Origin of the sequence: Aggregatibacter sp. oral taxon 458 str. W10330 (assembly GCF_000466335.1) — a bacterium.
In the GTDB taxonomy this organism is placed as follows: Bacteria; Pseudomonadota; Gammaproteobacteria; order Enterobacterales; family Pasteurellaceae; genus Aggregatibacter.
On record NZ_KE952599.1, the window covers coordinates 33,190 to 88,188 of the forward strand.

General features: G+C 42.4%; 62 protein-coding genes, 2 pseudogenes and 1 other annotated feature (1 of these 65 only partly in view). Of the genes and pseudogenes, 19 read left to right on the forward strand and 45 right to left on the reverse strand.

The window, feature by feature from the left end; all coding sequences use genetic code 11:
* Positions 1-400: 400 nt before the first annotated feature.
* Positions 401-529, forward strand: a sequence feature (His leader region).
* 102 nt (positions 530-631) lie between these two features.
* Entirely contained in the window at positions 632-1,981 is a 1,350-nt protein-coding gene (locus HMPREF9065_RS07695; RefSeq protein WP_021615480.1) for a Na+/H+ antiporter family protein, read from the forward strand.
* Between the two features lie 61 nt (positions 1,982-2,042).
* Positions 2,043-2,609 (forward strand): primosomal replication protein PriC, encoded by a 567-nt coding sequence (gene priC / locus HMPREF9065_RS07690; protein ID WP_021615481.1) that lies wholly within the window; start codon positions 2,043-2,045, stop codon positions 2,607-2,609.
* A gap of 55 nt (positions 2,610-2,664) precedes the next feature.
* On the opposite strand, the gene miaB is transcribed toward priC, so the two are convergent.
* The 3 genes from miaB to ispB form a co-directional block, all read right to left on the reverse strand.
* Positions 2,665-4,089 (reverse strand): tRNA (N6-isopentenyl adenosine(37)-C2)-methylthiotransferase MiaB, encoded by a 1,425-nt coding sequence (miaB, locus tag HMPREF9065_RS07685; RefSeq protein ID WP_021615482.1) that lies wholly within the window; start codon positions 4,087-4,089, stop codon positions 2,665-2,667.
* Between the two features lie 220 nt (positions 4,090-4,309).
* Entirely contained in the window at positions 4,310-5,038 is a 729-nt protein-coding gene (locus HMPREF9065_RS07680; RefSeq protein ID WP_021615484.1) for an epoxyqueuosine reductase QueH, read from the reverse strand.
* 1 nt (position 5,039) lies between these two features.
* Positions 5,040-6,011: an octaprenyl diphosphate synthase gene (gene ispB, locus HMPREF9065_RS07675; protein WP_369751021.1), complete on the reverse strand. Its 972-nt coding sequence runs from the start codon at positions 6,009-6,011 to the stop codon at positions 5,040-5,042.
* 258 nt (positions 6,012-6,269) lie between these two features.
* Here ispB and rplU point away from each other — a divergent pair, with 258 nt between their 5' ends.
* Positions 6,270-6,581 (forward strand): 50S ribosomal protein L21, encoded by a 312-nt coding sequence (gene rplU / locus HMPREF9065_RS07670; RefSeq protein WP_005695431.1) that lies wholly within the window; start codon positions 6,270-6,272, stop codon positions 6,579-6,581.
* 20 nt (positions 6,582-6,601) lie between these two features.
* Positions 6,602-6,859 carry a 50S ribosomal protein L27 gene (rpmA, locus tag HMPREF9065_RS07665; protein WP_005539872.1) on the forward strand — a complete coding sequence of 86 codons (258 nt, stop codon included), beginning with the start codon at positions 6,602-6,604 and terminating at the stop codon, positions 6,857-6,859.
* A gap of 164 nt (positions 6,860-7,023) precedes the next feature.
* On the opposite strand, the gene arsC is transcribed toward rpmA, so the two are convergent.
* The gene (gene arsC, locus HMPREF9065_RS07660) at positions 7,024-7,377 is read right to left on the reverse strand and encodes an arsenate reductase (glutaredoxin) (RefSeq protein WP_021615486.1); all 354 of its coding nucleotides are present in this window, start codon (positions 7,375-7,377) and stop codon (positions 7,024-7,026) included.
* 74 nt (positions 7,378-7,451) lie between these two features.
* On the opposite strand from arsC, the gene HMPREF9065_RS07655 reads away from it, so the two are divergent.
* Positions 7,452-8,507, forward strand: coding sequence for an AI-2E family transporter (locus tag HMPREF9065_RS07655; protein ID WP_021615487.1), 1,056 nt, complete (start codon positions 7,452-7,454; stop codon positions 8,505-8,507).
* Positions 8,508-8,568: 61 nt separating this feature from the next.
* Here HMPREF9065_RS07655 and HMPREF9065_RS07650 read toward each other — a convergent pair whose 3' ends face one another.
* The 6 genes from HMPREF9065_RS07650 to glmU form a co-directional block, all read right to left on the reverse strand.
* The gene (locus HMPREF9065_RS07650; protein ID WP_021615488.1) at positions 8,569-9,006 is read right to left on the reverse strand and encodes a SoxR reducing system RseC family protein; all 438 of its coding nucleotides are present in this window, start codon (positions 9,004-9,006) and stop codon (positions 8,569-8,571) included.
* Positions 9,007-9,017: 11 nt separating this feature from the next.
* Complete coding sequence (gene rseB / locus HMPREF9065_RS07645) at positions 9,018-9,977, reverse strand: sigma-E factor regulatory protein RseB (RefSeq protein WP_021615489.1); 960 nt, start codon at positions 9,975-9,977, stop codon at positions 9,018-9,020.
* Positions 9,978-10,055: 78 nt separating this feature from the next.
* Entirely contained in the window at positions 10,056-10,643 is a 588-nt protein-coding gene (locus HMPREF9065_RS07640; RefSeq protein WP_021615490.1) for a sigma-E factor negative regulatory protein, read from the reverse strand.
* A gap of 41 nt (positions 10,644-10,684) precedes the next feature.
* The gene (rpoE, locus tag HMPREF9065_RS07635; RefSeq protein ID WP_021615491.1) at positions 10,685-11,260 is read right to left on the reverse strand and encodes an RNA polymerase sigma factor RpoE; all 576 of its coding nucleotides are present in this window, start codon (positions 11,258-11,260) and stop codon (positions 10,685-10,687) included.
* A 121-nt stretch (positions 11,261-11,381) separates the two neighbouring features.
* Positions 11,382-11,636: an FAD assembly factor SdhE gene (locus HMPREF9065_RS07630; protein WP_021615492.1), complete on the reverse strand. Its 255-nt coding sequence runs from the start codon at positions 11,634-11,636 to the stop codon at positions 11,382-11,384.
* 270 nt (positions 11,637-11,906) lie between these two features.
* A complete protein-coding gene (glmU, locus tag HMPREF9065_RS07625) occupies positions 11,907-13,274 on the reverse strand; it encodes a bifunctional UDP-N-acetylglucosamine diphosphorylase/glucosamine-1-phosphate N-acetyltransferase GlmU (protein WP_021615493.1) in 1,368 nt (455 codons plus the stop codon).
* Between the two features lie 178 nt (positions 13,275-13,452).
* Between glmU and leuS the strand changes: the two genes are divergently transcribed.
* Positions 13,453-16,041 carry a leucine--tRNA ligase gene (gene leuS, locus HMPREF9065_RS07620; protein ID WP_021615495.1) on the forward strand — a complete coding sequence of 863 codons (2,589 nt, stop codon included), beginning with the start codon at positions 13,453-13,455 and terminating at the stop codon, positions 16,039-16,041.
* 64 nt (positions 16,042-16,105) lie between these two features.
* Here leuS and recX read toward each other — a convergent pair whose 3' ends face one another.
* From recX to HMPREF9065_RS07605, 6 genes and pseudogenes are all read right to left on the reverse strand, one after another.
* Positions 16,106-16,567, reverse strand: a complete 462-nt coding sequence (gene recX, locus HMPREF9065_RS07615; protein WP_033002411.1) for a recombination regulator RecX — start codon at positions 16,565-16,567, stop codon at positions 16,106-16,108.
* A 107-nt stretch (positions 16,568-16,674) separates the two neighbouring features.
* Positions 16,675-17,191 (reverse strand): annotated as a pseudogene (locus tag HMPREF9065_RS10465) (ankyrin repeat domain-containing protein).
* Positions 17,192-17,230: 39 nt separating this feature from the next.
* A pseudogene (locus HMPREF9065_RS10470) lies at positions 17,231-17,335 on the reverse strand (hypothetical protein); the annotation flags it as partial.
* 12 nt (positions 17,336-17,347) lie between these two features.
* Complete coding sequence (locus HMPREF9065_RS10085) at positions 17,348-17,527, reverse strand: hypothetical protein (protein WP_156901092.1); 180 nt, start codon at positions 17,525-17,527, stop codon at positions 17,348-17,350.
* Positions 17,528-17,608: 81 nt separating this feature from the next.
* Complete coding sequence (gene fghA / locus HMPREF9065_RS07610; RefSeq protein WP_021615500.1) at positions 17,609-18,436, reverse strand: S-formylglutathione hydrolase; 828 nt, start codon at positions 18,434-18,436, stop codon at positions 17,609-17,611.
* Positions 18,437-18,444: 8 nt separating this feature from the next.
* Positions 18,445-19,554, reverse strand: a complete 1,110-nt coding sequence (locus tag HMPREF9065_RS07605; RefSeq protein WP_198009762.1) for an S-(hydroxymethyl)glutathione dehydrogenase/class III alcohol dehydrogenase — start codon at positions 19,552-19,554, stop codon at positions 18,445-18,447.
* Positions 19,555-19,701: 147 nt separating this feature from the next.
* On the opposite strand from HMPREF9065_RS07605, the gene HMPREF9065_RS07600 reads away from it, so the two are divergent.
* Positions 19,702-20,109: a MerR family transcriptional regulator gene (locus tag HMPREF9065_RS07600; RefSeq protein WP_021615502.1), complete on the forward strand. Its 408-nt coding sequence runs from the start codon at positions 19,702-19,704 to the stop codon at positions 20,107-20,109.
* A gap of 68 nt (positions 20,110-20,177) precedes the next feature.
* Here the strand turns inward: HMPREF9065_RS07600 and recA are convergent, their stop codons facing one another.
* Complete coding sequence (recA, locus tag HMPREF9065_RS07595; protein WP_021615503.1) at positions 20,178-21,230, reverse strand: recombinase RecA; 1,053 nt, start codon at positions 21,228-21,230, stop codon at positions 20,178-20,180.
* A gap of 130 nt (positions 21,231-21,360) precedes the next feature.
* On the reverse strand, positions 21,361-23,286 hold the full coding sequence (locus HMPREF9065_RS07590; protein WP_021615504.1) for an ABC transporter ATP-binding protein: 1,926 nt from the start codon (positions 23,284-23,286) through the stop codon (positions 21,361-21,363).
* A gap of 79 nt (positions 23,287-23,365) precedes the next feature.
* Here HMPREF9065_RS07590 and HMPREF9065_RS07585 point away from each other — a divergent pair, with 79 nt between their 5' ends.
* Both HMPREF9065_RS07585 and HMPREF9065_RS07580 read left to right on the forward strand, forming a co-directional pair.
* Positions 23,366-23,983, forward strand: a complete 618-nt coding sequence (locus HMPREF9065_RS07585; protein WP_021615505.1) for a MarC family protein — start codon at positions 23,366-23,368, stop codon at positions 23,981-23,983.
* Between the two features lie 2 nt (positions 23,984-23,985).
* Positions 23,986-24,618: an HI_0552 family protein gene (locus HMPREF9065_RS07580; protein ID WP_021615506.1), complete on the forward strand. Its 633-nt coding sequence runs from the start codon at positions 23,986-23,988 to the stop codon at positions 24,616-24,618.
* A 30-nt stretch (positions 24,619-24,648) separates the two neighbouring features.
* Here the strand turns inward: HMPREF9065_RS07580 and HMPREF9065_RS07575 are convergent, their stop codons facing one another.
* From HMPREF9065_RS07575 to HMPREF9065_RS07520, 12 genes are all read right to left on the reverse strand, one after another.
* Entirely contained in the window at positions 24,649-24,837 is a 189-nt protein-coding gene (locus tag HMPREF9065_RS07575) for a zf-HC2 domain-containing protein (protein WP_369751019.1), read from the reverse strand.
* On the reverse strand, positions 24,834-25,424 hold the full coding sequence (locus HMPREF9065_RS07570; RefSeq protein WP_021615508.1) for a sigma-70 family RNA polymerase sigma factor: 591 nt from the start codon (positions 25,422-25,424) through the stop codon (positions 24,834-24,836). Before HMPREF9065_RS07570 ends, HMPREF9065_RS07575 begins: the two co-directional genes overlap by 4 nt.
* A gap of 180 nt (positions 25,425-25,604) precedes the next feature.
* Positions 25,605-25,895, reverse strand: a complete 291-nt coding sequence (locus HMPREF9065_RS07565; protein WP_033002415.1) for a hypothetical protein — start codon at positions 25,893-25,895, stop codon at positions 25,605-25,607.
* Between the two features lie 245 nt (positions 25,896-26,140).
* Entirely contained in the window at positions 26,141-28,114 is a 1,974-nt protein-coding gene (locus HMPREF9065_RS07560) for an LTA synthase family protein (protein WP_021615510.1), read from the reverse strand.
* 69 nt (positions 28,115-28,183) lie between these two features.
* Complete coding sequence (locus HMPREF9065_RS07555) at positions 28,184-28,843, reverse strand: NAD(P)H-dependent oxidoreductase (protein ID WP_033002416.1); 660 nt, start codon at positions 28,841-28,843, stop codon at positions 28,184-28,186.
* 139 nt (positions 28,844-28,982) lie between these two features.
* Positions 28,983-30,098 carry a protein adenylyltransferase Fic gene (fic, locus tag HMPREF9065_RS07550; protein ID WP_033002417.1) on the reverse strand — a complete coding sequence of 372 codons (1,116 nt, stop codon included), beginning with the start codon at positions 30,096-30,098 and terminating at the stop codon, positions 28,983-28,985.
* A gap of 166 nt (positions 30,099-30,264) precedes the next feature.
* Positions 30,265-31,974 (reverse strand): flotillin family protein, encoded by a 1,710-nt coding sequence (locus tag HMPREF9065_RS07545; protein WP_021615513.1) that lies wholly within the window; start codon positions 31,972-31,974, stop codon positions 30,265-30,267.
* Between the two features lie 35 nt (positions 31,975-32,009).
* Complete coding sequence (locus HMPREF9065_RS07540; protein WP_021615514.1) at positions 32,010-32,672, reverse strand: YqiJ family protein; 663 nt, start codon at positions 32,670-32,672, stop codon at positions 32,010-32,012.
* 22 nt (positions 32,673-32,694) lie between these two features.
* Positions 32,695-33,363, reverse strand: coding sequence for a PspA/IM30 family protein (locus HMPREF9065_RS07535; protein WP_021615515.1), 669 nt, complete (start codon positions 33,361-33,363; stop codon positions 32,695-32,697).
* Positions 33,364-33,382: 19 nt separating this feature from the next.
* Entirely contained in the window at positions 33,383-33,883 is a 501-nt protein-coding gene (locus tag HMPREF9065_RS07530; RefSeq protein WP_021615516.1) for a hypothetical protein, read from the reverse strand.
* Positions 33,884-34,087: 204 nt separating this feature from the next.
* A complete protein-coding gene (cydC, locus tag HMPREF9065_RS07525; protein ID WP_021615517.1) occupies positions 34,088-35,746 on the reverse strand; it encodes a thiol reductant ABC exporter subunit CydC in 1,659 nt (552 codons plus the stop codon).
* Entirely contained in the window at positions 35,739-37,487 is a 1,749-nt protein-coding gene (locus tag HMPREF9065_RS07520; protein ID WP_021615518.1) for an ABC transporter ATP-binding protein/permease, read from the reverse strand. The genes cydC and HMPREF9065_RS07520 overlap by 8 nt, the downstream gene beginning before the upstream one ends.
* Before the next feature lie 349 nt (positions 37,488-37,836).
* On the opposite strand from HMPREF9065_RS07520, the gene HMPREF9065_RS07515 reads away from it, so the two are divergent.
* The 4 genes from HMPREF9065_RS07515 (at position 37,837) to HMPREF9065_RS07500 (ending at position 41,515) form a co-directional block, all read left to right on the forward strand.
* The gene (locus HMPREF9065_RS07515) at positions 37,837-39,132 is read left to right on the forward strand and encodes an NAD(P)/FAD-dependent oxidoreductase (RefSeq protein ID WP_021615520.1); all 1,296 of its coding nucleotides are present in this window, start codon (positions 37,837-37,839) and stop codon (positions 39,130-39,132) included.
* Between the two features lie 120 nt (positions 39,133-39,252).
* On the forward strand, positions 39,253-40,032 hold the full coding sequence (locus HMPREF9065_RS07510; RefSeq protein WP_021615521.1) for an amino acid ABC transporter substrate-binding protein: 780 nt from the start codon (positions 39,253-39,255) through the stop codon (positions 40,030-40,032).
* Positions 40,016-40,738 carry an amino acid ABC transporter permease gene (locus HMPREF9065_RS07505; RefSeq protein WP_021615522.1) on the forward strand — a complete coding sequence of 241 codons (723 nt, stop codon included), beginning with the start codon at positions 40,016-40,018 and terminating at the stop codon, positions 40,736-40,738. The genes HMPREF9065_RS07510 and HMPREF9065_RS07505 overlap by 17 nt, the downstream gene beginning before the upstream one ends.
* Positions 40,739-40,747: 9 nt before the next feature.
* Positions 40,748-41,515 carry an amino acid ABC transporter ATP-binding protein gene (locus HMPREF9065_RS07500; protein ID WP_021615523.1) on the forward strand — a complete coding sequence of 256 codons (768 nt, stop codon included), beginning with the start codon at positions 40,748-40,750 and terminating at the stop codon, positions 41,513-41,515.
* 7 nt (positions 41,516-41,522) lie between these two features.
* Here HMPREF9065_RS07500 and tusB read toward each other — a convergent pair whose 3' ends face one another.
* From tusB to HMPREF9065_RS07475, 5 genes are all read right to left on the reverse strand, one after another.
* On the reverse strand, positions 41,523-41,810 hold the full coding sequence (tusB, locus tag HMPREF9065_RS07495) for a sulfurtransferase complex subunit TusB (protein WP_021615524.1): 288 nt from the start codon (positions 41,808-41,810) through the stop codon (positions 41,523-41,525).
* Positions 41,811-41,812: 2 nt separating this feature from the next.
* A complete protein-coding gene (gene tusC, locus HMPREF9065_RS07490) occupies positions 41,813-42,175 on the reverse strand; it encodes a sulfurtransferase complex subunit TusC (protein ID WP_021615525.1) in 363 nt (120 codons plus the stop codon).
* Positions 42,172-42,549, reverse strand: a complete 378-nt coding sequence (gene tusD / locus HMPREF9065_RS07485) for a sulfurtransferase complex subunit TusD (RefSeq protein ID WP_021615526.1) — start codon at positions 42,547-42,549, stop codon at positions 42,172-42,174. Before tusD ends, tusC begins: the two co-directional genes overlap by 4 nt.
* 4 nt (positions 42,550-42,553) lie before the next feature.
* The gene (locus HMPREF9065_RS07480) at positions 42,554-43,222 is read right to left on the reverse strand and encodes a helix-turn-helix transcriptional regulator (RefSeq protein WP_021615527.1); all 669 of its coding nucleotides are present in this window, start codon (positions 43,220-43,222) and stop codon (positions 42,554-42,556) included.
* A gap of 88 nt (positions 43,223-43,310) precedes the next feature.
* The gene (locus HMPREF9065_RS07475; RefSeq protein WP_033002418.1) at positions 43,311-44,102 is read right to left on the reverse strand and encodes an FKBP-type peptidyl-prolyl cis-trans isomerase; all 792 of its coding nucleotides are present in this window, start codon (positions 44,100-44,102) and stop codon (positions 43,311-43,313) included.
* Between the two features lie 87 nt (positions 44,103-44,189).
* On the opposite strand from HMPREF9065_RS07475, the gene HMPREF9065_RS07470 reads away from it, so the two are divergent.
* Positions 44,190-44,411 (forward strand): SlyX family protein, encoded by a 222-nt coding sequence (locus HMPREF9065_RS07470; RefSeq protein WP_021615529.1) that lies wholly within the window; start codon positions 44,190-44,192, stop codon positions 44,409-44,411.
* A 59-nt stretch (positions 44,412-44,470) separates the two neighbouring features.
* On the opposite strand, the gene pgdx is transcribed toward HMPREF9065_RS07470, so the two are convergent.
* Positions 44,471-45,199, reverse strand: coding sequence for a hybrid peroxiredoxin PGdx (pgdx, locus tag HMPREF9065_RS07465; RefSeq protein ID WP_033002419.1), 729 nt, complete (start codon positions 45,197-45,199; stop codon positions 44,471-44,473).
* A 158-nt stretch (positions 45,200-45,357) separates the two neighbouring features.
* On the opposite strand from pgdx, the gene oxyR reads away from it, so the two are divergent.
* From oxyR to HMPREF9065_RS07450, 3 genes are read left to right on the forward strand one after another with little or no spacing between them, the layout of a single operon-like run.
* A complete protein-coding gene (gene oxyR / locus HMPREF9065_RS07460; RefSeq protein WP_021615531.1) occupies positions 45,358-46,251 on the forward strand; it encodes a DNA-binding transcriptional regulator OxyR in 894 nt (297 codons plus the stop codon).
* A gap of 11 nt (positions 46,252-46,262) precedes the next feature.
* Positions 46,263-46,883 carry an HTH-type transcriptional repressor FabR gene (gene fabR, locus HMPREF9065_RS07455; RefSeq protein ID WP_021615532.1) on the forward strand — a complete coding sequence of 207 codons (621 nt, stop codon included), beginning with the start codon at positions 46,263-46,265 and terminating at the stop codon, positions 46,881-46,883.
* A complete protein-coding gene (locus tag HMPREF9065_RS07450; RefSeq protein WP_033002429.1) occupies positions 46,879-47,379 on the forward strand; it encodes a protein disulfide oxidoreductase in 501 nt (166 codons plus the stop codon). Before fabR ends, HMPREF9065_RS07450 begins: the two co-directional genes overlap by 5 nt.
* A gap of 29 nt (positions 47,380-47,408) precedes the next feature.
* Here HMPREF9065_RS07450 and fadR read toward each other — a convergent pair whose 3' ends face one another.
* Positions 47,409-48,146 carry a fatty acid metabolism transcriptional regulator FadR gene (fadR, locus tag HMPREF9065_RS07445; RefSeq protein WP_021615534.1) on the reverse strand — a complete coding sequence of 246 codons (738 nt, stop codon included), beginning with the start codon at positions 48,144-48,146 and terminating at the stop codon, positions 47,409-47,411.
* A gap of 185 nt (positions 48,147-48,331) precedes the next feature.
* Here fadR and nhaB point away from each other — a divergent pair, with 185 nt between their 5' ends.
* Positions 48,332-49,879 (forward strand): Na(+)/H(+) antiporter NhaB, encoded by a 1,548-nt coding sequence (gene nhaB, locus HMPREF9065_RS07440; protein ID WP_021615535.1) that lies wholly within the window; start codon positions 48,332-48,334, stop codon positions 49,877-49,879.
* A 40-nt stretch (positions 49,880-49,919) separates the two neighbouring features.
* The gene (gene dsbB / locus HMPREF9065_RS07435; RefSeq protein ID WP_021615536.1) at positions 49,920-50,459 is read left to right on the forward strand and encodes a disulfide bond formation protein DsbB; all 540 of its coding nucleotides are present in this window, start codon (positions 49,920-49,922) and stop codon (positions 50,457-50,459) included.
* A 49-nt stretch (positions 50,460-50,508) separates the two neighbouring features.
* Here the strand turns inward: dsbB and smpB are convergent, their stop codons facing one another.
* The 8 genes from smpB to secY all read right to left on the reverse strand — a co-directional run.
* The gene (gene smpB / locus HMPREF9065_RS07430; protein WP_021615537.1) at positions 50,509-50,991 is read right to left on the reverse strand and encodes an SsrA-binding protein SmpB; all 483 of its coding nucleotides are present in this window, start codon (positions 50,989-50,991) and stop codon (positions 50,509-50,511) included.
* Between the two features lie 81 nt (positions 50,992-51,072).
* Complete coding sequence (gene rplQ, locus HMPREF9065_RS07425; protein ID WP_033002422.1) at positions 51,073-51,462, reverse strand: 50S ribosomal protein L17; 390 nt, start codon at positions 51,460-51,462, stop codon at positions 51,073-51,075.
* Between the two features lie 41 nt (positions 51,463-51,503).
* Complete coding sequence (rpoA, locus tag HMPREF9065_RS07420) at positions 51,504-52,493, reverse strand: DNA-directed RNA polymerase subunit alpha (RefSeq protein ID WP_021615539.1); 990 nt, start codon at positions 52,491-52,493, stop codon at positions 51,504-51,506.
* A 34-nt stretch (positions 52,494-52,527) separates the two neighbouring features.
* Positions 52,528-53,148 carry a 30S ribosomal protein S4 gene (rpsD, locus tag HMPREF9065_RS07415; protein ID WP_021615540.1) on the reverse strand — a complete coding sequence of 207 codons (621 nt, stop codon included), beginning with the start codon at positions 53,146-53,148 and terminating at the stop codon, positions 52,528-52,530.
* Positions 53,149-53,177: 29 nt separating this feature from the next.
* A complete protein-coding gene (gene rpsK, locus HMPREF9065_RS07410; protein ID WP_021615541.1) occupies positions 53,178-53,567 on the reverse strand; it encodes a 30S ribosomal protein S11 in 390 nt (129 codons plus the stop codon).
* Positions 53,568-53,583: 16 nt separating this feature from the next.
* On the reverse strand, positions 53,584-53,940 hold the full coding sequence (gene rpsM / locus HMPREF9065_RS0109410) for a 30S ribosomal protein S13 (protein WP_033002424.1): 357 nt from the start codon (positions 53,938-53,940) through the stop codon (positions 53,584-53,586).
* A gap of 137 nt (positions 53,941-54,077) precedes the next feature.
* On the reverse strand, positions 54,078-54,191 hold the full coding sequence (rpmJ, locus tag HMPREF9065_RS09880) for a 50S ribosomal protein L36 (RefSeq protein ID WP_021615542.1): 114 nt from the start codon (positions 54,189-54,191) through the stop codon (positions 54,078-54,080).
* A gap of 23 nt (positions 54,192-54,214) precedes the next feature.
* Positions 54,215-54,999 carry the 3' portion of a preprotein translocase subunit SecY gene (gene secY / locus HMPREF9065_RS07405; RefSeq protein ID WP_021615543.1) on the reverse strand. The gene runs 541 nt beyond the window's last position, so only the last 785 of its 1,326 coding nucleotides appear in the window; the start codon falls outside the window, past its right edge; it ends in the stop codon at positions 54,215-54,217.

Consider the following 54,999-nt stretch of genomic DNA (forward strand, 5'->3'; position numbering starts at 1 on the left):
ATTGTAGCGTGCATCTTGATGCACGACCAAACCATACACGGAACGTCATTTAACCCTTTCGGACATTCATGATTTCGTGCGTAGCGTGCCACGAATAATTTTCCTCACGAGCGTTTTTATTCGTGCAACAAGTTGCACGCTACGATTCTAAAAAGTGCGGTGAGATTTTACCTTGTTTTTTCAATTAAATAGGTTTCGTATGCGTTTATTGCATATCGGCGAAAATCCTAAAACAAACTGAGGCAAATTCCCGTATGTTTTCTTCGAAACATAAAAAACATCAAGAATATCGACCGCACTTCACATTTTTTTGAAAAAACACTTGCAGTAAAATTTTTTTTGAAGTAGCTTAAAAAGTAGTTCACATAGGAGATTCCAAAATGCGCTTTATTCGTCGTCACCATCATCACCACGTAACTGAATGATCTTTCAGGTATTTGGTGTGCTTGGAAGATAACTTCCGAGCAGGCACGAATAAAATGCTATCCTTTAAAACCCCTCGGAAGTTGACTTTCGAGGGGTTTGTTTTTTTACCGTAAAAATAAATTCCTCAGAAATTAGCCGATGATTTTATTAGACAAATTTTATTTCTCTAGTACATTATCAATAACTTAATCATAAGGACAAAAAAATGCTAACCAATCCAGTTGTTATTTCCATCGCAGTCTTGCTGATTCTCAGCTTGCTACGAATTAACGTGGTCGTTGCCTTGGTTATTTCTGCCCTCACCGCAGGTTTAATCGGCGATTTAGGCCTAACAAAAACCATTGAAGCCTTTACCGGCGGACTCGGCGGTGGTGCTGAAGTGGCAATGAACTATGCTATGCTCGGTGCCTTTGCCATTGCCATCTCCAAATCAGGCATCACCGATTTGCTCGCCTATAAAGTCATTACCCGCATGAACAAAACCCCATCTGCCAACGGGATTGCCATGTTCAAATATGCCTTATTAGGGATTTTGGTCTTGTTCTCGATTTCCTCACAAAACTTGTTACCGGTGCACATTGCGTTTATTCCAATTGTTGTTCCACCACTACTTGCTGTGTTCAACAAACTGAAAATTGACCGTCGTGCCGTGGCTTGCGTCCTCACTTTCGGTTTAACCGCCACCTATATGTTATTACCTGTGGGTTTCGGTAAAATCTTTATCGAAAGCGTTTTGGTGAAAAATATTAATAATGTCGGTGCCTCATTGGGCTTACAAACAACGGTAGGTGAAGTCTCCCTCGCTATGATGATTCCGGTTACCGGGATGATTTTAGGTTTATTGACTGCGGTATTTATCACTTATCGCAAACCACGTGAATATGCCGTCACCACAGCAGAACCAACAACGCAAGACATTGAGCAACACATTGCTAACATTACACCAAAACAAATCACCGCAAGCCTTGTTGCAATTGTGGCTACCTTCACCACACAATTAGTCACAAGCTCTACTATCATCGGTGGTTTAGTCGGTTTAGTCATTTTTGCCGTGTTCGGTATCTTTAAGCTCAAAGAAAGTAACGACATTTTTCAACAAGGCTTACGCTTAATGGCCATGATCGGTTTCGTGATGATCGCTGCCTCCGGTTTCGCCAATGTGATTAACACCACCAGTGGCGTAACAGACTTAGTACAAACCTTAGGGCAAGGGTTACAAAGTAAAGGACTTGCCGCGTTCTTAATGTTATTCGTCGGCTTGTTGATCACCATGGGGATCGGGTCTTCCTTCTCTACGGTGCCAATCATCACCTCGATTTATGTACCGCTTTGTTTGTCTTTCGGCTTCTCCCCACTTGCCACCGTGTCTATCGTGGGCGTTGCGGCAGCATTAGGTGATGCGGGCTCACCGGCGTCTGACTCAACCTTAGGGCCGACATCCGGTTTGAATATGGACGGTAAACACGACCATATTTGGGATTCTGTTGTACCTACCTTCATTCACTATAACATTCCGTTGTTAGCCTTTGGCTGGCTTGCAGCAATGACTCTCTAAACCTAAAGTGCGGTCGGAAAAACACGTAAATTTTCTACCGCACTTTTGCTTTTTTATGTCTATGAACAACATTTCCACTCAACGCCTAAAACAAAGTCTCCAGGATTTCTTCGCGCGTTACACCACGCAAAAAGAAGAGATTGTTTACACCAAATTTTCACCCAATCTGTTTACGGAAAATTGGCAAAAGACGGCATTTTATTTTGCGCAGATCGAACACTCTCTTATGCAGCTTGAACAGATTGAAAGCAATAACATTGAAGCATGGCAGTTTTACACGCAAAAACTATCCGCACAATGCACCGCACTTTCGGATGCCTTAACGCGTCAACAGCAAAATGCGCAACTCTTTCCCGTTAAAGATAAAGAAGAAAATAAACCGCAAAATAAACGTCAACATCCCGTACACAGCCTGCCACCGCGCGAGCGCTTGGCAAAATATTATGAATATTTAGCGTCTTTTAATGAGAAAATTCAGCACGAGCAAGACAGTTTAAGTGAAGCGCAGAGAGAGGGACTTCCATTTAACCGATTAAAACTGGAACAACTAGAACAACGTCGCGCCCGTTGCTTGGAAGCCATCGAAATGTTAGAGGAATATTTAATTTTCCTCGAAAAGCAAAAATAGTCGCAATAAAAAACCTCGCCAAAATCGCGAGGTTTTTTCATTTTCATAAGATGCATTAGCCGGTGTAACGACCCACACCCAGTTCATCTTCTTTACGGGTGCGGTTAATTACCATTTGTGGCGATTGCAACACACGCAAGCCCATTTGATCTTCAGTGCGTACCACGTCACCACGTAAGGAGTTTGTGAATACATCGGTGATTTTAATATCGACAAATTTCCCAATCATTTCCGGCGTACCTTGGAAATTCACAATACGGTTGGTTTCCGTACGACCGGTTAATTCCATAATATCTTTCTTGGACGGACCTTCCACTAATACACGTTGCTCCGTGCCTAACATCGCACGGCTGAATTGTGCCGCTTGGTTATTGATACGTTGTTGCAACAAATATAAACGTTGTTTTTTCTCGTCTTCGGTGACATCGTCAGGATAATCTGCCGCCGGTGTACCTGGTCGGGCAGAATAAATGAAGCTAAAACTCATGTCGAAGTTCACTTGGGCGATCAAATTCATGGTCTGCTCGAAATCTTCATTGGTTTCCCCCGGGAAGCCCACAATGAAGTCAGAACTGATTTGAATATTCGGACGTACTGCTTTTAGTTTGCGAATAATGGATTTGTATTCAAGCGCTGTATGTCCGCGTTTCATCATGGTTAAAACGCGATCTGAACCGGATTGCACCGGCAAATGAAGGAAACTCACGAGCTCCGGTGTATCACGATACACGTCGATAATATCGTCGGTGAATTCGATCGGATGACTCGTGGTAAAACGTAAACGGTCAATACCGTCAATAGCAGCGACTAAACGCAATAATTCCGCAAAGGTACAAATTTCACCGTCAAACGTCGGACCACGATAAGCATTCACGTTTTGACCAAGCAAATTCACTTCACGTACGCCCTGTGCGGCTAACTGCGCAATTTCAAATAAAATATCATCCACCGGACGACTGACTTCCTCACCACGGGTATAAGGCACCACACAATAAGTACAATATTTATTACAGCCTTCCATAATAGAAACGAATGCGGTTGGTCCCTCTGCACGAGGCTCCGGCAGACAGTCAAATTTTTCAATTTCCGGGAAACTAATATCTACAACGGAACTTTTCCCACCGCGAATTTGATTAATCATTTCAGGCAAACGATGCAACGTTTGCGGCCCGAAAACAATGTCCACATAAGGCGCTCGGGTGCGAATGTGTTCACCTTCTTGCGATGCCACACAACCGCCCACGCCAATCAATAAATTCGGGTTATTTTTCTTTAATTCTTTCCAACGACCTAATTGATGAAAGACTTTTTCCTGTGCTTTTTCACGAATGGAACAGGTATTTAATAATAAAACATCCGCTTCTTCCGGCACCTCGGTAAGTTCCAAACCGTGTGTGCTGTGTAATAAATCGGCCATTTTAGATGAATCGTACTCATTCATCTGGCAGCCCCAAGTTTTAATATGTAGTTTTTGCGTCATACTGGCTAAAATTTACTCTAATGGTTCATAAAAATTGACTGGCTATTCTACCGAGTTGCGCTTTTTCCCGCTAGCAAAAAAGCAGATTTTTCGGAGATTTTTACCTGTTGGAGGTAGAAAAAAATAACGGTTGTAGAGAAAAAAGGAAAGGCAGATAAACACCCTAGAAAAGCAAGCTTCGCCTGAAATTTATCTGCCATGAATCAATACATGGAATGACTTACTGATTCGGTGAGTAATAAAGTTTACCAATTTCAATCTTTTGACGGCCGGTTTGTTCGCGCCATTTATTACTATCACGCAAAGAATAAACGCAACCGCAATATTCTTGCTGATAAAAACGCTCGCGTTTACTTATTTCAATCATCCGTTGTGAGCCACCTTCTTTACGCCAGTTATAATCCCAATAAATCACATCGTCATATTTTTCTGCTGCACGATGACCGCAACCGTTAATTTGCTCCATGTCTTTCCAGCGGGAAATGCCAAGGCAACTGGTGAACACAGGGAAACCGTGTTCATGAGCATATTCAGCGGCTTTTTCAAAACGCATATCGAAACACATGGTGCAACGAATGCCACGTTCCGGCTCCCATTCCATGCCTTTAGCACGATCAAACCATTCTTGACGATCGTAGTCGGCATCAATAAACGGGATACCAAATTTTTGCGCAAAACGAATATTTTCTTCTTTGCGAATTAAATATTCTTTTAACGGGTGAATATTCGGGTTGTAGAAATAAATCGTAAATTCAATACCGGACGCCAAAATAGCTTCCATCACCTCACCAGAGCAAGGGGCACAGCAGGAATGCAAAAGCAGTTTATTATGCCCATTTGGCAATTCCAGTTTTTCACGAATAAACGGCGCATTCGGATCTTTGCGCGGTTTTTGTTTGCGCGTTTTATGTTGAAAACCGACCGCACTTTGAGATTGTTGTTCTGTCATCTTAATAGCTTCTATCTACCGATAAATATGCCAAGGAAATCAACGCTTGTTTATATTCGCTTTCCGGCAAAATTTGAATCGCATCAACCGCTTTTTGCACTTCTTGTTTAGCGCGATCCATCGCGTAATCAAGGGATTTATGCTCAGCCATAATGGCTAACACCTCATCAATGGCCTCGCGTTTTCCGCCTTGCTCAATGGCCTCACGAATTAATGCGGCTTGTTGCTCATTGCCGTGGTGCATCGCGTGTAATAAAGGAAGTGTCGGTTTGCCTTCAGCTAAATCATCGCCCACATTTTTCCCTAAGGCCTTGGCACTCGCGCTGTAATCTAGCACATCATCCACCAACTGGAATGCCGTGCCGAGATAACGACCATAACTTTGCAACGCCTGCTCCTGCGCTTCACTGCCGCCGGCAATGATTGCGGCCGCTTGCGCCGCCACCTCAAATAAACGAGCGGTTTTGCTGTAAATTACCCGCATATAATTTTCTTCACTGGTTTGCGGATCATTCACATTCATTAATTGTTGTACTTCGCCTTCTGCCAACACATTGGTGGCGTCCGCCATAATGCGCAAAATTTTTAACGATTCCAGCTGAGCAACTAATTGGAACGCACGGGTATAAATGAAATCGCCCACCAAGACGCTTGCGGCATTACCAAACTCCGCATTCGCCGTAGCGCGTCCACGACGCATATCCGATTCATCGACGACATCATCATGCAACAAAGACGCCGTGTGAATAAATTCGACAAAGGTGGCACAGGTAATGGCTTTTGCCCCTTCAAAACCCAAGGATCTTGCCGCCAGCACGGCAATTAACGGACGAATACGCTTGCCACCGCCTTGTACGATATAGAATCCCAATTGATTAATCAGCACCACATCTGAGTTCAGCTGGGCTAAAATCGATTCGTTCACTTTTTGCATATCCGCTTGGCTTAACGCCTGGATCGCATTCATATCCATTAAGTTTGTTGTCTTCATTTTGGTTAATTTGAACTAAATAGGGCCGGTTACGTTAAAACTGAGGCATAAAGTGCGGTCGATTTTACCTGATTTTTTAGGCTTTCTGAAATCGTTCCGGGGAATTTGTGGGATTTTTTATTTTCTTTTAAAGAAGTCCTTGCCATAAGGCAAATTTTTACGTAGAATTTGCGCCCTATTTATATGAATTTTATGTGCGAAATGAAACAACATTAGAGCACAATTTATAGCGGAGTATTTATGTACGCAGTTTTCCAAAGTGGCGGTAAACAACACCGAGTAAGCGAAGGTCAAGTCGTTCGTTTAGAAAAACTTGAACTTGCAACTGGCGCAACAGTTGAGTTCGATTCAGTGTTGATGGTCGTTAATGGTGAAGATGTTAAAATCGGTGCCCCAGTCGTTGCTGGTGCAAAAGTAGTGGCTGAAGTAGTTGCGCAAGGTCGTGGCGATAAAGTAAAAATCGTTAAGTTCCGTCGTCGTAAACACAGCCGTAAACAACAAGGTCATCGTCAGTGGTTCACAGAAGTGAAAATCACTGGGATTCAAGCATAATTTCAGAGGAGATCAAGTAGATGGCAACTAAAAAAGCTGGTGGTTCAACTCGTAACGGTCGTGATTCTGAAGCTAAACGTCTTGGTGTTAAACGTTTCGGTGGCGAATCTGTATTAGCAGGTAGCATCATCGTTCGTCAACGTGGTACTAAATTCCACGCAGGCAACAACGTTGGAATGGGACGTGACCACACCTTATTCGCGACAGCCGATGGTAAAGTAAAATTTGAAGTAAAAGGCGAGAAAAGCCGTAAATACGTAAGTATCGTTACTGAATAATTTTACACAGAGAACAAAATAAATACCCTGCAAAAGCAGGGTATTTTTTTAGGTTATTTCAATCATCAAATCCTCATCCAATTTACACTTCAATCAGTTTTTACGCTGAAAGCAGTTGCTTCATCACGATCTTCAAAGTGCGGTCGAAAATAATTGCATTTTTTCTAATCTAAAATAGCCAATACACTTTCCGGCGGGCGCCCTATTTTGGCTTTATCGCCGTTAATAAGAATAGGACGTTCTAAAAGTGAGGAATGTTGACTAATCGCTTGCAAAAGCGCCTCCTGACTCAAATTCGGGTTATCCAGACCCAGTTCACCATATAACGCATCTTTTGTTCGCATCATTTGTCGAATATCGCTGATGCCTAGTTTATCTGCAAGATGTTGTAATTCAGTTGGCGTATAGGTGTTTTGCAAATAAAGCTCAATTTTAGGATGAATATGATGCTGTTCTAATAAAGCTAACGTTTCACGGCTTTTTGAACAACGAGGGTTATGAAAAAGAATAAGTGACATGGAAATTCCTTCTGTATATGTGATTCGCTTAAATTTTAACTTATAATCGTACCCGTTTTACAGAGGTATTTATTATGATTGAAATGTTAAAAACGTGGTACGTTCGTCGTTTCAGCGATCCGCAAGCGATGGGATTATTTGCCATTTTGTTGTTTGGCTTTATCTTAATCTATTTTTTGAGTGATTTGATTGCACCCTTGCTCGTTGCCATTGTGCTTGCTTATCTTTTAGAATGGCCCGTTCGTTGGTTAAATACGCGCTTAAAATGTCCAAGACTACTCGCTAGCACCATTATTTTAGGTGGATTTATCGGCTTAGTTTTCTTAATTGTTGTCGTTTTAATCCCTAATCTATGGGGGCAAATGGCGGGATTATTAGGCGATTTACCACATATGTTCAATAAATTTAATGAATGGCTACTCTCCTTGCCGGAACACTACCCAGAATTAATTGACTATCAAATGGTTGATTCTATTTTCAGTTCCGTGCGTACTAAAATTCTCGGTTTAGGCGAATCTGCCTTAAAACTCTCTCTTTCCTCGATCATGAACTTGGTGACATTGGGGATTTATTCTTTTCTTGTGCCACTCATGATTTTTTTCTTGCTGAAAGATAAAGAACAATTAATTGCCGGCGTCAGCCGTTTTCTACCGCGTAACCGAACATTAGCCTCTGTGGTTTGGTTAGAAATGCAACAACAAATCGCCAATTATATTCGTGGAAAATTAATGGAAATTTTGGTGGTCACCATTATCACCTACGCCACCTTTCTCATTTTCGGCTTAAATTACCCATTATTATTAGCCGTAGCGGTCGGACTTTCCGTATTAGTGCCTTATATCGGTGCGGTGTTAGTGACCATTCCTGTCGTGCTGGTTGCGATTTTTCAGTTCGGTGATACCCATACGTTTTGGTACATCGTGATCACATTTATCATCACCCAGCTCTTAGACGGTAACCTACTTGTGCCTTTTCTTTTTTCGGAAGCCGTGAATTTACATCCGCTGATTATCATTATTGCGGTGCTTATTTTTGGCGGCTTGTGGGGATTCTGGGGGGTATTTTTCGCCATTCCATTGGCGACGTTAGTGAAAGCCGTCGTCAATGCTTGGCCTTCCAATGAAACATAAGGAAGGCCCAAAGCCATCCTCTAGAGACGAAATAATGCGATAAAATAGAGCGTCATTTACATTAAAGTACGCGTAATAACACCGGTTGGTAAGCCGATTTACGGTTCAGTTTTTGGGCATACCAGCGCACACCAAGGAAGGAAAGTGCGGTGGAAATAAAAATAAAAAATACGCTGACAAGCTCGTGACTCAACAACGAATCAAACAACAGTGTGCTGAATAATAAGGTGAACAACGGAACGCAATACATCAGTAACGCCGATTTGATCAAGGAATGTTCAGACAAACCAATCTCCACCCTCTGCCCAACTTTTAACGGGGTAATGGTTTCAACGGTGAAGATATGCTCACCACGCGCACCGCTACCGGTTAATTCCGATAATGCGGAATTTCCACAAGCGGATTTTGCCGCACAACTGCCACACGCGCTTTGTGATTGGCATTTGACTTTCGCCTTGCCGGATTCGTATTCAATCACGACCGCACTTTCTGTCAACATAATAAGCCTATTTAGTTTTTGTTAAATTGAATGTCTTGCACAATACGTTTTGCCGTAGAAATCGGTAATTGCCCAATAATTGTTACCTCTTTATTGCCCACGGTTTCGTTATAAATCGTGTATGCGCCTTGTCGCCAAGTATTATCCGGCTGTGTATTTTCAGTCATTTTGTCAGATACATATAGCGTAAAAGAAAAAAGTCCATCGCTATAAAGTTGTGATTCAATTTTATCATTGCTATCACGTTCAATACTACGATTTACTGCTTTAAAACCTTGTGGCAACCAACCCGGCGCCCAAGTAAAGTTTGGCGTTTGATTGGCATTTTTATCCATTAATAACGGAGGGAAAGCCACTTGATTGAAATAATCCACTAAGCCTGAAATTCCATTTCCCACATACACATTAACGACACGGAATTGATCCAATAAATTGCCATCGCGATCCAACATATCGCTGCGCAACAACAAGTTATTCTCTTCATCAATAAAAGCAACATATTGATAACGAAAATCGTCTTTCGGCAAAATTCGAATGGTTTGCACCACATGATCCGCTACTCGATTACGCCCGATATTCACAAAATCATAGTATTGCTCCAAGGTATCAAAATTCGCACGAATGAGTGGCGGCAAATTATCGGTAATTCCTTCACTGTTAATGCTAAAGGGTTGATAGTTTGGCTGGAAATAGCTAATTAATTTATCGCGTTGAATAATTTCTTGTTGAGCGCCATCAAGTGTCACTAATTGCGCAAATGTTTTGCCGTTCACTTTAAAATGACGATAACGCAACGAATCCATATTGGACGGCGTGGTTTGCACAAAAGAAAACTCATAATTGAGCTGATCGGCGGCTTTCTTCATTTCCTGCAACAACTGTTTCGCCGAAAGCGTTTCGGCACCGACAGAAGAAAATGAAGTACTGAGTAAGAAAAAAAGTGCGGTGGTTTTTAAAAATGTTTTTAACATGATCAAATTCCTAATAAACAAATTCACCACCAAAAATGGTGGTGAATTCTTATAAAATGGTCATCCCGAAACACAGGATTATTTATTGTTGCGGTTTTGTCCCAAATTGATGGAATCCGCATAAACCCGGCGTTGTAGTTCATAACTTTGCAACATCGCACCAATACGCTTATTTTTTTGCTCAAGCTGCTCAGCTGTCATCACATCTTTGCTTGGCGCATTGTAACTCACTTCTTGCACACCATTGTTAAAAGGCAGGGTCTGTAATACTGGCGCATCCACCGCACTTTGAACGGTAGATTTCGCATTAAAAGACTGCACGCCTAATACGGCTACCAAACACACGCTTGCTGCAACGGCAACCTGTGTTATCGGCATAAACCACGCTTTCAATTTTTGCATGAACGGCGTATTTTCCACTTCCTGTGGCAACGGTTGAGACGTCATTGCGTTAGGCACTTGAATCTCTTCTGTTGCAATTAAGCTTTCCATTTTGGCGGTGAAATCAGCGCCTAATACAACATTCGATTCTTGACGCATAATAGAACGAATGGTGTGAAAATCTTCCCAACTTTCCTGCAATTCCGCATCTTGGCATAATTGTTCGGTGAACGTAGGATTCACTTGCTCACCGTCCATATATGCTGAAAGTAATTCTTTTTGCATTTTTTACTCCGACTCACCGTAGTGGTATTCTTAATTTTCAATTAACGTTGTAAAAGCGGTTTGACCTTGCTTTCAATAATTTCACGTGCTCTAAAAATTCGTGATCTGACCGTCCCCACCGGACATTCCATAATTTCCGCAATTTCTTCGTAACTCAATCCTTCAATTTCGCGCAAAGTAATTGCTGTGCGTAAATCTTCTTGTAAGCCTTTAATGGTATCAAACACAATTTTCTTTAATTCGTTAGATAACATTTCGTTTTCAGGTGTTGCCACATCCCGTAAATTCGATCCGACATCGTAAGACTCTGCCTCTTCAGCCAAAATATCTTCATTTGGAGGACGGCGACCCTGTGCCGTTAAATAATTTTTTGCAGTATTTACTGCGATTCTATATAGCCAAGTATAAAAAGCACTATCACCACGAAAAGCACCGATAGAACGGTAGGCTTTTATAAATGATTCTTGTACAACATCGGGAATATCATTCGGTGAAACATACCGCGTTAACAATCCGGCGACTCTATTTTGATAACGCGATACCAACAAATTGAAAGCTTTCTTATCTCCCTGCTGCACCCTTTCTACCAAAGCTTGATCTGTTAGCTGTTCAGCCATATCACCTCAAATATTACGTCTCACAAACTTTAATTTCAAAGCCAGCAAGCTTACAGCAAATTAGACGAAATGAATAAAAAAAAGTTCAGTTCTTTTATAAAAATGAATAAAACAATACAAATCAATGTGTTAGATTGAGCTTTTGTTGAATTTCCTGCACCATGTCAGCCAATTGCGGATCTGCAATTTCGCCATGATTAAAGAACCAAGAAAACAACTGCAAATCGCTACAAGCCAACAAGCGAACAAAAATGGCTTTTTTATGCTCGCTTAACTGCTCAAAATGCTGTTTATAAAACGGCATGATGACCTTATCCAACTCCAGCATCCCACGCCGACAATCCCATTCAATACGTAACGGATCGTAGTTTTTCATGTTATTCTCCAATCAAATACATTGGCCTTTTCCGAAGTGGATAGAAAGTGCCTATTCTCTGAAATCAAATCCGGCGCATTTCCACACCGTATTTTAACGCTATTCCTTTAGTTTAACTTGAATGCATACATAATTATAGTGATGAATAGATAGAGATTTGAAGTCGCTCAAAAAATATAAAAAAACCACCGCACTTTATTCCTCAAATACCATAAAAAAGAGCAACACAGCCTAACTGCGTTGCTCTTTGAATTGTTCAATTTATTCGAGCTATTTTTTCTTCGGTCGTTCCCAGTCTTGTACGTGTTTTTGTGGCACACGGGTGGTGACCAGTTCGTCGCGTTTAACATCGTAACGAATGGTGGAACCGGCACCAATCGTCGCACCGCTTTCAATCGTCACCGGCGCAATAAGTTGGCTATCGGAGCCGACAAAGACGTTATCGCCGATAGTGGTTTTAAATTTATTGGCTCCGTCATAGTTACAGGTAATCACGCCCGCGCCGATATTACAATTTTGGCCAATTTCCGCATCGCCCACATAGGTTAAGTGGTTCACTTTGGATCCCTTGCCGATTTGTGCTTTTTTAATTTCCACAAAGTTGCCGACATGGGTGTTTTCTGCCAGTTCTGCGCCCGGACGCAAGCGGGAGAATGGGCCGATAGCCGCATTGGCACCCACGGTAGCATCTTCCAGTACGGAATACGGTTTAATTTCTACATCATCGCCGATGTCACAGTTTGTCAGCACACAACCGGCACCGATTTTCACCCGATTTCCCAACCGCACTTCGCCGTTTAAAATCACGTTAACATCAATTTCAACATCTTTGCCGTGAGTCAAGTTGCCACGCAAATCAAAACGCTCAGGATCTAACAACATTACGCCTGCCAACATCAGTTTATCCGCTTGTTTACGCTGAAAATAACGCTCCATGCGCGCTAATTGTTGACGGTTATTAATACCTTCAACTTCCATAAAATCCTCAGCTTGTACTGCAACAACAGCACGCCCATCACGATTTGCTAGCCCAATGACATCCGTAATGTAATACTCGCCTTGCGCATTATTATTGTCTAACTGAGCAAGCCATTTCTTAAAACTTGCGCCATCAGCAACTAAAACCCCTGTATTGATCTCACGAATCTCCCGTTGTTCCGGTGAGGCATCTTTTTGCTCCACAATCCCAACGACTTTACCGTTTTCACGTAAAATTCGGCCATATCCTGTTGGGTTATCCAATACCACCGTTAAAACAGCAACGCCATTTTCAGGCTTGGCATTAATCAACTTTTGCAAGGTTTCAGGCGTGATCATCGGTCCATCGCCATACACCATCAAAATATTTTCATCATCCGCAAAAAACGGTGCGGCCTGTTGCATGGCATGGCCTGTGCCGAGCTGTTCTGTTTGCAAAACCCAGTTGACAGGTTCGTTGGCTAAGCGTTGTTGCATCAAATCGCCACCGTGTCCGTAAACCAAATGAATATTGCGCGCGCCAAGTTGTTTCGCCGTATCGATAACGTGTTTTACCATCGGTTTGCCCGCAATCGGATGTAAGACTTTGGGTAAATCGGAATACATGCGGGTGCCTTTGCCGGCCGCCAAAATGACGACGCTGAGTGCTTGAGTTGTCATAAAAATGTCTCTTTTGTTCGCTAAAAATTGTGCGCTAGTATATCACTCTTGGCATTTTGTAAAAGAATAAAAAACACCGCACGTCTTCCTGTTATTTTTCCCCATTTTACGCTATTCTATGCCGTATTTTCTCAGTTAAAACCCGCCAAAGTGCGGTCTATTTTTAAGGTGATTTTTTATGCAAGAACAATATCGTCCTGATTTACTTGAACCGGAAGTGCAAAAATTCTGGCAGGACAATAAAACTTTTAAAGCTGTCCAAGATAACAATAAAGAAAAATACTATTGTCTTTCCATGTTCCCTTATCCATCAGGCCGTTTGCACATGGGACATGTGCGTAATTACACCATCGGTGATGTGGTTTCCCGTTATCAACGCATGAAAGGAAAAAATGTGTTGCAACCGTTCGGTTGGGATGCTTTCGGGTTGCCGGCGGAAGGCGCGGCAGTGAAAAACAACACCGCACCGGCCAAGTGGACATACGAAAACATTGCTTACATGAAGAAACAACTTCAACTTTTAGGCTTTGGTTTCGACTGGGATCGTGAAATTGCGACCTGTAAACCGGATTATTACAAATGGGAACAATGGTTTTTCACGGAGCTTTATAAAAAAGGCTTGGTGTATAAAAAAACCTCTACCGTGAACTGGTGTCCGAACGATAAAACCGTCTTGGCGAATGAACAAGTGCATGAAGGGTGTTGCTGGCGCTGTGATACACCGGTAGAACAAAAAGAAATTCCACAATGGTTTATTAAAATCACAGACTATGCAGAACAATTATTGGGCGGGTTAGATCAGCTTCCGCAGTGGCCGGATCAAGTGAAAACTATGCAACGTAACTGGATTGGTCGTTCTGAAGGGGTGGAGATCACTTTTGATATTAAAGACACCAATGAGAAATTAGCGGTTTACACGACTCGTCCGGATACGTTCTACGGCGTGAGTTATGTGGCGGTGGCTGCCGCCCATCCATTGGCGACACTGGCGGCAAAAAATCATCCTGAATTGGCACAGTTCATTCAAGAAGCGAAAAACACGAAAGTCGCGGAAGCAGACATTGCCACCATGGAGAAAAAAGGCATGGCGACCGGTTTGTATGCAGTACATCCGTTAACCGGTGAACAAGTACCTGTGTGGGTGGCAAACTTTGTGTTAATGTACTATGGTACCGGTGCAGTCATGGCCGTGCCGGCGCATGATCAACGCGATTTTGAATTTGCCCAAAAATACCATTTACCGATTAAGCAAGTCATCGAACCGATGAACGGCGAAGAAATCGATTTAACCAAACAAGCCTTTACCGAACACGGCAAACTGATTCATTCCGGTGAGTTTGATGGTTTAACCTTTGAATCGGCGTTCAACGGTATTGCCGATAAATTAGAACAATTAGGCGTAGGCAAACGCCAAGTAAATTATCGTTTACGCGACTGGGGCGTTTCTCGTCAACGTTATTGGGGCGCGCCGATTCCGATGTTGACCTTGGAAAATGGCGATGTGGTGCCGGCACCGATGGAAGATTTGCCAATTATTCTGCCGGAAGATGTGGTCATGGATGGCGTAAACAGCCCAATTAAAGCGGATCCGGAATGGGCGAAAACCACCTATCAAGGCAAACCGGCATTAAAAGAAACCGATACTTTCGATACGTTTATGGAATCCTCGTGGTATTACGCCCGCTACACTTGTCCACAATATCAACAAGGCATGTTAAATAGCGAAGAGGCGAACTACTGGTTGCCGGTGGATCAGTATATCGGCGGTATTGAGCATGCGACTATGCATTTATTGTATTTCCGCTTCTTCCATAAATTATTGCGTGATGCAGGCTTTGTCACCAGTGATGAACCGGCGAATAAATTGTTATGCCAAGGCATGGTGTTAGCGGACGCGTTCTATTACACCAGTCCGACCAATGAACGTATCTGGGTTTCGCCAACCAAAGTGACTTTAGAGCGTGACGACAAAGGTCGTATCGTGAAAGCGGTGGATGATGAAGGTCATGAGTTGGTGCACGCCGGTATGACGAAAATGTCGAAATCCAAAAATAACGGTATTGACCCGCAAGAAATGGTGGAAAAATACGGCGCAGACACTGTGCGCTTGTTCATGATGTTTGCCTCTCCTGCAGAAATGACCTTGGAATGGCAAGAATCCGGTGTTGAAGGCGCGAAACGTTTCTTAGCGCGTGTATGGAATTTGGTGTTTGAATACAGCAAAAATCTAACAAAAACAGCCGTCAATCCGACCGCACTTTCTAGCACTCAAAAAGCGTTACGTCGTGATGTCCACAAAACCATTGCGAAAGTAAGCGATGACATTGGTCGTCGTCAAACGTTCAATACAGCGATTGCGGCAATCATGGAATTAATGAATAAACTCACCCGTGCGCCGTTGGATGATGAGCAAGATCGTGCGGTGATGGCAGAAGCCTTGAGCGCAGTCGTGCGTATGCTTTATCCAATTACACCACACATTTGTTTCCGTTTATGGAAAGAACTGGGCAATCAAGACATTATCGACTTTGCCCCTTGGGTGGAAGCGGATCCTGAGGCAATGATTGAAGATGAAAAATTGATTGTGGTTCAAGTGAACGGAAAAGTGCGTGGTAAAGTCACTGTCGCTGCAGATGCAGACGAAGAAAGTGTGAAAGCGATCGCCTTTGCCGATGAAAACGTCAAACGTTTTACCGACGGAACGCAAATCGTTAAGGTGATTTATGTTGCCGGCAAGTTGCTTAATGTTGTGGTGAAACCGCAGTAATCTAATCAAAAAAATGACCGCACTTAACGCAAAGTGCGGTCATTTTCCTTGTTATTTTTCGAGATCAAAACTCGTCCTCACACTCACCACTGCCCACATAATCCGCAAAATCCTCTTGATGAAACCCATGTGACAGCATGTATTGCCAAATTTTTTGGCGCATTTTCGGCGGTTGCTTTTCCTTATAATCAGGAAACTTTTTGCGTAACACATTTAACGCCAATGCCGACCAATCAATATCGCATTCACGGACAACCGCTTCAATGGTTGCGCTTTCAATCCCTTTTAATTGACGCAATTCTTGTTTGATTCGATTGATGCCATAGCCTCGTTGAGAACGACTGTTCAAATAACTTTCAGTAAAACGCTGATCACTTTGCCAATTTTTTTGCTGGCAATGGGCAATGGCTTGGTCAATTTCTTCCTCGGAAAAGGCTTTTTCCTGCATTTTGCAACGCAGTTCAAATTCGCTGTATTCACGGCGAGAAAGTAAATTCATCACATAATTGAGGGCAAAGGAGGACATATTGTGTTACTTGTGATTATGGTTAAAAAACAGATAGAAAAAGTGCGGTCATTTTTGAGAAGTTTTAAAACTCTTTGAAAATCAACTGCGCTTTCAAACATTAAATTCTACGAATACTTTTTCATTAATTCATAAATTGGTTTTAATTGAGGCTCATTAGCTGTAGGTTTATAACTTTCAAGAATGGTTTCATCCTCATTTACTAAGTAACGCACATTTGCCCCTTTTTGAAGCATAAGCTCTAAAACATCCAATCTCTCTGGGATATATCCAATCATAGATAAAGGGATTAAACCATCTTGGTTAGGTAAATTAGGATTTGCTCCTGCTTTGAGCAACGCTATCGCTGCCTCAGCATTTTTACTTCGTAATGCAAAGGAGTCATTCCGTATATATCCTGAGCATTAATATCTATACCCTTATTAATTAGATAATTAATAACATCAGAGGATGGTTTATTTGATTCAAATCCTAATAAGGCTTTATGCAACCAATTCCAATGCTCTACAGGAGTTACTTCCATGATATTCCTTTCCCTATTTTGGGAAAGCACTTCCAATAAAGTAAATCACCAGAATCCATTGCATCTAAAATTTTTATGCCCATCTCTAACTTATTATTCATTTATTTTCCTCTTTCAAAGTTTTTCATATCGCGAACAATTCATTCAATATCATCTTTACCAGGCATCTCATTTCTATGACTCCGATTTCCAGACATATTTTCTAACCTAAATTTATTAGGTCTTGCATTTACATAATCATTAAATTGTTTTTGACTCTAATTTAATTCTTTAGCTGCAAGAGATAATCGTCTATGCTCCCATCCAGGAATATGCTCTATATCAAACGGAGCATTCACTATTTTACCTGTTTCTTTATAAAGAAATACATTATCTGAAACCTGCTCATATTGTGAAAGAATATTTTTCTTATAGTGAATAAAAACAAAAGGCATCAATCTGATGCCTTTTTAATTCATTAACATGAAAAATTAACGTTCGTTCCAACGTTTGATCGATTCACGAATCACTTCCTTGGCTTACTTCAAAAATGCCGCATGATAGGCAATATGCTCACCAATAAAACTGGCGATGAAGTAATAGCTATGATCGTAGCCTCTGTGGAAGCGTACATCGATCGGCTGATTTGCCACACGACAGGTTTCGATAAAATCTTCGGTACGTAATTGTGTTGGCAAAAATTCATCTTCTAAGCCCTGATCAATACGCATACCTTGCACTTTATAGCCTTGTTGAATAAGCGAGCTGGCATCATATTGCTGCCATTTTTCACGATCTTTCCCTAAATAAGTAGTAAAGGCTTTTTCTCCCCAAGGCACAAGGCTTGGCGATAAAATAGGCGAAAAGGCAGAAACACTTTGATAACGTTCTTGGTTTCGCAATGCTAATACCAATGCGCCGTGTCCACCCATTGAATGTCCCATAATGGAACGTTTGCCATTGGTAGGGAAATTTGCTTCAATCATACCTGGCAATTCATTCAAGATATAATCATACATCTGATAATTCGTCGCCCAAGGCTGCTCGGTCGCATTAACATAAAAGCCCGCACCTTGCCCTAAATCGTAAGCTGCATCGTTCGGCACTTGCTCTCCACGCGGGCTAGTATCTGGGGCAACCACAATCACTTGATGTTCTGCTGCATAACACTGAAAGCCTGATTTGGTAATGAAATTTTGTTCAGTACAAGTCAAGCCGGAAAGCCAATAAATCACACCAAGCGGTCGATTCTCCGGATTATTTGGCAAATAGACGGCAAATTTCATTTCGCATTGAAGCGTTTGGGCATCATGTGCCCAAACTTGTTGCGAACCGCCAAAAATTTGATGTTGTTCAATCAGTTTCATTGCGTACCTTAGTAATGAATAACTGTGCGGATCGATTTACCTTCATGCATTAACTCAAAGGCTTCATTGATTTGATCGAGTGTCATTGTGTGAGTCACAAACGGTTCTAACTGAATGTCACCTTTCATTGAATCTTCCACCATTTTCGGCAGTTCAGAACGACCTTTCACGCCACCAAATGCGGAGCCTTTCCAAACACGACCAGTGACCAACTGGAACGGACGAGTTGAAATTTCTTGTCCTGCACCCGCTACGCCGATGATAATGGATTGCCCCCAACCACGGTGTGCACTTTCTAATGCTTGACGCATTACGTTTACGTTGCCGATACATTCAAAGGTGTGGTCAATGCCCCACTTGTTGATGTCTAACAACACATCTTTAATCGGTTTATCGTAATCGTTCGGATTTAAACAATCCGTTGCACCGAACTGTTTTGCCAACTCGAATTTTGAAGGATTGGTATCAATGGCGATAATGCGACCGGCTTTGGCTTGACGTGCACCTTGCACCACAGCTAAACCAATCGCCCCTAAGCCAAACACTGCAACAGAGTCGCCTTCTTGTACTTTTGCTGTATTATGCACCGCACCAATACCAGTGGTAACACCACAGCCAAGTAAACACACCTGTTCGTGGTTCGCTTCTGGGTTGATTTTCGCCAGTGAAACTTCTGCAACAACTGAGTATTCACTGAAGGTTGAACAGCCCATATAGTGATAGATCGGCTGACCTTGATAAGAAAAACGCGTCGTGCCGTCCGGCATTAAACCTTTACCTTGTGTATCACGCACTGAGACGCATAAGTTGGTTTTACCTGAACGACAAAACTCACATTCGCCACATTCTGCGGTGTAAAGCGGAATCACGTGATCACCTGGTTTTACACTTAATACGCCTTCTCCTACAGCAACGACCACACCTGCACCTTCGTGTCCAAGCACGACTGGGAATACGCCTTCAGGATCGCTTCCTGATAACGTAAATGCATCAGTATGGCACACGCCCGTGTGAGTGTTGCGGATTAACACTTCGCCTTTGCGTGGCATTTCTACGTCGATTTCCACAATTTGTAAAGGTTGATTTGGGGCAAATGCTACCGCCGCACGAGATTTGATCGTTAAATTGATTTGTTTAATTTCCATTGTTTTTCCTCTTAATTCATTGACAAAGTTGCCTTGCCTAAGCAAGATAGCAACAGTTTACACTTTAGAGCCCACTCTAAGGCAAGCGTTTTTGCAACTTTTTATTTGGAAGGAAGGAAAATGACTTACACCACCGCTAAAGCTGCCGAAAAAATCGGTATCTCTCCCCACACCTTACGCTTTTACGACAAAGAGGGCTTATTGCCTAACGTTGGGCGCGATGAACACGGTAATCGCCGTTTTACAGATAACGACTTACAATGGTTGAGTTTATTACAATGTTTGAAAAATACAGGCATGAGCCTAAAAGACATCAAACGCTTCGCTGAATGTACCACTATTGGCGACGATACCATTGACGAACGTCTTGCATTATTTGAAAGCCAAACGGAAAATGTGAAGTGCCAAATTGCTGAATTAAAACGCTATTTAAACTTACTGGAATACAAGTTAGCGTTTTACCAAAAAGCCAAAGCATTAGGCTCAGTGGAAGCTGTAAATTTGCCGCAGATTCCTGAAATAGCCTAAGTTAGGGGCTTACTCCAACTTTTAGGGTGCAGATCATTTTTTTGTCCGCACTTTACCTATTACTTATTTTATTCGAAATCAGATTCAGCTACTTCGTCTTCAACGTCGGCGGTAATGGCTGTTTCCGGATGCGCTAACAATTCATCACGCAAGGTGCTTTCAATTAATTTCGCTTGCTCCGGATTCTCTTTTAACCATTTCATCGCATTGGTTTTACCCTGACCGATTTTCTCGTTTTCATAAGCATACCATGCGCCGGCTTTGCTGATGAGCTTGTGTTTTACGCCAAGATCAATCAATTCGCTTTCTTTAGAAATGCCTTCACCGTACAGAATTTGGAAGTCCACTTGACGGAATGGCGGTGCGACTTTGTTTTTCACCACTTTCACGCGGGTTTCGTTACCAATCACCTCATCGCCTTCTTTGATTGAGCCGACACGGCGAATATCCAAACGCACAGAGGCATAGAATTTCAACGCATTACCACCGGTGGTGGTTTCCGGGTTACCAAACATCACGCCGATCTTCATACGAATTTGGTTGATGAAAATCACCAAGCAGTTGGCATTTTTAATTTGTCCGGTCAATTTACGCAACGCTTGAGACATGAGACGCGCTTGCAAGCCCACATGAGAATCGCCCATGTCGCCTTCAATTTCCGCTTTCGGCGTTAAAGCTGCAACGGAGTCAACAATAATCACATCCACGGCTCCGGAACGCACTAAGGCATCACAGATTTCTAACGCTTGCTCACCATTATCCGGTTGAGAAACCAACAACTCTTTCACATCCACGCCCAGTTTAGAGGCATAAATTGGATCTAAGGCATGTTCCGCATCGATAAAGGCACAGGTTTTGCCCGCCTTTTGCGCTTCAGCAATCACAGAAAGCGTCAAGGTGGTTTTACCGGAAGATTCCGGGCCAAAAATTTCAACGATACGTCCCATTGGCAAACCGCCGATCCCTAACGCTAAGTCAAGACCGAAGGAACCGGTGGAAATCGCTTCAATATCCAATTTTTGGCTGTCGCCTAATTTCATGATGGCGCCTTTACCAAATTGTTTTTCGATTTGACCTAACGCGGCGTCGAGCGCTTTTTGTTTTTCTTCTTGAGTTGCCATTTTTTACCTCGGGAAAATCATTATCAAAATTTGCGCTTATAATAACTGTATCAATATACAGTATCAAGTAAAATTTTGATCTTTTTAAAAATAATGTGACACCGCTTCCAAAACCGCATTATTTTGCCGTTTATTCTGCTTGAGACATGATGTCCTCTATGCTTTCTTGGAGTGCCAACCAGTCAACTTCTACCTCTTCCAGCTGTTTTTTCACCTGCACCTGCTCGGCTAAAAGTGCGGTCAATTTTGCTTTCATTTCTACATCGTACAAACTCGGATCCGCCAAATCTGTTTCAATCTGCTGTAACTTAGTCCCTAATTTTTCCATTTGATTTTCCAGCTGCGTTGCTTGTTTACGTAATGGTGCCAGTTGTTGGCGAAGTTCCGCTTCTTTACGTTTTTGCTCTTTACGGTTGGCAGCAGAATTTTCATTTTCACTCGGCTCATTTTGTGCTTTTATCTCTGCTGGTTGTGCATTCTGCTCATTCAGCCACTTCTGATAATCCGCCAAATCCCCTTTAAATTCTTCCACTTGCTTGTCATGTACCAAATAGAATTCATCCACGGTATTGCGCAACAAATGGCGATCGTGCGATACCAACACCAAAGAACCTTGATAATCCACCAACGCTTCGGTCAGCGCCTGACGCATATCCAAATCCAAGTGGTTGGTCGGTTCATCCAGCAACAGTAAATTAGGACGTTGCCACACAATAAGTGCCAACACCAAACGCGCTTTTTCGCCACCGGAAAAAGACGCTACCGGTTGATTCACTTTGTCGCCGTGAAAAGCAAATCCACCCAAATAATCGCGCAGTTGTTGCTCCGTTTGTTGAGGCGCAATTTTTTGCAAATGCCACAAGGCGCTTTCATCCGCGCGTAACGTATCTAATTGATGTTGTGTAAAATAACCTAACTGCACGCCTTTCGCTAATTGAATGGTGCCGCCGGTCGGCGCAATTTCGCCTGCCAATAATTTAATTAAGGTGGATTTCCCTGCGCCATTTTTACCGAGCAGCCCGATACGCGAGCCGGGCACCAAATTCAGTTTAATTTTACTTAAAATTTCCACCGCACTTTCACCCGAACCATAACCGGCAGAAGTGTTTTCCATCATTAATAGAGGACTTGGCAGGGAGAGCGGTTCACGAAATTCAAAATGAAACGGATTATCCACATACGCCGGCGCAATTTTTTCCATGCGTTCCAATGCCTTAATACGGCTTTGCGCCTGTTTGGCTTTGGTGGCTTTGGCTTTGAAACGGTCGATATAACGCTGCAAGTGATCGATTTTCAGTTGTTGTTGACGATACATGGCATTTTGTTGCGCTAATTTGGTTGCCCGTTGCAATTCAAAGGAAGAATAATCGCCCGTGTATTCATTGAGTTTTTGTTGTTCAATATGCAGAATTTTGCCGACAATCGGGTCTAAAAAGTCGCGATCGTGCGAGATTAAAATCAATGTGCCCGGATACTGTTTTAACCAACGCTCCAACCAAATCACGGCGTCCAAATCCAAGTGGTTGGTCGGTTCGTCAAGCAATAATAAATCAGAGCGACAAATCAGTGCCTGTGCCAAATTCAACCGCATCCGCCAACCACCGGAAAACGCCTTCACCGGCTGTTCCAATTCCGCCTGAGAAAAGCCCAAACCATGCAATAATTCGCCGGCGCGTGCTTCAATCGTCCAAGCATCAATGGCATCAAGTTGATTATGCAACGTGGCAATCGCATTGCCGTCATTCTCCGCGTTCGCTTGTTGCAATGCCTGTTGCAGACGGCTGTATTCACGGTCGCCCTGAATCACATAATCAATGGCGCGGCAATCCAGTGCGGGCGTTTCTTGATTCACCCATGCCAACGCCCAGGTTGACGGGAAAGACACCTCGCCACCTTCGGCGCTCATTTCATTTTTAAGCAACGCAAATAAGGAGGATTTGCCACAACCGTTTTTGCCGACTAGACCAACTTTTTGACCCGGATTAATGGTGGCATTGGCGTTTTCAAGGAGCGTAGTCAAGCCCCGTTTTAAGGTTAAATTTGTGAAAAAAAGCATTGGTTTATAACGAATTTAATATAAGATATCAGTTCATAAAATACGTAGGTTATTTTCCACTTTTTTATTGGAGTTGCCAATGTTTGATTCTCTCGTCGTTCAATTTGTCGTGCTATGGGCGGTTATTGACCCGATTGGCTCCATTCCTGTCTATTTAACCAAAACCGTTGGATTATCCGTAGAAGATCGCCGAAAAATCGCACGTAAAGCCGTGATGATTTCCGCCGGTATTTTGATTTTCTTCCTCATCGCCGGACAAGCCTTGTTAGAAGCCATGCAAATTCCCCTCACCGCCTTCCAAATTGCCGGCGGTTTGGTGTTATTGCTGTTCGCCTTGACCATGATTTTCGGCGAAGGCAAACCGGAACAAGAAATTAAACTTTCATCCAATCTCAACGAACTGGCCGTGTATCCTTTAGCCGTGCCGTCTATTGCCTCGCCCGGTGCGATGATGGCGATTGTATTGCTCACCGACAACCATCGTTTCAGCCTGTTCGATCAAACCATGACAACCTTAATCATGCTTTCTGTGTTGTTGATTACCTATCTTTTATTCCTTGCCGCCAACCGCATTCAACGTTGGATTGGTAACACCGGCGCAGCGGTGATTAGTCGCGTCATGGGATTAATCTTAGCCGCCGTTGCCATTAACAATATGTTGGTGGGCATTCGCGATTTCTTTACACAAATGAGTTAAACATGAACCTAATTAATGCCAGTGCTTGTGAGCTGTTTAATCTTCCTTTTTTCCAATTTGCTCAAATGAAAAAATTTTGCCCGGAAGAGATTCCGCGCATTAAAGCTGACTATAAAGCCCATTGGGAAAACTGGAAAGCGACCATTTTGCAAGCGTCCACAGAACTCGGTGCGCCTTTTGCTAAACCGCATATTGAAAGTTGGACGAATGGGTGGCAGGTACGCGGACATTTTTTTGCTTATTTTAAGTATGAAGATCATCTTAATTCCGCGGCGATTTTATCGGTATTATTAAACTCTCGCCGTTTGTCCGTCAGTTTAGATTGGCACTGCTATCGCGCCGATCGTTCACAAATTAATGTGCAACAATATAACCAATGGCTCGAAAATGTGGACTTTACCACCTTTGCGGAGTTTGATATTTGGCGCGGTGATGAAAGCGAATACGATGATTTTCGTCAAGTCAAGACGCTTTCGCCGGCTGATTTAACGTTGCGTTCTGACAACGATTTTTGGTGCATCGGGCGAAATGCAGAAAAAGCCGAATTGGATTCACTGGATGCAACACAATTTATCGTCAAGAGCATTCGCGAACTCCTACCGCTTTATGAAGCCTGTCATCGCAAGTCAGCATAGAAAACACGGTCACTACCTCGTGAGGTAAATTTAGTCTCGGCGTTCTCCTTGCACAGAAAACGTTCGCATTAACTGATGCATTTTATGGCAATTTTTATGAAACGCTCGGCAATAAGGACAAATCGCCAAATGCAGATAAACTTGTCCTTGTTCTAATAGGGTCAAGGGGTTTTCTTGATGCTTAGAAATTAATTGAGTCACTTGACGACATTTCATCATTTCTCTCCGGCATTATCCGTTTGATCAAACCAATGGTGGGACAAACACGCTTGTAATTGTAAGCGGGCGCGGTATAGCAACACGTGCAAATTAGAGGTGGATAAATCACATTCTTGGCAAATTTGTTCACTTTGCATATCAAAATATTCTCGCATCATAAAAACACGCGCTTGCTGTGCCGGCAGATGAGCCAAGCACGCTTCAAAAATAATCCAAAACTCTTTTTTATATACCTGTTCTTGAGGTTCTTCCCACGTAGAAGGTAAAAATCGACTACGATCCCAGTGTCCTTCTTGATCAAAAAACACATTGGGATCATCGTCATCGCTCACCTCTGAAACCGTCACCACACGCTGCCGATACTTCAATAAATCAATAATCTGATTTTTCAAAATGGCAAAAAACCACGTTTTTAACGCAGCTGCCCCTTTAAATGACGCCGCATGCTGATACGCCTTTGCCAGAGCTTCCTGCACCACATCTTCCGCCAAATCCTTGTCGCGCAACTGCAGCAGTGCAAATTTTAACATTTGCTCCCGAATAGCTTGTATTTGCTGAGATGAAATCGATTGAAACGCCAACGGCATCGTTGAAGACATAAGAAAATCCGTTTTATCTGTACTCACAAGTATTCATCATAATCCCATCTCTTTCACAAAGAAAGCCATACCAAAGAATTCATGGATATGAATGATGTACTTTGTGAAAAGGCTTGTTTATCACAAGCCTTTTCATTCAAAAAGAAGATGAACCTTATTTAAAACAAGTTACATTTTCGGTTTCATAGGTTCATTCTCTTTCATGCCCTGTTCCATGTTATTTTCCATCATTTTTTTATCTGATTTCATCTTTTTCTTCATATCATTCTTCATCGCTTTTCCCTCTTTCATCTTATCCATTTTATTATCCATCATCGGCTTGGCATCTTTCATGTCCTCCATTTTATGTTCCATTTGCTGTTCCATCGGTTGCGTGCTTTTCATTTCAGCAGACACTTGAAAGGCCATTGCCATGCCAAGCACACCGGCTAATGCGACGAATGATGTCATTTTTTTCATAAGAAACTCCTTTAATCCTATTGAGATATGTTGAATTTTTTTCATAAAGAAAAACAGTAAGAAAATAAATCTGTTCTTACCTGTGGATTAGACGATATCACCTGCTGATTTCTTACAAAAATTTTTATGAAAAAAGAGGAGGTAGGAAAATCAATACCTACGAGGATAGAAAAAACGAAAAAAGTGCGGTCAAAATCCACCGTGAATTTCTATCATGAATTTTTACCGCACTTTTCCTCTTAAAATCAGTGCTTACTTTCTGCCTGTTTAATTTCCGGTGTGGTGTATAAACGATGTTTATACAAATAACTACCTAACAGCGCGTGCGCCAAGGCTTCTTTGACCATACTTTGTGGTACGTCTGCTTCCGTCAAGGTTTCTGTAGCTTTGTCGTAACGGTAAGTTTTCGCACCCACTTTCGGGAATTGAATCACCACATCGTTGCCGCGCATCAATGCCTGCACTTGGTCGTATTGCATAATGGCGCGGTTTGGATCATTTGGTTGAGTCAGGTCATAACCGATCATCGGATAATCGCCACTAATGCCTGCCAGAGAAAGCAAGGTAGTCGGCATATCGAATTGGCTAACCAAACGATTATCACGGCGCGGTTCGATACCTTCGCCCAAAATCAATGCCGGAATATGGAAATGCTTAATCGGCATCAAGCTGGCACCGGCAACACGGGAGTCGTGGTCAGCAATCACTAAGAAAATCGTGTCTTGCCAATAATTGGAGGTTTTCGCAAGTTTAAAGAAATGCCCAATCGCATAATCCGCATATTTTGCCGCGTTGTTGCGCGTGGCTTTCGGTTGTTCGTAAAGCTCGATTTTGCCATCCGGGAATTCAAACGGATCGTGGTTGCTGGAGCTGAACACAAGGCTAAAGAACGGTTTACCTTCGTTGTGTAATTGGGTAAACGTCTCATTGGCTTTAGTGAACAAGTCTTCGTCGCTCACACCCCACGTGCCGGTGAAGCTTGGATTTTGATAATCCATTTGGTCGATAATACGTTTAAAACCATTGCCGTAGAAAAAGCCCGCCATGTTATCAAAGTGCTTTTCCCCGCCATAAATAAAAGACGTGTCATACCCCCGTTGGCTTAATAGTTGTGCCAAGGTAAAGAAACCACGTTGGCTGTTGTTAAGTTTCACCACCGCACGTGCCGGTGTCGGGGTAAACCCTGCGGTAACGGCTTCAATACCGCGTACGGAACGGGTACCGGTGGCGTATAAATTATCAAACAACCAGCCTTGTTTTGCCAACTTGTCAAATTCCGGCGACAATGGTAAACCGCCTAGCGTGCCGACAAATTGCGCGCCGAAGCTTTCTTCCAAAATAATCACGATATTTTTCGGCTTGCCTTGGTAAGTGGCTTGGTTATGGGTCAAGGTTGGAATTTCCTTGGAAATATAAGCCTCTGCCGGACGGCTTCCGCTGTTTTTCACAATGGAGAGCATTTCTTCTACATCCATTTTGCCGTAGGCTTCAGAAGAGGTACCTTCGTCTTTAAATTGTTGCGCCGCATAAATCAAAGAATAGCCGGAGTTCAGCACCAAAGCGTTCACCATGGCATCAGAGGAAAACGCCACCATGGCCGGGTTGATTCCGCGGTGTTGAAAACTGGAACGCGCGCCAAGAAAACTCAAGGCAATCACCAACAACGCGACCACAGGGCGCCATGTCCAACGCATTGGCGTGATATTGCGTACCGTCCAACCGGCCAGTTTCCAATACACCACCACAGCAATCAGCGTAAAAACGAGGCTAAAAATAACCGCACTTAAATGCCCTTCCATCAACATGGAGAACACTTCTTTCGGGTAAATTAAATATTCGATGAACAGGCGATTCGGGCGATAATCATAGGTCTCAATAAATGCCGGTGTCGCCAGTTCCATAAACACGATAAACACACTGCCCGCTGTCAACCAGAAACGCAAAATACGCTGCCAAATGCGCCCTAACGCGTTTTGATGATACAGCAATACGGTCAATAATGCCGGCACGCCGAATAAATAACACAAAGACACCACGTCCATGCGTAAGCCTTGCAAGAATAACTGCCCCCAGCCATCCACCGCATTGACGCGATCCAGTTGCCATAAAGACAAGCCAAGGCGAGAAAGAGTGAAGACAATGAGATTAATTAAAGAAAAGAAAAAAATCGGGAACAGCAGAGAACGCGGTTTGCCTGCCGTAAATAAATGTCGTGACATTTTAGTCTCCAAAACGTAAAAAATCCGCTCTTTTAAGCCATAACAACAAAGCGCGGATTTGAGAAAAAATTATTCGATCCAATGAACAATCTCATTGAGTGGTTTGCGGGATTTTGGACGAATCTCTTTGGCGCGATAACCGAAAGTCACTGCCACGGATACCGCATATTTTTCTGCGTCATACACACCGGTTTGCGCCAAAATACGGTTGACTTCCGCATAGTTAAACCCTTCGATCGGACAACTGTCGATACCGATTAGAGCCGCGCCCGTCATCATATTCGCCAGTGCGATATAGGTTTGTTTGCTCGCCCAGTCAAATAAAGTGCGGTCGTTTTCCAACACATTTATGTGTTCTGTTTGAAAGCGTTGATAGGTTGCCATATTGGCTTGCATTTGCTCTTCCGTTAAGCCGCGACGTGCAAGGTTTGCGCAAAAATCCTCAGAATCGTAACGCATATGTTTATTCGCCAAAATCACCACCACATGGCTGGCATCATCTAACTGCGTTACCATGCCCCAACTCACCGGTTTTAAGGCTTGGCGTAATTCGGGATTTTGTACCACTAAAAATTGCCATGGCTCGGATCCTACGGAACTTGGCGACAGGCGTCCAAGTTCTAAAATATAGTCAAAATCTTCTTTGCTGATTTTGTGCTCGGGATCGTAATAACGTGTTGCGCAACGGAAATGGAAGGCATCTAATACTTGTTGTTTAGTAGCAAACATTGAATTCTCCTTTGTCATCATAAATATCAGGCGGTAGTTTACGTTTGTTTAGACGGAATCACAATATAACGCCCAAAATATGACAACAAAGTAGAATCACATGATTTCGGTAAAAAGAAAAAGTGCGGTGATTTTTTATTTAATTGGTTGCATAAGGTGTAAATACATTATTCTCACCTCTCAGCAACTCCATTAGTTTCGGATGAATAAATAATTTATCCCTGCCCACAGATTGCTCACTTAAAACCCCTGCATCGCACAAATCTTTTAAATATTTAGACGCGGTTTGTCTTTTAGCAATGCCTGCTCGTTCTAAATTTGCGATGCGAGTATAAGGTTGCTCAAACAGCAATTCGACTAATTCTAAACTGTAAAGATGAGGCAAAGATTGTTGAATGTAACGTTTTGTTTCAATAGACAAGGCTTTGATTGCCTCAATTTTACTCAACGTCCAAATTGCCGTCTCTTCAATCCCTTTTAAGAAATATAACAACCAATCTTGCCAATTTTGATTGACAGTGACATCCAACAACAAGCGGTAATAATCTGCTTTATGCTCAATAATATAACGACTTAAATATAAAATCGGCAAATGAAGAAGTCCTTTTTCAATCAGCAATAAACTATTTAACACTCGCCCTGTTCGCCCATTACCATCTAAAAAAGGATGAATAGCCTCAAATTGATAATGCGCAACCGCCAAAATAATCAACGGATCCAACGCTTCATTGTTATGAATAAACGTTTCCCAATTTGCTAGTTTATCCCGAATCAGCCGCTCTCCTTCCGGTGGCGTGTAAATAACCTCACCATTCACACCATTGCGTAATGCCGTTCCGGTTACCTTCCGAATATCCATTGCGCGTCCTTTTATCTCACTACATACCAATACGGCTGTTTGTGTACAAAGTGGACGCTCCTTTAAACTCTCAAATCCGGAAAATAAGGCTGTTCGATATTGCAATGCTTCTTTGGTCGCCGCATCATTTTCTTCACTATCAAGCTGTAATGACCGGAAAAGTTTATCTGTTGTGGTAACGATATTCTCAATTTCACTACTTGCACGCGCTTCCATAATCGGCAACGTATTGATTAACATCGACTGATTAGGGATAAGCTCAGCCGCTTGTTTTAACTCCGCTAATGCCGCTCTCGCTTTGATCGTTTGCTTTAAAACGTCTTTCGTTTCCAATTCTTCCGTCGGGGGAAGATCAGGAAGCTGATTAAACGCAAACGTTGGGCTCCATTGTCTCATCTTTAAAAATCTCATTTTTTTAAACAAATCCGAAGTATATGTTTATCAAATCAACATATCAACAAAATAGGTTTAAAATTTCTCCATTTTTAAACATATGCGAAGAAAGCGGCTTGCTCTTCGTGTAAGTAGGATGGAATATCGAAATCCACCGCACTTTTCATCCTTATGATTCGTGGTTTGATTTTGTCACTTGTTGGTTAAGATTTTGAGTTAAACCATTGATGTCGGCACCGTTTAAGCCTAGCTCTTTTAGCAGATTATCCACCAACGGTGCTTGTCCGCGATAGCGTAATGCGCTGTTCACAAGCTGATCGGATAAACTGGCCTGTGAAGCGACTTCACCCTGCTCGGCAGATGTCGCGGCACCAAAGCCTCCAAGGCCGTTGACTTGCAAAATTTTAATATCGTCAATATTTTCCATTGGACGTACGCTTTCACGAATAATGTCCGGTAAATGTTTCAATAGCGCAAGGCGAACTTGCATTTCCACTTGCTCAACGGACAAGACATTCGCCGCTTCATTAACGGCGCGGGTCCCTTCGGCATCCACTTTATATTGTTGTTCCAAGGCTTTCGCTAACAAGATTTTTGCATCAGCTTCCCCTTTGGCTTGTAAACGTTGTTTCTCCGCCTCAGCTTCCGCCACAATGCGTAACGCTTCTGCACGGTCAAATGCGGCTTGTTTTTCCGCCTCCGCCGCAACCGTGATCGCAATGGCATCTTTTTGCGCGATTTCTTGAGCTGCAATCAATTCAACGGCTTTGGCACGTTCCGCTTTTTCTGTTTCACGCACCGTGATAACACTTTCCTCTTCTCGCACAGCCGATGCTCGCGCTTTATCCGCCAGTGCTTTGGCTTCCGATTCGGCGCGTGATTTTTCCGCAACGGCAATGGCGCGATCTTGCTCGGCTAATTCAATCGCTTTCTTACGTTCTACTTCTGCGCGTTCAATTTGTTGATCTTTTTGAATTTTTTCATTTTCAATATCACGTTCCGCAAGAATGCGTTTTAAGTCCACTTCTCGAGACGCTGCGATTTTGACTTCTTCCGCTTCGCGTTTTTTCTGTGCTTCCTGTCCGGCAATTTCGGCATTTTGTTCCGCCCGACGTATCGCAATCTCGCGCTCTTGTTCTAATTTGGCATATTCTTCTTCACGCAAAATTTGTAAACGGGTACGTTCGGCTTCCAAATTTTTGGTTTTTATCGCCAAATCCGTATCCTGTTCAATATCGTTACGTTTTTTACGGCGCACCTCGATGGTTTCCGTTAAGCGGGTTAAACCTTCCGCGTCAAAGGCATTTTGCGGATTGAAGTATTCAAAACTGGTTTGATCCAAACCGGTCAGCGAGACGGTTTCCAGTTCCAAGCCGTTTTTAAACAAATCTTCCGAAACCACTTGTTGCACTTTTTGCACAAAATCTACCCGTTTTTCATGCAATTCTTCCATGGCCATTTCCGCTGCAACCGCACGCAAGCTGTCAACAAATTTCCCTTCCACCAATTCTTTTAATTGTTCCGGCGACATGGTTTTCATCCCCAAGGTTTGCGCCGCCGTGGCAATGCTTTCCGCTGTCGGTTTCACTCGCACATAAAACTCTGCCGTTACATCTACTCGCATACGATCTCGAGTAATCAACGCCTGCTCTGCTGCGCGACGCACTTCCAAACGCAAGGTATTCATATTGACGGGAATCAATTCATGCAACACGGGCAAGACAATCGCACCGCCATTCATGATCACTTTTTCACCGCCAAAACCGGTGCGTACAAACGAGACCTCTTTGCTGGCGCGACGATATAATCGGGTAAGAATGAGGCCGAGAATTAATAATGCAATGAGTACAATGCCGGCAATAACGCTTATCAGTTCCATAATTTGTCCTTGTGTTTGAGAAAAATACGTCGTCGTTAATCAACCAAATTTCCATTCGGATTTTTGATTGCTTTAAAAAGATTATCTTGTAAAGAAATCAGTAATACCGTTTCGCCTTGCATGAGTGCGTTATCATCGTCAGGTTCGACCATGACATAATGTTGCTGACCGTAACCATCCTTTACGCGCGCTTGGGCGGGACTGCCTCGCTTTGCTGTGCCAAGTATCACCACCCCGACACAACCGACCAAACTTTCTTGGGTAACGGCGGTCGTTTCATCTTTGGGAAAGATGTGATAAACCCCGGCAGCCGCCATGCGCACCAACGGTAGGCTGGCAAACCAGACGATCACGGCAGCAACACCCCCCTGCAAATAAAAACCGGAGAACTGATGTAATGCATATTGCAAGCTATAACCTAGCAAGCCAAACGTGGCGAGAAAAATCACCACTAACATTAATAGAGGCAACTTGCCGACATATAACCAACTTAAAAATCGGATCACCACGCCACTGTCGGCGTAATTCAGCCCAATTTCTGCCTGTGTGTCCGTTAAGCTATCCGGTAAAAAATCATCGACCCACTCATTAATGCCACCCAGCATAAATGATGCCAGTTCAAGAATGCCAAGCAATAACATCAGCATAATGGCAATGCCGAAAATGCTATTTTGCGGTGCAGTAATCAGTTCCCACATAATATATCCTTATTTCAAGATGCTATTTGGCGGTTTTCAGTTGTGCTAAACGTTCTTTAATCCGATTCGTTCTGCTCACCTCTTCCAAATCCTTTAATTTAGCTAACTGTGACGGATCACGTCCTGCCATATGCAAGCCGGTTTGTCGCCCCATCAACCGATCAAACGCATTGGCGGTCTTTTCGGTATTACGCAAAATTTGATTTAATGTGGAACCGTCGCGCCCCTTGCCATGCGTTGCCGCTTGCGTTTGGCTTTGCTTCCAATCTTGAACGGCCTGTTGCATTTCACGTCGTTTCGCTTGCAATGCCACAATAAACCCTTCAAGCTCTTTTTCCTGCGCTGCACAGTCCGCCACCGTATTTTCCAACACTGGTAAGCGCGCCTCAATATCCATTTGTTCGGCAATCCCGATTTCCGCCAAGTCATCACGATTGGCTTTCAGTGCTTCTTGGATATCCGCCTGCAACGTTTCATGGCGATTGCTTTCATCCGCCATTTTTTTCGTGGCTAAATGCTTCTGCACTAAAACCTTGCCTAATTCCGACCGCACTTCATCTATTGCGCGCTCAATCTCGCGAATATTTTCATTCATCACCGCTTCCGGTGCTAAATTTTCTGCGGCATCTAAAATGGCATGAAATCCGCCACTGACCAAACGTCCGACACGACGAGCTAATGTTTCGCTCATATTCTACCTCCTTCTTTTTTTATTTTTCATCACGTTGACGAATAATGTGAGCCAAATTCAATGTGTTTTCCAGTTGGGCTAACACACTGTCATCGAATGCGGCCCCTTTCGCCGTCACCGCCAGTTGCAAAATGCTGTCAGTTAAACGCACAATACGCCACATGACTTCGCACTCATATTTTTTTAACGCCTCTAACTCGCTTTCTGTCGGCACATCTGCGACTAATGTTGCGGTTAAATCCGGTAACAATTCAAATAAGCGCGCCAGAATGTGCGAATGAACCCCCAGCTCTTTTTCCGCATGTAACACATCGCGCTTGGCATTTTGTAAAAACTGTTCCGCTTGCGCTAAAGCGGTGCCGTAATCCTGCGGCTGTGTATAACTTTGCCGGGCTTGTTTTAATAATTCACGAATTTTTTCTGAAGGCGTATTTGCGCCCTCAACCTGTAAATTTGCAATAAAATCCGCATCTTCCTGAGAAATTCTCACGCTTATCGGAATTCGATTTGCTACGCTCATATTCAAACCTCATCATTTGTATTCATTTGAATACAATATACAGAGATCGTTTTCAAAAAACAACTGTTTATTTAAAAATTTTACCGCCTAACTGATTTACTGATAGCAAACGGAAAAATACGCATAAAAAAAGTGCGGTGGATTTTCTCAGCGTTTTAAAACACCATAAAAACTCACCGCACTTTCATACTCAACGGGACTTAACTATGACATTCGCCCGTTGGCGATAGGAATAACCTGATCACAAATCGCCATGGTAGAGGCACGATGGCTTACCAGGATAATTAATTTTTCTGCTTTCACGTTTAGCAAGGATTGCAAAATCATGGCTTCGTTTAAGCTATCCAGATTACTGGTCGGTTCGTCCAACAAAATAATCGGCGCATTATGCAAGAAGGCGCGAGCAATGCCGATACGTTGTTTTTCACCGTCGGAAAGGTTGTTCCCCATTTCAGTGATTTTGGTATCGTAGCCTTCCGGCAAACTCATGATAAATTCATGAATAGAGGCTTTTTTCGCCGCTTCAATCACTTGCTCTTTTGTTGCCTTACGGTTTGCCAACACAATATTTTCATACACCGTTTCATTGAAAATATAGGTTTGTTGGGTGATGTAAGCGATATTGTCGCGCAAATTCACCGTATTAATGTTTTTTAAGTCCGTATCGTTAATGCAAATACGACCTTGTTGCGGATCGTAAAAACGCATCATTAATTTCAAAAGGGTACTTTTACCGCTACCGCTGCGGCCGTGAATACCGAGAATTTCGCCTTTTTTGATCTGCAAATGCACGTCAGATAAAATTTGTTCATCCGCATAAGCAAAGCTGACGTTTTCTACGTTAATTTGCTGCACATCAGCGATGTTCACGCCGTTTTCAACATCTTTTAATTCCGGTTGTTCTGCCAATAATGCCAAGACACGTTCACCGCTGGCGAGGGTTTGCAATAAGTTGTTGGACAGGTTACTTAAAGCAATCACCGGGCCGTAACTGGACATCAATAAAATCACACCAATGAGCAAGCCGGCAAAATCAATGTCATCGTAAGCAAAGAGCGTTAAGCCCACCAATAAAATCACGATATTGAAGAAAGACACTGCGATTTCGGTGAACGAACGTACGTTGCCTTCTTGTTGTTTGATTTTTAAAAAGGCTTGGTCGATTTTTTCACTGCGTTGATGGATTTCCTGTAAGCGTTTTTCCTCGTTGCCAAAAAGTTGAATTTCTTTCATGCCGCGAATGCTGTCGAGGAAGAAATCGTTCATTTCGCCGACTAAGTCACGGTATTTGCGACCATCTTCACGTGCCATTTGGGTGGTGACGATAGGCAAAATAATACCGACGGTGACATAGGCTAAAAATGCTACCAACACGAACCACCAAGAAATATGCGCGAACACCGCCAATAAAATACCAGAGGTTAAAAAAGCAATGGCGATCGGCGCGATGGTGTGAGCATAAAATACTTCGAGCAATTCAATGTCGTTGGTAACCAAAGAAAGCAATTGACCGGATTGTTTGTCCTGCAATTTTACAAACGCCAAACGACGTAATGCACTGAACACTTTGTCGCGCAACAATGCCAATAATTTGAAGGCGATGTAATGGCCGGACATTTGTTCCAAATAACGCAAAATGCCACGCGCTACCGCCAGCACAATAAGTGCGGTCAAAATTTGCGATAAATTTAAATGGGAGTGGAAATTAAGCAATTCCGACAAGCCCATCGCACCCAGCACCATAATGAAAATAGCGCTGAGGAAACCGAGGGTACCCATAATAATGGTGAAACTCATAATATGCGCCAACGGCGTCACCAATTTCATGAGCTGCCACATAACGACAAATCCATTCTTACGCATGATTTGCCCCCGTTCTGATATTTTCTAAATTCTTTTGTTGATTAAACATTTCTGCATAAATTCCGTTTTCAGTCATTAAAGAAGCATGATCGCCTGATTCTGCCAAGTGACCGCTTTGTAACACATAAATTTGATCGGCATTTACCGCATTCGCCAAACGATGAGAAATCATGACGATAGTTTTTTCGTGTTTAAGCTGTTGAATAAATTGCAGAATGATTTCTTCACTTTCTACGTCGATGTTACTGGTGGCTTCATCGAAAACGTATAAGTCGGCATTGTGCAACAACGCTCGCGCCAACGCTAAACGTTGAATTTGACCGCCGGACAAATTAGTTCCGCGACTTAATAAGGTCATATCCAACCCGCCGTTTTCACGGACGAAATTCGCCAAATTCACTTGTTCTAAGCATTGATAAATAGAGTCATCAGAAGCATCGGACAATGCCATCAACATATTTTCTCTGAGGCTGCCTTTGAAAATGTAACTGCTGTGGCTCACCAACGAAACATGACGATATAAGGAATGACGGTTAATTTGTTTAATATCGACGCCGTTAAACAAAATTTCTCCTTGCTGCGCTTGGTAAAAGCCCATAAGCAAGGAAACCAACGTGGATTTACCGCAACCGCTTTTACCCACAAAAACCGTTAATTGCTTCGGCTGAATATTAAGGTTTAAGCCGTTAATAGCCGGTTTTTCTGCAGAATAGGCAAAATGTAAATCCTTAATTTGCACGGTAACTTCATTTTTAGCCGGAAAATCCACCGCACTTTTGTTTTCTTCTACCGGGGTATCTAACAGCGTAAAGATTTTTTCTGAAGCCGCCTTGCCGTTCATCGCGACGTGGAAGAAAGAACCGAGTAAGCGTAACGGAATGAAAAATTCGGAAGAAAGTAAAATAAATAAAATGACACCGAAAATGCTTAAGCTACCGTCTTGGTATTGTAAAAGTGCCGTCAAAATCCCCAACGCCGCACCGCCGTAAGCCAATAAATCCATTAAAGAAACAGAGTTCAGCTGCATGGTCAGGACTTTCATGGTGATGGTACGGAAATTCTCCGCTTCGATGTCCATTTGTTTGGCTTTGTAATCGTCATCTTGATAGATTTTCAAAGTAATCAAACCTTGTAGATTATCCAAAAAGCTGCTGCCTAAACCCACATAAATAGACCAATATTTCGCCAACAAACGTTTTGCGATTTTATTTACCGCAATGATGGACATTGGAATTAACGGCACACAAACCAAAAGAATTAATGAGGTTGGCGCGTTAAAAAAGACCAAGAAAACAAACAATGTGAGCGGTGCAAGCAAACTATAAAACAACTGTGGAAGATAACGGCCGAAATAAATTTCCAGTTGTTCCACCCCTTCAGATGCCACTTGGATCACCGAAGAGGTAGATTGTTGGTTAACCTGATTCAGCGGCATGGAAGATAATTTTTGATAAATCAGCGTACGCAATTTATGTTTCACTTGCGTACTCGCTTTATAGGAGGCTTTTACCGCCATTTTTCCTGCCCAAGCACGCAACACCAGACAAGCAACCAAAATGACGGTAAAAATGACCGCACTTTGTAGTGTAAGTGTGCGCTCAAACGCCCATTGCAAACAAATGGCAAATACCACTGCACTTATAATCCCGCCAATCAAAGCGACCCAGTTCCATAATACATTAATAGCAATCCATTTCTTGCTATCTGCGACTGTATTTATCAGCCGTTTATCTATCATCATGATAGAAACTCCTAAAAATAAAAAAGAAGTACGCCGGTAGCGTACTTTTGTTTAACGAATCCTGTCTTCCTCTCGACAACAGGCTCATTTCCTTGTGAACAATCACTTTTCGCAAGTGACACATGGTGACGATGAGCGAGGTTTATTATAAAAAATAAAATAAAAGGAATATAGACGTGTATGAGAATTATTTTTATTTTTATAATAAAATGAAAGAGAGTTTATTTTTATCAAAGATAGCTTAAAACAGGCGTATAATTGACCGCACTTTTCCGTGTGTTTGTTCAAATATTGACTTATCCCCCTTGCGTAGTAATATGCACCCACTTTTCATTACAGGCGTTTATTTATGCTAGCGTTTTCACATCAAGAACATATTGAATCCTATTATTCCGTCACCCGTAACCAACATTTTGAGTTACCGCCCTTAAATCAAAAAGAATCGGCTGACGTGTGCGTTGTTGGTGCAGGCTTTTTCGGTTTATCCACGGCATTAGAACTTGCCGAACAGGGCAAAAGCGTGATCGTACTGGAAGGCGCACGGGTAGGCTTTGGCGCATCAGGGCGTAGTGGCGGTCAGGCCATTAACGGTTTTGAAGACGGCATCGATGAATATATCGAACAAGTAGGCTTGGAAACGGCTCGTAAACTATGGCAAATGTCCTTAGAAGCCATTGATATTATTGATGAACGCATTGCGAAATACGGCATTCAGTGCGATTGGAAGAAAGGCTATGCCACGTTGGCGCTCAACGAGCGTCGCATGGAAGATTTAATCGCCGTTGAAAAAGCCAGTCACGAAATTTTTGGCTATCAACATATGCAGCTTTGGGACAAGGCAAAACTGGAACAACATCTCGGCAGCAAAATTTATTGTGGTGCGTTGTATGACAGTAATTCCGGGCATTTGCATCCGCTTAATTATTGCTTAGGTTTGGCAAAAGCGTGTTTGGATTTGGGCGTGCGTATTTATGAACAATCGCCTGTGGTGGATTTACGTGAAAAGGCGACAGAAATTGAAGTCATAACGGATAAAAGTATGGTTGTCGCCAAAGATGTGGTGTTGGCGACTAACGCCTACATTGATGTGCTACCAAAAAGTATTCACCGTGGCATTGCCCGCAAAATTCTACCGGTAGAAAGTTTTATCATCGCAACCGAGCCTCTCGATCAAGCCACCGCTGATTCCGTGATCAATAACGGCATGTCCGTGTGCGACAGCAATTATTTGCTGGATTATTACCGTTTAAGTGCCGATAACCGTTTATTATTCGGGAGTGATTCCAGTTCCGAGAAAAACATGGTTGAGGTCATGCGCCACAATATGTTGCGCGTTTTTCCGCAGTTGGAAAACGTTAAAATTGATTATGGCTGGGGCGGTCCTATCGACATGACCATCAATTCCAATCCACATTTTGGACGCATTTCGCCACACATTTATTTCGCCCACGGCTATTCCGGCCACGGTGTTGCGCTCACCGGTTTAGCAGGTCGCATTGTGGCAGAAGCCATTTTGGGCAACGACGAACGTTTGGCTATTTTTGGTAAATTAAACGTGCCTTCGGTATTCGGCGGCAAATTGGTCAAAAACCTCGCATTAAAAATTGGCGTGCACTATTACCGTTTCTTGGATAAATACCGCTGATGAATAAATCGGCGGATTTTATTGCTTTCAGTTATAACCTAGAGAAAACAATTATTTTGCTTTCTAAAAACTTACTGTAATAATCCACCGCACTTCACCTTATCAAAAAAGGAACACTTTATGAAAAAATCATTTATTGCAAAAACATTCTTATTATCCGGTTTAGTTTTCGGCATGGCGACCCAAGCCATCGCCGGAGAAATTTCCGATCGCGTAGAAAAAACCAAAACCTTATTAGTAGGTACCGAAGGTACTTATGCGCCATTCACCTTCCACGATGACAGCGGCAAATTAACCGGCTTTGACGTGGAAGTCATTGAAGCTGTGGCACAACGTTTAGGCTTAACGATTCAATTTAACGAAACCCAATGGGATTCCATGTACGCAGGCTTGAATGCCAAACGTTTCGACTTAATTGCCAACCAAACCAATCCAAGCCCGGAACGTTTGAAAAAATACCTTTACACTGCGCCGTATAACTATTCCACTGCGGTTATCGTGACCAAAGAAGGCGACAATAGCATCAAAACTTTTGAAGATTTGAAAGGTAAAAAAGCAGCACAATCCTTAACCAGCAACTACGGCAAAATCGCCAAAGCCAATGGTGCAGAACTCATCGTCGTCGAAGGTTTGGCACAAGCCTTAAAATTGATTACCCAAGATCGCGCCGAAACTACCGTGAACGACCACTTGGCAGTCTTGGATTACTTCAAGAAACAACCAAATTCCGGTTTAAAAATCGCAGTAAAACGGGATGACAAAGTGCCTTCCGGCTTCGCGGTATTAAAAGGTGAGGAACCGCTGGTCGAAAAAATTAACCAAGCATTAGAAGAGCTAAGAAAAGACGGCACCTTGAAACAAATTTCAATCAAATGGTTCGGCGATGACATTACTCAATAATTTTCTCGCCTCACTTCCCTTTATGAATGCAGAAAGAGCTGATGAAGTCATCAGCTCTTTTTGGCCTATGTTGGAAGCGGCTATTGATAAAACCATTCCGCTAGCCGTGATTTCCTTTTTTGCCGGCGTAGCTATTGCGTTACTGGTGGCGCTGATTCGCATTGTGGAGAAACCAAATTTCGGTATGCGTTTATTGCAAATACTTTGCCGTATTTATGTTTCCACCATTCGCGGTACACCGATGTTGGTACAAATTTTCATCATTTTCTACGGATTACCGGAAGTAGGGATTAAGCTCGATCCGTTTCCAACAGCAATTATTGCCTTTTCCATTAACATCGGCGCTTATGCTTCGGAAACCATTCGCGCAGCGATTTTATCCATTCCGAAAGGGCAATGGGAAGCCTCCTATTCCATCGGCATGAATTATTATCAAACCTTCACTCGCACCATCATGCCGCAAGCCTTGCGCGTATCGGTGCCACCATTGGCAAACACCTTTATCAGCAATGTAAAAGATACGTCTTTGGCATCGTTAGTATTAGTGACGGAAATGTTTCGCGTGGCACAAAACATCACTGCGGAAAACTATGAATTTATTATGATTTATAGCGAAGCCGCACTGATTTACTGGTGCATTTGTTTGATATTGTCCTTTGCACAAGATCGTTTGGAACAACGTCTATCCCGCCACCTCAAGGCCTAAGGAAATACTATGTTAGAAGTGAACAACATTCATAAAACATTTAATGGCAATCCGGTGCTAAAAGGGATCGATTTTCACATTGAGAAGGGCGAAGTCGTGGCGATTCTCGGTCCTTCCGGCTCCGGCAAAACTACCTTTTTACGCTGCCTAAACTTATTGGAACGACCTGAACTTGGCACACTGCGTTTTTGTGATGGAAGTTTAACATTGGATTTTTCTCACAAAATCAGCAAAGCCGATGAATTGAAATTACGTCGTCGCTCATCTATGGTGTTTCAGCAATACAATTTGTTCCCCCATCGCACCGCACTTGAAAATGTGATGGAAGGCATGGTTGTGGTGCAAAAGAAAAGCAAAGCGGAAGCAGAACAACGTGCGGTGGAGTTGCTCACCAAGGTGGGCTTAAAAGACAAAATGCACTTATATCCGTCGCAACTCTCCGGCGGTCAGCAACAACGGGTAGGCATTGCCCGCGCGTTGGCGGTTCAACCGGATATTATTCTACTGGACGAACCCACCTCGGCGTTAGATCCGGAATTGGTAGGCGAAGTGCTACAAACCTTAAAACTGCTGGCACAGGAAGGTTGGACGATGATTATTGTCACCCATGAAATGCAATTTGCCCGCGATGTGGCCGATCGCGTTATTTTGATGGCTGACGGGAATGTGGTGGAACAAAACAGTGCGCGCGAATTTTTTGAAAATCCACAACATGAACGAACTAAGCAATTCTTGTTGCAGGCAAAAATTCCCGTTTGCGTGGAATATGAAATTTAACGCGTTTTTATAATGCAATTTGCGGAAAATATTGTTCGCTGAGCGCAACAAAATCCGCTAAAGAAATGGACCGCACTTTTGCATCATTTGGCAGAAGTGCGGTTAAATTTCTCGCCAAAATATCGTTCTCTAAGGCAAAACAGGAAGCATGACAACGCGCCAACATATCTGCCTGTTTTAACGCCAATAACACGCCATCTTGCCATAACACCACCGCATCCTGCGCCGTAGCATTTAGCAAATAATGTTCTAGTTCCGTTTGTGAATAATGCGCTTGAGAAAAAGTATAAAGCATAATCAGAAAGTCAGAATTTTTTCACATTGTTGTAGGCGTTGTAGCAACGCTTGACGCGACAACACGTCACAATCCAAGACGAAATCCGCCGGTTTGAGCTGAAATTGCCGCAGTGAATCGGCACACACATAGCGCTGTTCGATATCGTACAAATCCAATAATTTCAACGCACTTGCCGTGTCTTTTTGCAACACGACTTCCGCTTGTTGGTGTTTTTGCAAGTTCAACACGCCGTCATCTAGGAAAAACACCGCAATGTCTTCTTCCGCACAAAAGACTGTGGCGGCAAGTAGCGCATCTAATCCTTCTCGTGTATTGGCTGTGCCGTAAGGGGCATGACGAAAAATAAAAGCAAGTTTAGTCATAGGGTAATCACTCGATCTGCTTGTAGCAAGGCTTGGCTAAACTCACCTAAGCCGGCAAGTTGAAAAACGTCCGCCAAACTGACCGCACTTTTATCCGCCGCCGAATCACCGTCCACCACACCACGGCGTTGCGCTGCGGCAACACATAAATGTAATGGCACATTAAACTGGCGAGAAAAAGCTTGCCATGCTTTGACTAAATTGAATTCATCATTGGCTGGATACACCAAAGCATTGCCATTGCTGACACCATCTTGATAGAAAAAGATTTGGCGGATGTGATGTTTTTGAACCAACTCTTGCGCTAACTGATACGCAAGAAAAGCGCCTTGGCTCCCATAAACCGGCTGTTTAACCACCAATACATAATCCATATGATTACTCGTCCTGATCCTGTTTGATTTGGCGGATGTATAAATACACGGTATGCCGGGAAATATTGAGGCGTTCCGCCACCAAATTGATGGCATCTTTAATGTCGAAAATGCCTTTTTCATACAACGAAACCACGATTTGGCGGTTTTTATTATTATTTGCCACCATGCGGTCGGAAGTGACTTCCTCAATGGTTTTTTCCACGGTTTGAACCACCAATTCCTCCACCGAACTGGCAAAGTTCACCGCAGAGGTTTCACTGTGATCCGATGCCGGAATAAAGTTTTGTAGGAATTGCGACATAGGGACATCTAAATTAATGTTGATGCAAAGCAGGCCAATAATACGTTTTGCATTGTTACGAATTGCGATAGTCACTGACTTCATCAAGCCACTGCTTTTTTTGGCGCGGGTAAAATACGGTTTGCTGACGCTTTCCGATTTCATATTGTGCAATGAACGCAATGCGAGATCCGTCATAGGCGAGCCCACTTGGCGGTTGGTGTTATGTCCGTTAGCAATGTAAATGGCGGAGTGTTCTAAATCCTCAAAAGAATGGAGAACGATTTCACAATGTTGCCCGATGAGCGCACTAACACCGTCAACCACGGCAATATAGGAATTTAAAATCGTGCGATCTTCGTCGGTAAAAGGGCGTTTATCCGTTAACATGAATGTGCATATGCATTTTATTCAAATAAGAAACCGCACTTTTAAATGCAAGGCTCTAAAAGTGCGGTCATTTTTTCAAAGGTTTGAATTATTTTTTCTCTGGAATCACATCTAAGACTTCGACATCAAAATAGAGTGTCGCATTCGGTGGGATGCTCGCACCCGCACCTTCTTTGCCATACGCTAAATCAGCCGGTAATACTAATTCAATCTTACCGCCTTTTTTCACTAATTGCAGACCTTCAGTCCAACCTTTAATCACTTGATTTAACGGGAATTCTGCCGGTACGTTACGTTCACGTGAACTGTCAAATACGGTGCCGTCCGCTAATTTACCGGTGTAATGTACTTTAACGACATCTGTTTCTTTGATCGGATTGCCTTTACCTGCATCAACAACGCGGTATAACAAGCCGGATGGCGTTTTCTTCACGCCGTCTTTTTTCGCAAATTCTTCTGCGAATTTTTTACCTTCTTCTTCCGCTTTCTTCGCTGCTGCTGCAAATCTTTCTTCGCTTGCGGCTTTTAATTTGCCATCAATTTCTTGTAAGACAGCGGTAATTTCTTTATTGTTTTCTAACTTAACTTTGCCGCCTAGCACGTCTGCAATACCGGCAACGACTTTATCACTGTTGTAATCGATCACGCCTTTTTGTGCATCAATTAAACCTTGTAAATCTGAACCAAACAAAACACCAACCGCATAAGAAGCTTCGTCATTAAATGAACCGGCTTTTTTGACCTCTGCCGCTTTCATTTCAGTCGCTTCTGCTTTTGCAGCTTCCGGTTTTGCCTCAGTTTGCGCATCTGCAAATGCATTGGCAGAAAGAACGCTTGCGAGCATAAGTGCAACAGTTGACAATTTTTGAAATTTTAACATGATGTTAGATCCTTTATAATACATGAAACACGAAGTCATAGAGTAAAACGGATTCAATAAATTCACAACATTTATTTAGGAATTATTATGTCGATATCGAAAAATTTAGAACCACGAATTGCCGAATTAGAAATGAAATTGACTTTCCAAGAAACTATCATTGAAGAATTGAATCAAGCGCTTATCGAACAACAATTTCTAATTGATAAAATGCAGGTACAACTTCGTTATTTAGTGAATAAACTGAAAGATGTACAACCCTCCAACATTGCCACTCAGGCAGAAGAAACCCCTCCGCCGCATTATTAATGTAAAAAAGGGCGCTATATTTAGCGCCCAAAAGAAGGGTTTTCTTATTGTTGTTGGAATTATTTTGCGAAGTACGCTTCTAAATCATCGCTACCGCCAATGTGTTTACCACCGATAAATACTTGCGGCACAGTTGCACGGCCGGAAACTGCACGTACACTTACGATAGTAGCATCATGACCTAACACGATTTCTTCGAAGTTCAAGCCTTTTTCATGCAACATTTGTTTTGCTTTCGCACAGAACGGGCAGCCCGGTTTAGTGAAGATCGCAACAGATTCTTGAATTTGGTGTTGTGGTGCGATGTATTTCAACATAGTATCTGCATCAGATACTTTGAACGGATCGCCCGGCTCGTTTGGCTCAACAAACATTTTTTCTACTACGCCGTTTTTCACGAGCATAGAATAACGCCATGAACGTTTACCGAAACCTAAATCTTCTTTACCTACCAACATACCCATGCCTTCGGTAAATTCACCGTTACCATCCGGAACAAAAGTAATGTTTTCTGCTTTTTCGTCTTCTTTCCATGCGTTCATAACGAAAGTATCGTTCACGGAAACCACAAGAATGTCGTCAACGCCGTATTTTTTGAATACTGGTGCTAATTCATTGTAGCGTGGTAAGTGAGAAGAAGAGCAAGTTGGGGTAAATGCGCCCGGTAAAGAGAAAACGATAACGGTTTTGTTATCAAATAATTCAGATGAAGTTACATCAACCCATTTGTCACCTTGACGAGTACGGAATGTAACCTGAGGAACTTTTTTTCCTTCCATAGTAGACATAAGTTTTTCTCCTATTCTATAAGTGTTGCTATGAATTAGAAAGCCAGCCTAAATTACAGGCAGTTTCTAAAGATGGTGTGAATTATAGATAAAATTGTGATATAGTCACAATCAATTAATTCTATTCTTTTAATTGCTACTTTCTATAATGAGGACATATGAATATCCGTGATTTAGAATACCTTGTTGCCCTTGCAGAACACAAGCATTTTCGTCGTGCAGCAGACGCCTGTCATGTGAGCCAACCGACGCTAAGCGGTCAAATCCGCAAATTAGAAGACGAACTTGGCATCATTTTATTGGAACGTACCAGTCGTAAAGTGCTCTTTACACAATCGGGTTTATTGTTGGTAGATCAGGCTAAAACCGTGTTGCGTGAAGTGAAACTCTTGAAAGAAATGGCAAGTAACCAAGGCAAAGAAATGACCGGTCCGTTACACGTTGGCGTGATCCCAACAATAGGTCCTTATTTAATGCCTCATATTGTCCCGGCATTACAAAATGCGTTCCCGGATTTGGAACTCTTTCTCTACGAAGCGCAGACCCATCAATTATTGGAGCAGCTTGAAACCGGCCGCTTAGATTGCGCCATTGTGGCATCCGTACGTGAAACCGAACCGTTTATTGAAGTACCATTATTTAAAGAAAGAATGTTATTGGCCGTTGCTGAAAACCATCCGTGGGCAAAAGAACAAACCATTCCAATGTCCATGTTAAAAGATCATGAAATGTTAATGCTCGATGATGGACACTGTCTGCGCAACCAAGCCCTTGGCTATTGTTTTACTGCCGGTGCAAAAGAAAATTCTCATTTCCAAGCGACCAGTTTGGAAACCTTGCGTAATATGGTCGCCGCCAATGCCGGTATGACCTTAATGCCGGAGTTAGCCGTGCTAAGCGAAGGAGAACGTGGCGGCGTGAAATATTTGCCATGTCAACCTGAACCTTCTCGAGATGTTATTTTGGTTTATCGCCCCGGCTCACCGCTCCGCGCTCGTTATGAACGCATTGCCGAGGCCATTGCGAATTCGGTTAAATCGATTTTATCTTAACGGAGCATTTCATGGTCGGTATTCGCGCGCAGCAAAAAGAAAAAACCCGTCGCGCACTCATTGATGCGGCATTTAACCAACTGACGGCAGAAAAAAGCTTTTCCAACCTGAGTTTAAGGGAAGTTTCCCGTGAAGCCGGCATCGCGCCGACCTCGTTTTATCGCCACTTCCGTGATATGGACGAATTAGGCTTAACGATGGTGGATGAAGCAGGTTTAACCCTTCGCCAACTCATGCGTCAAGCCCGTAAACGCATCGCCAGTGGCGGGAGTGTGATTGTCATTTCAGTGGAAACGTTCTTTGAATTTATCCATAACAGCCCAAACGTCTTCCGCTTATTGTTACGAGAAAGTTCCGGCACCTCACAAGCCTTTCGTACGGCGGCGGCTCGAGAGATTAAGCATTTCATTGATGAACTCTCAGAATACATCGCACGCAAAAATAATTATTCGCAATATATCGCTTATGTACAGGCAGAAGGCATGGTGACCATCGTATTCACCGCTGGTGCCAACGCGTTAGATATGAGCAAAGCGGAACGGGAACAGCTAAAAGAGCGGTTGATTTTACAGCTTAGAATGTTAGCCAAAGGAACAAAGCACGAAGCAAGAGATCGCCGTGAAAGCCATTAACTACAAAAAATTTCTCAAAAACATCCTTTCGCTATTTCTCACCTTGCTGGTGATGAGTAACCTCATAGATTTTATTCGTAAACCGACTGTGCCGGAAGATATTAACGCAACGGCATTATACGATTTGCAAGGGAATCCGTTTTTTCTACCACAACTGGCGCAGGACAAACCCACTATTGTCTATTTTTGGGGAACCTGGTGTGGTTATTGCCGTTACACCTCGCCGACAATTAACGCGCTGGCAAAAGAAGGCTATCCTGTCGTTTCCATTGCCTTACGCTCTGGTTCTACGCAGGATGTCACTGATTATCTTAAGGAACATCAATACGAATTTACGACTGTCAATGATCCCCATGGTGCACTAGCAAATCAATGGGGTGTGAATGTGACACCGACGATTATTCTTTTGCATCAAGGTAAAATGGACTTAGCCACAACAGGCTGGACAAGCTACTGGGGATTAAAAGTGCGGTTATTTTTAACCACGTTTTTATAGGATAGGCTTAGCCGACTCACGGTGTCATTTCACTTAAGCGACTCTGCTGCAAAATTCTCTGGTAATTGCGTCTGCATACTTGCCCAAATCGCTCCGCTGTCCTTGCCATACTGCAATACGCAAGGTGCCACCTCATCGATGGCTTGACGTTGGCAAATGTCCATCAAATTTGCATAAAAACGCTTTGCCAAAAGGCGTGCTTCTGCATTTTGGAAGTAAAACATGCCAATATGGGAATACAAATTCTTGAAACTATTTAAAATTAAACCATACACCGGATTACCAGAAGCAAACGCAAGGTTACGGAAGACGTCATAGTCAAATTTTGTGTAATCTTCTGCGGTATCTTGTAATGTATCTAACGGTTGTAAAATACGTAAAGATTGTTCCGGTGCTCGTCTAAAGGCTTTAGGAATGTAAATCATTGAAATATCGGTACGCGCCGAACGCATATTTGCAATAAGCGAAGGCTGACGAGTGCCATCCAATTGAATCATGGTTTCTAGAATATTTAAACCAGAGGTTTCCCAAATATCATTGACTTTTGTCGGCTTACCGTGTTGGATATTTAACCAACCATCTCGTGCTAAGCGTTGTAACACTTCACGTAATGTGGTGCGCGTCACACCAATTTTATCTGCTAATTCCCGCTCTGCCGGTAAATCTGATCCTGGTGGAAAATGATGACTCCAAATACTCTTCACAATATATTCTTCAGCTAAGGCCGCGGGACTTTGTGCCTTCAGGAGAGGAGGGGTATTATTCATAAGATTCTTGTTCAATAAGTAATAACAGCATCCTTATTATCGTTGAAACTGCTAGACATTACAATGAGATAATTATTTGGTAAATTCATTGACATCATTTAGGATTTTTGACACAGTTGAAATTTAATTTACCTAGAATAGCGTAGTTTAGCGTTATTTGATATTCGATGTAGGGGACATCATTTATGGATGATCGTAGTTATACACAAGCATTTCTTAAAAACTTTTTGGGAACCAGTCCGGATTGGTACAAAATCACCATCATTACCTTTCTTATCCTCAACCCGATTTTATTTTTCATCACTCCCTTTTGGGCGGGTTGGTTATTAGTTGTTGAATTTATTTTTACCTTGGGTATGGCATTAAAATGCTACCCGTTACAACCCGGTGGTTTGCTTGCCATTGAAGCGATCATTATCGGGATGACAAAACCAGAGCACATAAAAGCAGAAGTCTTGGCTAATTTTGAAGTAATTTTGTTATTAATGTTTATGGTAGCAGGCATTTACTTCATGAAGCAATTATTACTCTTTGTCTTCACCAAGTTATTGCTCAATATTCGCTCAAAACTGGTCTTATCATTGGCATTTTGCTTTAGTGCGGCGTTTTTATCTGCCTTTTTAGATGCCTTAACCGTCGTTGCGGTAATTATCAGTGTCGCCATGGGATTTTACGGTGTATATCACAAAGTTGCTTCCGGTGGGACATTTTACGATTCTACAGATATCACCAATGACGAAAAAATCGGTAACCATCATGAAACCTTAGAACAATTTCGCGCCTTTTTACGCAGCTTAATGATGCATGCCGGCGTTGGTACAGCATTAGGCGGAGTAATGACCATGGTGGGTGAGCCTCAAAATTTAATTATTGCCGATCAAGCAGGTTGGAACTTTGTTGAATTCTTCTTCCGTATGGCACCGGTGACTGTGCCCGTATTTATTTGTGGTATCTTAACCTGTGTCTTGTTAGAAAAATTTCACTTGTTTGGCTACGGAGCAAAATTACCACAAAAAGTCTGGGAAGTTCTGGCTGATTTTGATCGTGCCAATATGAAAAAACTAACCAAACAAGAACGTTTGAAACTCATTATCCAAGCAATAATTGGGGTTTGGTTAATTGTTGGATTGGCTTTTCACTTGGCTTCAGTGGGTTTAATCGGACTAAGTATTATCATTCTATGTACCTCGTTCTGTGGCATTACCAGCGAACACGCATTGGGTAAAGCATTCCAAGAATCCTTACCGTTTACCGCACTTTTAGTCGTATTCTTCACGATTGTTGCTGTTATTATCGACCAAAAACTGTTCGCACCAATTATTCATTATGTTCTATCGGCAGAAGAAAGTACTCAACTCACCCTATTTTATGCTTTCAACGGTTTACTTTCTGCTATTTCTGATAACGTTTTTGTGGCAACGGTGTACATTAACGAAGCGAAAAACGCATTATCTGCGAACATTATCCCGCCACATCAATTTGAGTTGTTAGCTGTTGCAATTAATACCGGAACTAACTTGCCTTCCGTTGCAACACCGAACGGACAAGCGGCGTTCTTATTCCTGTTGACATCATCGCTTGCGCCCCTAATTAACCTATCTTATGGTAGAATGGTTTATATGGCATTGCCTTATACCATTGTGCTGTCTTTAGTAGGTTTATTTGCCGTAGAATATATTTTGCCATCAGTGACTATTTGGCTAGCCAATTTAGGTTTAATTATGCCAATTTAATAAATTTGAAGGTTAATTAAAATAGAGAGGAAAAAACGCAATGCTACATTTGTTCAAAACACTTTCCGTCCAACGTTCCGGTTGGTTATTGTTATTGATTTCAGCATTAGCGTTAGAAGGCACCGCACTTTATTTCCAGTATGGCATGGGCTTACAGCCCTGCGTAATGTGTATTTATGAACGTGTGGCATTATTTGGTATCGCCTTTGCCGGCATAATCGGCCTAATTGCCCCACGTTTTTTAATCATGCGCGTATTGGCATTAATCGTTGCTTTTTTAAGTGCGGTAAAAGGATTATTTATTTCGATCAAACACGTCGACTACCAACTTCACCCAGCACCTTGGAATCAATGTTCTTACTTACCTGAATTTCCACAAACCTTACCATTGGATCAATGGTTCCCGGTCTTATTTCATCCCACAGGTTCTTGCAGTGACGAAGTATGGTCTTGGCTAGGGCTTTCTATGGCACAATGGATTGTGGTGATATTTGCAGTGTATTTACTGATATTCCTCTTCATTTTAATCAGTCAATTCAAACGCGTTGAAATCCATCAAAGCAGACGCTTATTTAAATAATCAGTTATAAATAACCTAAATCTCAAGATTTGGGTTATTTTTATATTGGTTAACCTTTATTTGAATTCTTCATAATACGATCTTTCGCAACGCGCCACTCGCGTTCTTTGATATCATCACGCTTATCATGTTGCTTCTTCCCTTTCGCTAAACCAATTTTGATTTTAGCCCAGGCACCTTTCCAATATAAAGAAAGCGCAATCAACGTAAATCCATCTCGGTTTGTTTTCCCAAATAAAGAATCTAACTCACGTTGTTTTAAGAGCAACTTACGTGTACGACTCGGATCACAAACAATATGTGTAGAAGCTACGCTGAGAGGTTGTATCATTGAGCCAAACAAAAAGGCTTCACCATTTTTGAAAATAACATAGCTATCACTAATATTTACCTTACCTGCTCGCATAGACTTTACTTCCCAACCTTGTAGCTCAAGTCCTGCTTCGATTTCATCTTCAATAAAGTAATCATGTCTAGCGCGTTTATTTAAGGCAATTGTATTACTACCAAGTTTTACTTTTTTCTTTGTCATTTTTTGAAATCCAAATTAATTAGTAAAAAAAAGACTGAAGACTATACAGCCTTCAGTCTTTAGTTTTAGTAGAATGAACTTTTATTCCGCCGCTACTTCTTCAGAAGAAACTTCAGGACGATCAACTAATTCAATGTAAGCCATTGGTGCATTATCGCCTGCACGGAAACCACATTTAAGAATGCGGGTGTAACCACCTGCACGTTGTGCAAAACGTGGTCCTAATTCATTAAATAATTTAGCAACAGTTTCAGTGTTGCGTGTACGAGCAAAAGCGAGGCGACGATTTGCCACACTATCTACTTTTGCTAAAGTAATTAACGGTTCAACTACTCGACGTAATTCTTTTGCTTTTGGCAAAGTTGTTTTGATAATCTCATGACCAATCAAAGAACTTGCCATATTACGAAACATCGCTTGGCGATGACTGCTATTACGGTTGAGTTGACGACCACTCTTACGATGGCGCATAACCTTATCCTTCTCAGAAAAATCTTAAACCTACGACCAAACTAGTCTTCAGCAATACTTGCTGGTGGCCAATTTTCAAGGCGCATACCTAGTGATAAGCCTCTTGAAGCGAGCACATCCTTAATTTCAGTAAGTGATTTCTTACCAAGATTAGGTGTTTTTAATAACTCAACTTCTGTACGTTGTACTAAATCACCGATATAGTGAATTGTTTCTGCTTTCAAACAGTTAGCAGAACGAACTGTCAACTCTAAATCATCAACAGGACGAAGCAGAATCGGATCGAATTCTGGTTTTTCTTCCTTAATTTCAGGTTGACGAACATCTCGCAAATCAACGAATGCATCAAGTTGTTCTGCTAAAATTGTTGCTGCACGACGAATCGCATCTTCAGGATCAATAGTTCCGTTTGTTTCTAGCTCAATAACCAATTTATCTAAATCGGTACGCTGTTCAACACGTGCAGCTTCAACATTATAAGCAATACGGTCAACCGGGCTATAACAAGCATCTACTAATAAACGACCAATTGGGCGATCTTCATCCTGATTTTGAACACGAGCTGATGCAGGCACATATCCTCTACCACGTTGCACACGAATACGCATGTTAATTGATGCATTCTCGTCAGTTAAGTGGCAAATAACATGCTCAGGATTTACAATTTCAACATCACCATCATGGGTAATATCTGCAGCAACAACAGGGCCAATTCCAGATTTAGTAAGGGTTAGAAGAACATCATCTTTATTTTGTACTTTTACAGCTAAACCTTTTAAGTTTAAAAGCACTTCAAGAATATCTTCCTGTACGCCTTCTTTGCTACTATATTCATGCAAAACACCATCAATTTCTACCTCAGTTACAGCACAACCTGGCATTGAAGATAGAAGAATACGGCGTAATGCATTTCCTAGAGTATGACCGAAACCACGCTCTAATGGCTCTAAGATAATCTTCGCCTGCGTTGAACTAACTTGTTCAATATCAACTAGGCGTGGTTTTAAAAATTCTGTAACAGAACCCTGCATTTTATCCTCTCTTTGCTTCTAAGCACTACTACAATTATTTGGAGTAGAGCTCAACGATCAGATGTTCATTAATGTCTGCTGATAAATCAGAACGCTCAGGAACACGTTTAAATACACCTTCCATTTTAGCAGCATCAACATCCAACCAAGTTGGTTTTTCTTTTTGTTCTGCTAACTCTAACGATGCTTTAATGCGTGCTTGTTTTTTAGATTTTTCACGAACAGCAATTACATCATCAACTGAAACTTGGAAAGATGGAATATTCACAACACGGCCATTCACAACAATTGCCTTATGACTCACTAACTGACGAGCTTCAGCACGAGTTGCGGCAAATCCCATACGATAAACAACATTATCCAAGCGACCTTCTAACAATACCAATAAGTTCTCACCAGTATTGCCTTTTAGGCGATTCGCTTCTTTGTAATAGTTACGGAACTGACGTTCTAAGATACCGTACATACGGCGAACTTTTTGTTTCTCACGTAACTGACTACCATAGTCAGACAAACGCGGTTTACGAGCACCATGTTGACCAGGTGCTGTATCAATTTTACATTTCGAATCAATCGCACGAACGCCTGATTTAAGAAATAAATCAGTACCTTCACGACGGCTGAGCTTGAGTTTAGGACCCAAATATCTTGCCATTTTCTTTCTCCAACTATCCTATTACGTCATTAAACACGACGTTTTTTCGGTGGACGACAACCGTTATGAGGAATCGGAGTCACATCAGTAATATTCGTGATACGGAAACCCGCTGCATTCAATGCACGGATTGTTGATTCACGACCCGGACCCGGACCTTTAACCATAACTTCCAAGTTCTTTAAGCCGAACTCTTTAACGATTTCAGCACAACGTTCTGCAGCAACTTGTGCAGCGAACGGGGTAGATTTACGAGAACCACGGAAACCTGAACCACCTGCGGTTGCCCATGCTAGAGCATTTCCTTGACGGTCAGTAATAGTAACGATTGTATTATTGAAAGATGCGTGAATATGTGCAACGCCATCCACAATTTGTTTTTTTACACGTTTACGTGCACGAATTGGTGTTTTAGCCATTCTTTATTTACCCCGACTATTTTTTGATCGGCTTACGTGGACCCTTACGGGTACGCGCATTAGTTTTAGTACGTTGACCACGTACAGGTAAACTACGACGATGACGTAAACCACGATAACAACCCAAGTCTAAAAGACGCTTGATGTTTAGTGTTACTTCACGGCGTAAATCACCTTCAACGGTAAATTTACCAACTTCGTCACGCAGTTTGTCAATCTGCTCTTCAGACAATTCGCTGATCTTAACATCTTCAGCAATACCCGCTGCAGCACAAATGCTTTTTGAACGAGTCTTACCGATACCATAAATTGCAGTTAAAGCGATTACAGTGTGTTTATGATCAGGAATGTTAATGCCTGCAATACGGGCCACTATGCACTCCTATATTAATTAATTTGACACCCTGATCTTGAAAAGCCCGTTTTCAGGATACTCAAACAGAGTGTCAAGGAAATAAATGAGCTGAGTAGTATAATTACTCAACCGGTTCTTTGCAAGAAAAATATCAATTAACCTTGGCGTTGTTTATGTTTGGGATCGTTACAAAGTACACGAACAACTCCCTCACGTTTAACAATTTTACAGTTACGACATAATTTCTTAACGGAAGCACGAACTTTCATTGCTTATCCCTTTTATAACTGGACTATTGTCCAAAACCTTTAAGGTTTGCTTTTTTCAACGCAGACTCATATTTTGTAGACATTAAATGACTTTGAATCTGTACGATGAAATCCATAATAACCACCACAACAATCAGCAAAGATGTACCACCAAAATAGAATTGAACATTCCAAGCAGATGTCATGATATAAGGAACCAAACAAACGAATGTGACATATAATCCCCCAATAAGGGTCAATCTAGTCATGATCTTATCAATATATCGAGATGTTTGTTCCCCTGGTCTAATTCCAGGTATAAATGCACCTGACTTTTTCAAGTTATCTGCTGTATCCCGAGGATTATATTGCATTGCAGTATAGAAAAAGCTAAAGAAAATAATTGCCACGGCATATATAACTAAGTATAACGGCTGTCCAGGATGTAATAACATTGATAAATCAGTTAACCATTCTAAACTTGAGCCTTGTCCAACCCATTGAGTTAATGTTGCTGGAAAGAGTATTATACTCGATGCAAAAATTGCGGGAATCACACCTGCCATATTCACTTTTAACGGAAGATGTGAAGTGTGTCCACCCAAAATTTGTCTGCCTTGCTGGCGCTTAGCATATTCCACTTTGATTCGTCTCTGCCCTCTTTCGACAAAAACGACAAAATAAGTAACTGCAAAAACAATAACAGCTATCAATAAAAGAACAAGAAAATGCATTTGACCAAGGCGAGCTTGCTCAATCGTTTGACCTACAGCAGCAGGTAAACCAGCAACAATACCCGCAAAAATAATCAAAGAAATACCATTACCAA

What these genes read in the sequence shown, in the direction of transcription:
- HMPREF9065_RS07520 (WP_021615518.1), bottom strand. Translation starts at nt 37,487, where the DNA reads ATGATGATAGATAAACGGCTGATAAATACAGTCGCAGATAGCAAGAAA.
- HMPREF9065_RS07560 (WP_021615510.1), bottom strand. Translation starts at nt 28,114, where the DNA reads ATGTCACGACATTTATTTACGGCAGGCAAACCGCGTTCTCTGCTGTTC.
- HMPREF9065_RS07540 (WP_021615514.1), bottom strand. Translation starts at nt 32,672, where the DNA reads ATGTGGGAACTGATTACTGCACCGCAAAATAGCATTTTCGGCATTGCC.
- HMPREF9065_RS07510 (WP_021615521.1), top strand. Translation starts at nt 39,253, where the DNA reads ATGAAAAAATCATTTATTGCAAAAACATTCTTATTATCCGGTTTAGTT.
- HMPREF9065_RS07650 (WP_021615488.1), bottom strand. Translation starts at nt 9,006, where the DNA reads ATGTTGACAGAAAGTGCGGTCGTGATTGAATACGAATCCGGCAAGGCG.
- tusD (WP_021615526.1), bottom strand. Translation starts at nt 42,549, where the DNA reads ATGGATTATGTATTGGTGGTTAAACAGCCGGTTTATGGGAGCCAAGGC.
- dsbB (WP_021615536.1), top strand. Translation starts at nt 49,920, where the DNA reads ATGCTACATTTGTTCAAAACACTTTCCGTCCAACGTTCCGGTTGGTTA.
- HMPREF9065_RS07580 (WP_021615506.1), top strand. Translation starts at nt 23,986, where the DNA reads ATGAACCTAATTAATGCCAGTGCTTGTGAGCTGTTTAATCTTCCTTTT.
- HMPREF9065_RS07600 (WP_021615502.1), top strand. Translation starts at nt 19,702, where the DNA reads ATGACTTACACCACCGCTAAAGCTGCCGAAAAAATCGGTATCTCTCCC.
- nhaB (WP_021615535.1), top strand. Translation starts at nt 48,332, where the DNA reads ATGGATGATCGTAGTTATACACAAGCATTTCTTAAAAACTTTTTGGGA.
- HMPREF9065_RS07535 (WP_021615515.1), bottom strand. Translation starts at nt 33,363, where the DNA reads ATGAGCGAAACATTAGCTCGTCGTGTCGGACGTTTGGTCAGTGGCGGA.
- HMPREF9065_RS07555 (WP_033002416.1), bottom strand. Translation starts at nt 28,843, where the DNA reads ATGTTTGCTACTAAACAACAAGTATTAGATGCCTTCCATTTCCGTTGC.
- rpmA (WP_005539872.1), top strand. Translation starts at nt 6,602, where the DNA reads ATGGCAACTAAAAAAGCTGGTGGTTCAACTCGTAACGGTCGTGATTCT.
- HMPREF9065_RS07590 (WP_021615504.1), bottom strand. Translation starts at nt 23,286, where the DNA reads ATGCTTTTTTTCACAAATTTAACCTTAAAACGGGGCTTGACTACGCTC.
- HMPREF9065_RS07630 (WP_021615492.1), bottom strand. Translation starts at nt 11,636, where the DNA reads ATGAAAAACTACGATCCGTTACGTATTGAATGGGATTGTCGGCGTGGG.
- rpsD (WP_021615540.1), bottom strand. Translation starts at nt 53,148, where the DNA reads ATGGCAAGATATTTGGGTCCTAAACTCAAGCTCAGCCGTCGTGAAGGT.
- rplQ (WP_033002422.1), bottom strand. Translation starts at nt 51,462, where the DNA reads ATGCGCCATCGTAAGAGTGGTCGTCAACTCAACCGTAATAGCAGTCAT.
- rpmJ (WP_021615542.1), bottom strand. Translation starts at nt 54,191, where the DNA reads ATGAAAGTTCGTGCTTCCGTTAAGAAATTATGTCGTAACTGTAAAATT.
- HMPREF9065_RS07470 (WP_021615529.1), top strand. Translation starts at nt 44,190, where the DNA reads ATGTCGATATCGAAAAATTTAGAACCACGAATTGCCGAATTAGAAATG.
- HMPREF9065_RS07515 (WP_021615520.1), top strand. Translation starts at nt 37,837, where the DNA reads ATGCTAGCGTTTTCACATCAAGAACATATTGAATCCTATTATTCCGTC.
- oxyR (WP_021615531.1), top strand. Translation starts at nt 45,358, where the DNA reads ATGAATATCCGTGATTTAGAATACCTTGTTGCCCTTGCAGAACACAAG.
- rseB (WP_021615489.1), bottom strand. Translation starts at nt 9,977, where the DNA reads ATGTTAAAAACATTTTTAAAAACCACCGCACTTTTTTTCTTACTCAGT.
- HMPREF9065_RS07570 (WP_021615508.1), bottom strand. Translation starts at nt 25,424, where the DNA reads ATGCCGTTGGCGTTTCAATCGATTTCATCTCAGCAAATACAAGCTATT.
- fadR (WP_021615534.1), bottom strand. Translation starts at nt 48,146, where the DNA reads ATGAATAATACCCCTCCTCTCCTGAAGGCACAAAGTCCCGCGGCCTTA.
- pgdx (WP_033002419.1), bottom strand. Translation starts at nt 45,199, where the DNA reads ATGTCTACTATGGAAGGAAAAAAAGTTCCTCAGGTTACATTCCGTACT.
- fghA (WP_021615500.1), bottom strand. Translation starts at nt 18,436, where the DNA reads ATGAAACTGATTGAACAACATCAAATTTTTGGCGGTTCGCAACAAGTT.
- rpoE (WP_021615491.1), bottom strand. Translation starts at nt 11,260, where the DNA reads ATGGCTGAACAGCTAACAGATCAAGCTTTGGTAGAAAGGGTGCAGCAG.
- rpoA (WP_021615539.1), bottom strand. Translation starts at nt 52,493, where the DNA reads ATGCAGGGTTCTGTTACAGAATTTTTAAAACCACGCCTAGTTGATATT.
- priC (WP_021615481.1), top strand. Translation starts at nt 2,043, where the DNA reads ATGAACAACATTTCCACTCAACGCCTAAAACAAAGTCTCCAGGATTTC.
- glmU (WP_021615493.1), bottom strand. Translation starts at nt 13,274, where the DNA reads ATGACAACTCAAGCACTCAGCGTCGTCATTTTGGCGGCCGGCAAAGGC.
- rpsK (WP_021615541.1), bottom strand. Translation starts at nt 53,567, where the DNA reads ATGGCTAAAACACCAATTCGTGCACGTAAACGTGTAAAAAAACAAATT.
- smpB (WP_021615537.1), bottom strand. Translation starts at nt 50,991, where the DNA reads ATGACAAAGAAAAAAGTAAAACTTGGTAGTAATACAATTGCCTTAAAT.
- HMPREF9065_RS07680 (WP_021615484.1), bottom strand. Translation starts at nt 5,038, where the DNA reads ATGACAGAACAACAATCTCAAAGTGCGGTCGGTTTTCAACATAAAACG.
- rplU (WP_005695431.1), top strand. Translation starts at nt 6,270, where the DNA reads ATGTACGCAGTTTTCCAAAGTGGCGGTAAACAACACCGAGTAAGCGAA.
- arsC (WP_021615486.1), bottom strand. Translation starts at nt 7,377, where the DNA reads ATGTCACTTATTCTTTTTCATAACCCTCGTTGTTCAAAAAGCCGTGAA.
- HMPREF9065_RS07500 (WP_021615523.1), top strand. Translation starts at nt 40,748, where the DNA reads ATGTTAGAAGTGAACAACATTCATAAAACATTTAATGGCAATCCGGTG.
- HMPREF9065_RS07695 (WP_021615480.1), top strand. Translation starts at nt 632, where the DNA reads ATGCTAACCAATCCAGTTGTTATTTCCATCGCAGTCTTGCTGATTCTC.
- HMPREF9065_RS07505 (WP_021615522.1), top strand. Translation starts at nt 40,016, where the DNA reads ATGACATTACTCAATAATTTTCTCGCCTCACTTCCCTTTATGAATGCA.
- HMPREF9065_RS07475 (WP_033002418.1), bottom strand. Translation starts at nt 44,102, where the DNA reads ATGTTAAAATTTCAAAAATTGTCAACTGTTGCACTTATGCTCGCAAGC.
- tusC (WP_021615525.1), bottom strand. Translation starts at nt 42,175, where the DNA reads ATGACTAAACTTGCTTTTATTTTTCGTCATGCCCCTTACGGCACAGCC.
- fabR (WP_021615532.1), top strand. Translation starts at nt 46,263, where the DNA reads ATGGTCGGTATTCGCGCGCAGCAAAAAGAAAAAACCCGTCGCGCACTC.
- ispB (WP_369751021.1), bottom strand. Translation starts at nt 6,011, where the DNA reads ATGGATATGAATGCGATCCAGGCGTTAAGCCAAGCGGATATGCAAAAA.
- fic (WP_033002417.1), bottom strand. Translation starts at nt 30,098, where the DNA reads ATGAGACAATGGAGCCCAACGTTTGCGTTTAATCAGCTTCCTGATCTT.
- HMPREF9065_RS07480 (WP_021615527.1), bottom strand. Translation starts at nt 43,222, where the DNA reads ATGTTAACGGATAAACGCCCTTTTACCGACGAAGATCGCACGATTTTA.
- recA (WP_021615503.1), bottom strand. Translation starts at nt 21,230, where the DNA reads ATGGCAACTCAAGAAGAAAAACAAAAAGCGCTCGACGCCGCGTTAGGT.
- HMPREF9065_RS07565 (WP_033002415.1), bottom strand. Translation starts at nt 25,895, where the DNA reads ATGAAAAAAATGACATCATTCGTCGCATTAGCCGGTGTGCTTGGCATG.
- HMPREF9065_RS07530 (WP_021615516.1), bottom strand. Translation starts at nt 33,883, where the DNA reads ATGAGCGTAGCAAATCGAATTCCGATAAGCGTGAGAATTTCTCAGGAA.
- HMPREF9065_RS07655 (WP_021615487.1), top strand. Translation starts at nt 7,452, where the DNA reads ATGATTGAAATGTTAAAAACGTGGTACGTTCGTCGTTTCAGCGATCCG.
- HMPREF9065_RS07545 (WP_021615513.1), bottom strand. Translation starts at nt 31,974, where the DNA reads ATGGAACTGATAAGCGTTATTGCCGGCATTGTACTCATTGCATTATTA.
- HMPREF9065_RS07585 (WP_021615505.1), top strand. Translation starts at nt 23,366, where the DNA reads ATGTTTGATTCTCTCGTCGTTCAATTTGTCGTGCTATGGGCGGTTATT.
- miaB (WP_021615482.1), bottom strand. Translation starts at nt 4,089, where the DNA reads ATGACGCAAAAACTACATATTAAAACTTGGGGCTGCCAGATGAATGAG.
- recX (WP_033002411.1), bottom strand. Translation starts at nt 16,567, where the DNA reads ATGTCCTCCTTTGCCCTCAATTATGTGATGAATTTACTTTCTCGCCGT.
- tusB (WP_021615524.1), bottom strand. Translation starts at nt 41,810, where the DNA reads ATGCTTTATACTTTTTCTCAAGCGCATTATTCACAAACGGAACTAGAA.
- leuS (WP_021615495.1), top strand. Translation starts at nt 13,453, where the DNA reads ATGCAAGAACAATATCGTCCTGATTTACTTGAACCGGAAGTGCAAAAA.
- HMPREF9065_RS07575 (WP_369751019.1), bottom strand. Translation starts at nt 24,837, where the DNA reads ATGATGAAATGTCGTCAAGTGACTCAATTAATTTCTAAGCATCAAGAA.
- HMPREF9065_RS07640 (WP_021615490.1), bottom strand. Translation starts at nt 10,643, where the DNA reads ATGCAAAAAGAATTACTTTCAGCATATATGGACGGTGAGCAAGTGAAT.
- cydC (WP_021615517.1), bottom strand. Translation starts at nt 35,746, where the DNA reads ATGCGTAAGAATGGATTTGTCGTTATGTGGCAGCTCATGAAATTGGTG.